Origin of the sequence: Methylobacterium sp. WCS2018Hpa-22 (assembly GCF_031843785.1) — a bacterium.
Classification (GTDB): domain Bacteria; phylum Pseudomonadota; class Alphaproteobacteria; order Rhizobiales; family Beijerinckiaceae; genus Methylobacterium.
This window is the reverse complement of the sequence record NZ_JAVTJA010000007.1, coordinates 55,861-112,971: the sequence shown is the minus strand read 5'-3', so window position 1 is coordinate 112,971 and position 57,111 is coordinate 55,861. Positions and strand designations below refer to the sequence as shown.

The window sequence follows — 57,111 nt, the reverse complement described above, 5'->3', positions numbered from 1 at the left end:
AAGGGGAGCCGCATGCGCGGCTCGCCCGTCCTCAATTCGCCTTCGCGCTGACGTCCAACCTGTCGAGCACGGCACCCGGCGTCGGGGCCGCACTGAATTCGAGCATGCCGATGCCGCCGGCATTCTTCGCCTTGGCGCTGAGCAGGAACGTGCCCGGCCGGGTCACGAACTGGCCCAGAGCCGCGCCGATGGCCTTGGCGCCGGCGGAATTGCCGAGGATCGCCGGAACGCCGAACGTGGTCGCGGTCACGTATTCCTGGGTCAGTTCCTCCGGCTTGAGGCTCAGGCTCTTCGACTGAGAGGCGATGAAGCGCTCGAACAGGCCGCTATTCTCGATCCGCAGGTCGAGGGTCTTGGCAGTCGCCCCCAGCATGGCGAAGGTCGAGACGCTCGGATCCGGGTCGAACACCGCCGGGCCGATACCGCCCAGGATGCCGTTGACCTTCACGCTGCCCATGTCCTTGCCCGACACCGACACCTCGCTGAAGGAGAGTTCCTTGGCGGCCTCGTTCCAGGCCGTGTCGGCGACGACGTTCAGGTCGAGGTCGCGATAGCCGTAAGCGCCGAGGGAGCCGAGCCCCGGAATTCCGGCCACCGCCGTAGCGGGCAGGGTGAGTCCCGAGAGGGTGGCCCGGCCGGTGGTCGGCAGGCCGTCGCGCAGCGGCCCGAAGGCGAAGGCACCGTCACGCAGGCCGATCTGCGTGGGAGCCGTCGCGACGGGGGGGAGCGCGGGAGCAGCAGCGGGCTTGCCAGCAGAATTGCCGGGGGGCTTCGGCGCGGCGGGTGCCCCGTCCGGCGGCAGGTCGAGGCGCAGGTCCTTCACTGCCAGGGTGCCGAGCACCGGAGTCATCTGCCGCAGATCCGCTTCGGTCGGCTCCCCGGCCTGAGCCGAGAGCTTCCGCATGGCCGCCACGGTCGGAGCGAAGGAGAAGCCCGCGAAGGACATACGCGAGAGCTTGCCACTGGCTTCGCCCGCCGTGAAGCCGAGATCCTCGAAGGTCAGGTTTCCGGAGGTGAAGGCCATGCGTCCCATGGTCATCGCCATGGGTTCACCGTCATGGGTCTGATTGACCGTGAGCCCGCTGGCCTGGAACGAGCCGACGGAGAACCCGTCCATCAGGTCCGCCACGGTTCCGAGGATCCGCGCCTTGTCGGCGGAGGCGGGCTGTGTCGGGTCCACACGGGACATCGCCTCCAGCGCGCCCGTCCATGTCGCGGGAATCTGTCGGCCGCTGACGTCGCTACCCTCGAGACGGGCGATCTTCACCAGAGTGCCCTCGGCCTCCATCACAATGTCGGCGGCCGAGAAATTGCCGTAGATCCGGAGCATCGGGCTCTTGGCGTCGCCTGCCTCGCCGTAAAGCCGCGCCATCGCGGCGAGATCGACGTCCTTCATGTCGATGCGGCCGTAACTGGCGCTGTGTCTCGCCTCACCCCCATCCTCCGCCGCCGTCACCCCAGCGGCACTCGCCTGGGCGATACGGCCGCCGCGCACGTCCTTGGCCGTCACGTCGCGATAGGTCGCCGTCTGGGCCTTGGTACCGATCCGGGTCTCGGAACGAAGCTCCGGGATCACGATGCTGGCAGCATCGAACTTGGCCAGACGCGCGGCCAGAGGCTCGGGGCCGGATTTCAGAAGAGCGAGCAGATCGTCCTTCGTCAGACGCGTACCGCTGACGATGACCTGCGGTGCGGTGAGGGTCGTACCACCGAACGTCATCGTCACGTTCTGGAGCGTGACGTCCTGCACGGCGGACGCCGCCTCCTGGGCCGTGGCCGGCAATGGGCCCATCGGGCCACCTCCGCCAAGGGCAAGGAGGGCAGAGACCGAAAGGCCGGCCGCCCGCATGAGGAAGGGACGGCCTTGTGGGACGTTCATGAGCAGATCCGGGGCGCTGCGGAAAAGGCGCTTCGTGCAACGGTGCCGCGCCGAACCGCATCCGTGCCGCAGTTTCCGCGGCGAGGCAATCGCGCTGCCGCACGCCGCGATGTGACGGAAAGACGATGGCTCAGAGCGAGAACGACGTACCGCAGCCGCAGGAGGCTGTGACCTGAGGGTTCTCGATCTTGAAGGACTGGCCGATCAGGTCGTTGGCGAAATCGATGGTCGAGCCGCTCATGTATTCGAGGGACACAGGGTCGACGAGGACGGTCGCGCCATCCCGTTCGATCACCATGTCGTCATCGGCGCGGGAGCGCTCGATGTCGAAGGCATAGGAGAAGCCCGAGCAGCCGCCACCATTGACGCTGATCCGCAGGGACGCACCGGGAGGCTCGGTCCCCATGATCTCGTTGATGCGCTTGGCCGCGCGGGGGGTCAGGGTAATGTCGGCCATCGTGATGCTCTTGGGTTCTCGTCGATTGCCAGAAGCGCTAGCCCACACAAGATATGCGCCGTAGAGACGCGCTGCAACGCGGTAGGAGCCTGGCGCGAAATGACGGGTTCGGGAGGTGACGTGCGGCACAGGGGCGAACGCTGGCGGGCGCGCTACGCCACCGATCCGGCAGCCACGCGCGGGCGGCTGATCCCGGAGGCGGTCTCGCCCACCCGCAGCGACTTCCAGCGCGACCGCGACCGGATCATCCATTCGGCCGCTTTCCGGCGCCTGAAGCACAAGACCCAGGTCTTCGTCCATCACGAGGGCGACCATTACCGGACCCGCCTCACCCATACGCTCGAAGTCAGCCAGATCGCACGGGCCCTCGCCCGTGCCCTCGGCCTCGACGAGGATCTCGCGGAGGCGCTGGCGCTGTCCCACGACCTCGGCCACACCTGTTTCGGGCATACCGGCGAGGACGCCCTCGATGCGCTGACGAAAGGCCATGGCGGGTTCGACCACAACGCCCAGGCGCTGCGCATCGTGACCCGGCTCGAGCGGCGCTATGCCGGATTCGACGGGCTCAATCTCGCCTGGGAGACCCTGGAGGGCCTCGTCAAGCACAACGGGCCTCTGCTGACGCCCGAGGGAGCCCCGACCGCGCGCTGGGCCGAGCGGGGGATTCCCGCCGCGATCCTCGAATACGACGCCGTTCACGATCTCGAACTCGGCCGCTTCGCCGGACCGGAAGCGCAGGCGGCGGCGCTGGCCGACGACATCGCTTATGACAGCCACGACCTCGATGACGGCCTGCGCGCCGGTCTGTTCGAACTCTCCGACCTGGAAGAGGTGCCGTTCCTCGCCAGGCTGATGGAAGAGATCGACGCTCTGCATCCCGGGCTGGAACCCTCGCGAAAGATCCACGAACTGGCGCGTCGCGTCATTACCCGCTTCGTCGAGGACGTGATCGCGGAGAGCACGCGCCGGATCGAGGTCCTGGCGCCGATGTCGGTAGAGGACATTCGTGGGGCATCGGCACCGGTCGTCGCCTTCTCACCGGCACTGGCGGAGGCGGACACGACGATCAAGCGCTTCCTCTACGCGCGGATGTACCGCCACCCGAGCGTGCTGGCGGTGCGGGCGCAGGCCGACATCATCGTCGCGGATCTGTTCGGCGCCTTCACGGCGAACCCGGCAGCCATGCCCGAGGAATGGCGGGTCGGGCTCGATGGCGCAGGGGAGGGGCGCATCGCCCGCCGGGTCGCCGACTACATCGCCGGCATGACCGACACTTACGCCGTGCTCGCCCACAAGCGCCTGTTCGCGACGACGCCGGACCTGCACTGGAGCCCGGAGAGCCGGGGCCTGCCGCTGGCGGAAGGATAGCGGCCGAGATTTCGGGACGATTCATGCGCATCTGCTTCATCGGCGACAGTTTCGTGAACGGGGTCGGTGACGACACCTGTCTCGGATGGACGGGCCGTCTCTGTGCCGAGGCCCGCCGCGCCGGCTGGGACGTCACGCATTACAATCTGGGAATTCGCCGCGACACCAGCCTCGACATCCACCGCCGCTGGAGAAGCGAGGCCGAAGCCCGGCTGCCCGAGGGGCTGGACGGCCGGCTTGTCTTTTCGTTCGGCGCAAACGACTGCACGCTCGTCGATGGCCGAATCCGCGTCCCTCATGACCGCTCCCTCGACACGGCGGAGAAGATTCTCGGAGACGCCGCCGGTTGGCGAAGAACCCTGATGATCGGTCCGCTTCCCGTCTGCGACGATCCAGCGACGGATGCGCGAATTCAGGCTCTGTCGCGGGACATCGCTCCTCTTTGCGCCCGACTCGATGTCCCGTTCCTGCCGGTCTTCGGCATGGCGACAGAATCCGACGCATGGACCAGCGAGGCTGCAGCGGGGGACGGAACGCACCCCAATGCCAAAGGCTACGCGGCTCTGGCCAGCGCCGTGTCCGACTGGGAAGCTTGGCGCGCCTGGTTCTGAATGTCCCTCACGGAACGTCCGATGTGCCGTTTTGAGCTGAGCGAGATCCGGCCGTGACGGGAGTTTGGCGACGCCTCGTGAAGCGCCGGGTCGATGAGGAGCCAGGAAGTGCGATGGGCGGCCTCCCGTGACACCTGCCTCCCGTGACACCTGCCCCCCGCGTTGGTATGCCGCCGCATTGAGGCGCAAGCCGTCGTGACGATGCGGCATGGCGCGAGCGGAATAGATATCCCATGAACATCTTCGCCACCTTCGAGGCGCGCGTGCGCGAAGCGCTCGAGAGCCTGACCCGGTCCGGGACGCTGCCCGAGGGGCTCGATCTCTCCCGCGTGGTGGTCGAGCCGCCGCGCGACGCCACGCACGGCGACCTCGCCACCAACGCGGCCCTGGTCCTCGCCAAGGAGGCCCGAACCAATCCGAAGGCGCTCGGCGAAGCGCTGGCGGCGGAGCTTCGGCAGGATCCCCGCGTGGTCGAGGCGAGCGTGGCCGGACCGGGCTTCATCAACCTGCGCCTGACGCCCGAGACCTATCACGAGGTCGTGCGTGCCGCGCTCGGCGAGGGCACCGAGTATGGCCGCGCTCGGATGGGCGGCGGCAAGGTCAACATCGAATACGTCTCGGCCAACCCCACCGGACCGATGCATGTGGGCCATGGTCGCGGGGCGGTATTCGGCGACGCGCTGGCGAACCTGCTCGTGGCGGCCGGCCGCGACGTGACGCGCGAGTACTACATCAACGATGCCGGCGCGCAGGTCGACGTGCTCGCCCGGTCCGCGTTCCTGCGCTACCGCGAGGCCCTGGGCGAAGAGGTCGGCCCTGTGCCCGAAGGCCTCTATCCCGGCGACTATCTCGTGCCGGTGGGCAAGGCGCTCGCCGAGAAGCACGGACGCGCGCTCCTCGACGCGCCGGAATCCGACTGGCTGCCGCAGGTGCGGGCGGATGCCATCGCCGCGATGATGGACCTGATCCGGGGCGATCTCGACCGGCTCGGCATCCACCATGACGTGTTCTTCTCCGAAGCTACCCTCAAGGAGGCGGTGCCCGTCCTCCTGGCGGAACTCCGCGCAAAAGGTCTCGTCTACGAGGGCCGGCTTCCGCCGCCGAAGGGCCAGCTTCCCGAGGATTGGGAGGACCGCGAGCAGACCCTGTTCCGCACGGTGGAGTTCGGCGACGACGTCGACCGGCCGCTGCTGAAATCGGACGGCTCGTTCACCTATTTCGCCTCCGACATCGCCTATCACCGCGACAAGATCCGGCGCGGCGCCACGGACCTGATCGACGTCCTCGGGGCCGATCACGGCGGCTACGTCAAGCGCATGCAGGCGGCGGTGAAGGCGGTGAGCGACGGCGACGCCACTCTCGACGTCAAGCTGTGCCAGCTCGTGCGTCTCCTGCGAGCCGGCGAGCCGGTGAAGATGTCGAAGCGCGCGGGCGAGTTCATCACCCTTGCCGAGGTGGTCGACGAAGTCGGCCGCGACGCGATCCGTTTCATGATGCTCTACCGCAAGAACGACGCGACCTTGGATTTCGACCTCGCCAAGGTGGTGGAGCAATCCAAGGACAACCCGGTCTTCTACGTCCAGTACGCCCATGCCCGCTGCGCCTCGGTGTTCCGGCAGGCAGGCGAGGCCATGCCGGACGAGGATTTTTCCGTCGCCGGCCTAGCCGACGCGGACCTGACGCTCCTTGCCGATTCCGCGGAAATCGAGATCATGCGGTTGATCGCCCAGTACCCCCGGGTGATCGAAGCGGCGGCTGCGGCGCACGAGCCACATCGTGTGGCATTCTACCTCTACGAGCTCGCAAGTTCCCTGCATGGTTTCTGGAACAAAGGCAAAGACCTGCCGCAATTACGGTTTATTAATCCAAACGACCGAAACTCGACACGGGCAAGACTGGCCCTCGTGGAGGCTTTGAGGGGCGTCGTCGCCTCCGGCCTCACGGTCTTGGGTGTCACCGCGCCGGATGAAATGCGGTGAGGTGATCTCGGCGTGAAGAGGAATGCTGCCATGACGACGAACGCTTCGCGAGCGCCTGTCGATTTCGACGCCTTCGCGCGTGACTTGCAGCCCACGACGCCGCCCCAGTCGCAGGCCCAGCCTGCGGCCAAGCCCGATCCGTTGGCCGAACTCGCCCGCATCGTCGGCCAGGACGATCCTTTCCGCGCGTTGCTGGAAGCGCGTGATTCCCGTGCCACCGCCGAGCCGCGAGTCCAGGGAGGACGCAGGGAACCGAGCTTCCACGACGAGGCACCGGCGGCTCCCGCAGGCTACGCCGCCGCGCCTTCGGGATACGCGCAGCATGCCCAGCATCAGGTCGAGCCCGAGCCGCAGGCCGCACACTCGGCACATCCGGCCGACGCGTTCGATCAGTATCTCGCCTCCGTCGACCACAGTGCCTATGCCGCCGGTCCTCAGGATCCGCACGGGTCCGAGGCTTACGCGCCGGAGCAGGACGACCGCCTCAATCGCGCGGCCGAGCGGCCCCGCCAGCGCAGCCGCCTCGTTTCCGTGGGCGCCGGCCTCGGCGTGCTGGTGGTCTGCGTCACCGGCGCGCTCACCTGGCGCAGCATGAATTCGAGCCACAGCGACGGCACCGTGCCGACGATCCTCGCCGACAAGGCTCCGCTGAAGATCGCACCGCAGAAAGCGGACGGCGTCGAGATCCCCGACCAGAACAAGCGGATCTACGACCGCAACGCCAAGGACGACCAGATCCACATCGTCAACCGCGAGGAGCAGCCGGTCGACGTGGCGCAGGCCGCCCGCTCGGCCCAGCGCGCCGGGGAGGGCGGCGCCACGCCGTCCACCGGACAGCAGGGCGGCAATACGGGTCCCCTCACCGAAACCCTCGGCGAGCCTCGCCGGGTGCGGACCGTGTCGGTGAAGCCGGATACGCCTCCGCCGCCGCCTCAGCGCGAAGCGCCCGTCGCCCAATCGGTGATCCCCACCATGACCCTTCCGGGTGACGGCGGTGGTTCGACCAATGCCTCGATGCATTCACGCGTCGGGAAGCTGCCGGCGACGACGCCCGCTCCCACCGAGGAAGCTTCGGCTCCCGAGCCGACCGCTCCCGCCTCTCGCGCGAAGGCCCCGCAGCGGGTAGCCGCCGTCGCCCCCGACGCGACCTCCGCCCTGCCGACGCCTGCGCCCGCCGCCTCGGCCTCCACCGCACCCGTGAGCGGTTACTCGGTCCAGCTCGGCGTACGCACCAGCGAAGCCGAAGCGCAGGCCGCGTTCAAGCAGATGCAGAGCAAGTTCAGCCAGCTCTCCGGCAAGCCCGCCCTGATCCGTCAGGCCGAGGTGAGCGGCAAGACGATCTACCGCGTCCGCGTCGGGCCCCTGGCCAAGGCCGAAGCGACCACCCTCTGCACCGAGTTGCAGGGCGCCGGCGGCCAGTGTTTCGTCGCCAAGAACTGAGCCTCGGGAACTGAGGGTCACGGCGGCGCTCAGGCGAGTGCCGCGAAGACGGCGAGAGACAGTGCCGGCTTGTCGCGGGTCCGTGACGCCTCGTTCGAGTACCGCCAGCGCGGGCGGAGCCGCCATCGTGAAGTGCAGGGACGGATGCCCCTCGGACAGTCCGTCCATCATCAAGCCGAGCAGCACATCCCATGACAACTCGCGCCCTGATCCTCGGCTGTGCCGGCCGGACTCTCTCGGACGAGGAGGCCGCGTTCTTTCGCGACGCGCAGCCTTGGGGCTTCATCCTGTTCAAGCGCAATATCGGCTCGCCGGACGAGGTGAGGGCGCTGACCGATGCGCTGCGCGCTACGACGGGCCGGGCCGATACGCCGATTCTGATCGACCAGGAAGGCGGACGGGTGCAGCGCATGGGACCGCCGCACTGGCCGTCTTATCCGGCCGGCGCCCGTTTCGGCCGCCTCAATGGATCGGGCACCGCCATGGCGCGCCTCGGCGCGCGGCTCATGGCGCATGATCTCGCCGCGGTGGGAATCAACGTCGATTGCGCGCCCGTCCTCGACGTGCCGGTGGCGGGAGCTCATGACATCATCGGCGATCGCGCCTACGGCACCGATCCGCACATTGTCATCGCTCTCGGACGGGCGGTGGCCGAAGGGTTGATGGAAGGCGGGGTCCTTCCGGTGATCAAGCACATTCCCGGTCACGGTCGCGCCGCCTGCGATAGCCACAAGGACCTGCCCGTGGTCGAGGCCGAGGGCGTCAGCCTGGCCTCGCACGATTTCGTGCCCTTCCGCGCCCTGGCCGACCTGCCGATGGCGATGAGCGCCCATGTGGTCTACGCAGCCCTCGATCCGCATCATCCCGCGACCCAGTCCAGCGTCGTCATCGGCCAGGTGATCCGTGGCCTCATCGGCTTCGACGGCCTGCTCATGACGGACGACCTTTCGATGAAGGCCCTCGACGGCAGCTTTCGCGAGAAGGCCGAGAAGGCCTTCGCCGCCGGTATCGATGTCGCCCTCCATTGCAACGGCGAGCGGCACGAAATGCAGGCCGTCCTGGAAGGTACGCCGATCCTATCCGGCGAGGCTTTGCGCCGGGCCGAGGCCGCCCTGGCCCGGCTCGCGCCGCGCGTGGAGTTCGATGTCGCCGAGGCCCGTTCGCGTTTCGAGGCTGGTCTTTCCGCCCACGCGTGAGGCCCGGACTGCCCCAGCGTTTCGGGCGAGTGCCGCCATGACGCGCTGCACAATTGTCTCAGATGCCTCAAATGCCTCAGCGCGAGACCGTGCGGTTCTTGTGTTCGCTCCCCGCCATCCTTAGGTTCCCGACAATCCGTCGTGAGAGGGCGTCGCTGGGCTGGCGACAGCATGGGCGCAGGAGTTTGCCATGGGCAGCATGAGTATCTGGCACTGGATCATCGTCGCGGGCATCGTGATGCTGCTGTTCGGGCGCGGCAAGATCTCGGACCTAATGGGCGACGTCGCCAAGGGCATCAAGGCCTTCAAGAAGGGCATGGCCGAGGACGAGACCCCGACCGGACAGGCCCCGGGCGTTCCGCCGCCGAGCGCGGGCGAGCCCGTGCGTACGCTGCCTGCCCAGGGCGAGCCGGCCACGGCGAGCCATGTCACGGCCGACCGCAAGGTCGTCTGAAGCAAACCCTACGGACAGGCATCGGCCTTGCGCAAACTATGCTAGGCCGCCGGCCGTGACGAGGCAAAGGCCATCGGCCGCGGGACGAGCGACGCCATGTTCGACATGAGTTGGGGTGAGGTGATGCTGATCGGCGGTGTCGCCCTCATCGTCATCGGACCCAAGGATCTGCCCAAGGCCCTGCGCACGGTCGGTCAAGTCACGGGCAAGATGCGCCGCATGGCCGGCGAATTCCATGCCCAGTTCAACGAGGCGATCCGCGAGGCGGAATTCGACGAGGTCCGCCGCGAGGTCGACGGCATCAAGCGCTCCGCGAGCACGATGGGGCCGAGCTTCAACCCCGTCCAGACGATACGCGACGAGATTCGCGGTGCGGTCGACGGCCGGTCCCAGTCGAGCACCCAGCCCCTCGCCAACGTGGCCGCCAAGCTCGCCGAGAACGATCCGCAGTCCGAACCCGAAGCGCCGTCACCCGAGATAGCCTCGCCGGAGCCGCCGCCGCCCGTGCACGCCTTGCCGGATCTTCCACCGCGTACGACCGCGCCGGAGGCATCCTCCACCAAACCTACCGAGACCGGCGCAAGCACATGATCGATTCGGTCGACGAATCCGAGGTCGAGGCTTCGCGCGCGCCGCTCCTCGATCATCTGATCGAATTGCGCTCGCGGCTGATCAAGTCGCTGGCCGCGTTCATCGTGATGTTCTTCGCGTGTTTCTTCGTCTCGCGGCACATCTACAACATCCTGCTCTACCCTTACGTCTCCGTAGTGGGGGCGGAGAAGGCGCAGCTCATCGCGACGCACTTCCTCGAGCAGGTTTTCACCAACATCAAGCTCAGCGTGTTCGGCGCGGCCTTCCTCGCCTTCCCGGTCATCGCGACGCAGATCTACGCCTTCGTCGCGCCGGGCCTCTATCGCAACGAGCGCCAGGCCTTCCTGCCCTATCTCGTTGCGACGCCGATCTTCTTCGTTCTTGGCGCGCTGGTGGTGTTCTTCCTGGCGATGCCGCTTCTCATCCAGTTCTCGGTGAGCCTGCAGCAGGTCGGCCAGCCGGGTGAAGCGACGATTTCGCTTCTGCCGAAGGTGGACGAGTATCTCTCGCTCATCATGACGCTGATCTTCGCCTTCGGATTGGCGTTCCAGCTACCCGTAATCCTCACCCTGCTCGGCCAGATCGGCGTCATCGACACGGTCTTCCTGCGCGAGAAGCGGCGCTACGCCATCGTCCTCGTCTTCGTGGCGGCGGCGATCCTGACGCCGCCCGACGTGATCTCGCAGCTCTCCCTCGCCTTGCCGATGCTCCTCCTCTACGAGGCCTCGATCTTCTCGGTGGCCCGTGTCGAGCGCCGTCGCAAAGCCAAGCGGGTCGCGGAAGGTCTGGAGTCTTAGACGCCACATAAGCCCCATCCACCACCTCATCCTGAGGCGGCGCGTAAGCGGCCTCAGGATGAGGGGGTATCGGGGATGCTCCGTCGACTCATGCCCGGCCTTGTCGGGGTCGCCCCGATGCTGCAAAGCGTCGGCGACTCATAGCGAACCGAGCCGCCCATGCACGACATCCGCGCCATCCGCGAGAATCCGCAAGCGTTCGACGAAGCCCTGCGCCGTCGCGGCCTCGACGCGCTCTCGGCCGAGCTGATCGGCCTCGATGACGCCCGCAAAGCCGCGACCTCGGCAGCCCAGGCCAACCAAGAGCGGCGTAATGCTCTGGCCAAGGAGATCGGTGGTGCGAAGAAGGCGAAGGACGAGGCGCGCGCCACCGAACTCATGGCCGAAGTGGCGCGCTTGAAGGAAGAGGGGCCCACCCTCGAGGCCGCGCAGGCGGAAGCCGGCAGGATTCTCGACGACCGTCTCGCGGCGATCCCGAACCGTCCGAACCCAGACGTGCCGGAAGGCGCCGACGAGCACGGCAATGTCGAGCACCGCGCCTTCTCGGGCAACCGGACGAAGCTCGCCACCGGCCGCCAGCATTTCGAACTCGGCGAGGCCTTCGGACTGATGGATTTCGAGGCGGCTTCGCGCATGTCCGGCGCCCGTTTCGTGGTGCTGAAGGGGCAGCTGGCCCGGCTCGAACGCGCGCTCGGCCAGTTCATGCTCGATCTCCACACCGGCGAGCACGGCTACACCGAGGTGGCGCCACCGATCCTCGTGCGCGACGAGGCGATGTTCGGCACGGCGCAGTTGCCGAAGTTCCGCGACGACCAGTTCCGGGCCGGTGAGGAACACTGGCTCATCCCCACGGCCGAAGTCCCGCTCACCAACCTCGTGCGCGAGAGCATCCTCTCCGAGGACGAGCTACCCTTACGCTTCACCGCGCTGACCCCCTGCTTCCGCGCCGAGGCCGGGTCGGCTGGGCGCGACACGCGGGGCATGCTGCGCCAACACCAGTTCAACAAGGTCGAGCTCGTCTCGATCACCACGCCCGATCAATCGGCGGCGGAGCACGAGCGCATGCTCGGCTCGGCGGAAGCCGTGCTGAAGAAGCTCGACCTGACCTACCGGGTCATGACGCTCTGCACGGGCGATATGGGCTTCGCCTCCCAGAAGACCTACGACATCGAGGTCTGGATGCCGGGGCAGGAGACCTATCGCGAGATCTCGTCCTGCTCGGTCTGCGGCGACTTCCAGGCGCGGCGGATGAACGCGCGCTATCGGCCGAAGGAAGGCAAGGGCGCACAATTCGTGCATACCCTCAACGGGTCCGGCGTCGCCGTGGGCCGCGCCCTCATCGCCGTGATGGAAAATTATCAGAACCCGGACGGCAGCGTCACCATCCCGTCGGTTCTCAAGCCCTACATGGGCGGCATCGAGAAGATCGAAGGGCTGAAGAGCTGATGCGCATCCTGGTCACCAACGACGACGGCATCCACGCGCCGGGCCTCGAAACCCTAGAGGGCATCGCCCGGACCCTGTCCGACGACGTCTGGGTCGTGGCGCCCGAGAGCGACCAGTCCGGCGTCTCGCACTCGCTGTCGCTCAACGATCCCCTGCGCCTGCGCCAGGTCTCCGAGAAGCGCTTCGCCGTAAAGGGCACGCCCTCGGATTGTGTCATCATGGGCGTGCGCCACATCCTCAAGGACCACGGGCCGGATCTCGTCCTGTCCGGGGTCAATCGCGGCCAGAACGTCGCCGAGGACGTGACCTATTCGGGCACCATCGCGGCGGCCATGGAAGGCACGATCCTCAACGTGCGCTCCATCGCCCTGAGCCAGGCCTACGGCGCCGGTGGGCGGGGGGCGATCAAATGGGGTTGCGCTGCCCATCACGGGCCGGACGTGGTCAAGAAGATCCTCGAAATCGGGATCGAGCCCGGCATCGTCGTCAACGTCAACTTCCCCGATTGCGAACCCGAGGAGGTGGTCGGCACCTCCGTCGCTGCGCAGGGTATGCGCAATCAGGCGCTGCTCGCCATCGATGCCCGGCAGGACGGTCGCGGCAACCCGTATTTCTGGCTCGCCTTCGCCAAGGCGCAGTTCGAGCCGGGCCATGGCACCGACCTCAAGGCCATTGCGGAGAACCGCATCTCCGTGACGCCGCTGCGGCTCGATCTCACCGACGAACCGAGCCTGACCCGCTTCGCACAAGCCTTTGCCGAGTGAGGAATCCCGGTCTTCGCACGGCGCAAGCGCTATCGCGCTCCAGCGCCCCAGTGCGGGACCGTGGACGATCCAAGCCACGGAACGATCGAACACGGCCATGAGGCACAGCTGGTGACGATGGAGGGCTCGGTCGAGGATGCCGCCTTCGTCATGGCCCTGCGCGGTCTTGGCGTGCGCGACACCGACACGTTGCGCGCCATGGAGCGCGTGCCCCGTGCCCGATTCGCCCCTGAAGGGCACCGGGATCTGGCCCGGCGCGACATCGCCCTGCCGCTGCCCTGCGGCCAGACCATGTCGGCGCCCACCGTCGTCGCCGCCATGCTGACCGCGTTGAAGGTGAAGCCCGGCACCCGCATTCTCGAAATAGGCACCGGCTCCGGCTACGTCACCGCTCTGCTGATCCGTCTCGGCGCCGCCGCGATCCTGAGCGTCGAGCGCTATGCGACGCTGGCCGAGGACGCCGTCTCCGCCCTCGACCCGGAGGACAGGGTGATCGCCCGTATCGAGACGGGTGACGGCCTCGATCCCGCATCGGCCGGGGAGGGCGGCTTCGACCGTATCCTCGTCAACGGGACCCTGCCAGCCTTCCCCGAGCATCTCGCGGCCGCCCTGCTGCCCGGCGGCCGTCTCGTCGGCGCCCTCGGCTACGGGAGCGGTAGCCGGCTGGCCTTCATCGACCGGGATCGGGACGGACGCATCAGCGAAGGGTTCGGCAGCGGATTAAGGCTGGCGCCCCTGACAGACGGCAGGGCGTTCATTCTTTGACGAAAGACCTCGCTTCGCCAAAGCGAGGAGCAGGGTCTACGAGGGGAGGCGCCAAACCTTTGATCTGGCACGATCTTATCGCTCCCCAAGGCCATTCGAACCGGAATCGGCCATGGAACTCCCGCCCTCGGAAAGTTCCTTCGGTGTCGAAAACGTGGTGAACGGGAACGGTTGTTTAACCTGAATCCCGTTTGAATGACGTCATCAAGTTGCGTCAGGCAAACAGGTGCGTCGATGCGGGTTCGCGGGACTGGTCTAGGGTTGAGGACGCTGTCGCGTTTCGCGCTCATCGGTGTGATCGGCGGCAGTGCTGCCGGATGCTCCACCGATGCGTCGCGGTTGGGCGACCCCTTCGGGAACCCCTTCGCCTCCAACATTTCAAGTGAGCCCAGCGCCACGGGCAGCTTGCCCGAGGAGGGCGAGATGCCTGCCGCCCCGGCGGTGCGCACCTCCAGGATCCAGTCGCAGTCACTCGGCGCGCCGATGTCGCCGCGTCCGCTGGCGGCGACGCCTCCCATGGCCACGGGCCGTGTCGCTTCCACCGCGCCGAATTCCGGGATGGTGTCCGGCATGAACCCCTCGGGAATGAATCCCGCGGGCATGAATCCGGATGCCGGCCGCGGCATGGTCGCGACCCCGCGCACCGTGCCTGCCGCACCCCCGGCCCGTCTTCCGCTCAATGCCGGCGCCAAGGCAGCGGAAGCGAAGGCTGCCGAGGCAAAAGCCGCCGAAGCCAAGGCTCGTGCAGAGGCTGCCCGTGCGGAGGCCGCTCGCCAGGACAGCGTCCGTCAGGAAGCGGCCCGCAAGGAAGCCGCCGCCAAGGCGGTAGCCGAAGCCAGGACGGCTACGGAAGCCAGGAAGATCGCCGAGGCGAACAAGGTGTCCGAGGCCAAGCGGGCCGTGGAGACCAAGAAACTCGCCGACGCCAAGCTCGCGGCCGATGCCAAGCATGCGGCCGAAGCCAAGAAGCTCGCCGATGCGAAGAAGCTCGCGGAGACCAAGAAACTCGCCGAGGTGAAGAAGCCCGTCGAGGTGGCCAAGGCCGAGACACCGAAGGTCGATCCCGCCAAGGCGAAGGCCGAGGCCGCCCGCAAGGCTGCGGAAGCCGAAGCCAAGCTCGCCAAGGCGGAAGCCGCAAAGGATGCGGCCAAGAAGGTCGCCGAAGCCAAGGCCGCCGAGAAGGCCAAGGCCGCGCCCGTCAAGGTCGCTTCCCTGACGCCCGTGCCCGAGAAGGCCGAGCCCGCCAGCACCGGCTCCGTCGCACCTGCGGCTCCCGCCGCCGAGCCCGACCAGTCGTTCCGCTGGCCTGCCAAGGGCCGGGTGATCTCGGGCTACGGCACCAGCGGCAACGAGGGCATCAACATCTCTGTGCCCGAGGGTACGGCCGTGAAGGCCGCCGAGGACGGCACGGTCGCCTATGCCGGCTCGGACGTGAAGGGCTACGGCAAGCTGGTGCTGGTTCGCCACACCAACGGCTACGTCTCGGCCTACGCCCATAACGGCGAACTCGACGTTCGCCCCGGCGAGAAGGTCAAGCGCGGCCAGACCATTGCCAAGTCCGGCGCCTCGGGCAACGTGACCTCGCCCCAGCTGCACTTCGAGATCCGCAAGGGCGCGACCCCGGTCGACCCGATGCCGCACCTCGCCAGCAACTGAGCGCATTCAAGATCCAAAGAGAAACGGCGGCTCGCAGGAGCCGCCGTTTTCGTTTGTAGATCCGTTTGATACCCCGTCCATCCATCCCGAGGCACACACTTCAACTCGGTCTGGGCGAGCCTCACTCCAGCCGCTGGCCCAACCGCCCCGCCAGATCCTGGATGAACTGGAACGCCGTGCGGCCCGAGCGGGAGCCGCGGGTGGTGGCCCATTCCAGCGCCTCGGCCCGAACCGTGTCCGGGTCGGCCTTCAGGCCGTACCGCTCGACATAGGCACGGATCATGGCGAGGTACTCGTCCTGGCTGCACTTGTGGAAGCCGAGCCAGAGGCCGAACCGGTCGGAGAGGGAAACCTTTTCCTCCACCGCCTCGCCGGGATTGATCGCCGTGGAGCGCTCGTTCTCCACCATGTCGCGGGCGAGCAGGTGGCGCCGGTTCGAGGTCGCGTAGAACAGCACGTTCTCCGGCCGGCCCTCGATTCCGCCGTCGAGAGCGGTCTTGAGGGACTTGTAAGAGGTGTCGTCGCCGTCGAAGGACAGGTCGTCACAGAACACGATCCAGCGGTGCCGGTCCGCCCGCAGGGTCGCCATCAGGTCGGGAAGGGTCTCGATATCCTCGCGGTGGATCTCCACCAGTTTCATCGGCAGTTCGCCCTCCGCCCGCTCGGCGTTGATGCGGGCATGGGCCGCCTTCACCAGCGACGACTTACCCATGCCGCGTGCCCCCCAGAGCAAGGCGTTGTTGGCGGGCAGCCCCTTGGCGAAGCGCGCGGTGTTGTCGACGAGGATGTCACGAGCCCGGTCGATGCCGGTGAGGAGATCGATCTCCACCCTGTTCACCCGCGGCACCGGGATGAGGCGGCACTCGGCGCCCCAGAGGAAAGCGTCGGCGGAATTCATGTCGATGACGGGTTTCGCGGCCGGGGCGGAACGCTCCAGCGCGGCGGCGATCCGCTCGAGGACGGGCAGGATCGCCTCGATCATCTCCCGGTCTGCAGGTTGGGTCGCGGTCATGGCGTCTCGAAGCTCCTGGAATACGCGCTTGAGCGCGTCATTACGGACATCGGGCACGAAAATCACGGGTGCGGCATCGGGCGCCTGCGATCCGCACCTTGCCGGCTGCAGACGCGCCGTTGCTTTCACCTAGTGCATGGCTATAGTCCGCGCGCTTTTAGACCGGTCCAGACGCGCCGAGATCGGCCCGTGCGCGACGATGTGAGGACCGGTTCAGCCTAAGGAGTCACCCGCTTGATTACCCCCGCCTTCGCGCAAGGGGCCACCTCGGCCGCTGGCGGAGCGGACATCGCCTTGCAGGTGGTGCCGTTCGTCCTCATCTTCGTCATCATGTACTTCCTGATCCTCCGCCCGCAGCAGCGCCGCGTGAAGGAGCATCAGGCCCTCGTGAAGAACGTGCGCCGCGACGACACCATCGTCACCACCGGCGGCCTCGTCGGGCGCGTCACCAAGGTGGCCGACGAAGCGTCCGAGATTGAGGTCGAGATCGCCCCGAACGTGCGGGTGAAGATCGTCCGGACGATGATTTCGGAAGTGCGTGTCAAGGGCGGGCCGGTCAAAGCGGCGTGAGCCGAATGCCGTGAGACGTGGTGCGGAACCGATGGCCCGCGCCCCGGCACACGGCTTGTGACTCCGCTTGAAGGGGCCGATGCAAGCATCGGCACCATAAGAAGAAACGGGACTGGCGGATGCTGCGCTTTTCGAGAACCAAGATCGTCGCGACGCTGGCCGTCATCCTGATCGGCCTGAGTCTCGCTGTGCCGAGCTTCTTCTCGGCCGAGCAGCGCAAGGGCTTCATGGCCTCGCTGCCGGGCTGGTTCCCGAGCTGGATCGTGCCCCAGCGGGCCATCGTGCTGGGCCTCGACCTCCAGGGCGGTTCGCAGATCCTCCTCGAGATCGACCAGACCGATCTGATCCGCTCGCAGACGACGGGCCTGCGTGACGACGTTCGTCGCACCCTGCGTGAAGCCAACGTCACCCCCGAAGGCGGCATCCAGGTGATCCCGCGCGGCGTCCAGGTCCGCATCTCCGATCCGGCTAACCGCGCCAAGGCTTTGCCCAAGCTGCGCGAACTGTCCCAGCCGATCTCCAACGCCATGGTGGCGCAGGCCGGCGGCCAGACCCTCGACGTGGCGGAGCGGCCGGACGGCACGATCCAGCTCACGCTCACCGATGCCGGCCTCACCGACCGTACCCGCCGGGCCGTGACCCAGGCCATTGAGGTCATTCGCCGCCGCATCGATTTCGGCGGCACCAAGGAACCCTCGATCCAGCAGCAGGGCGCCGACCGCGTCCTCGTCCAGGTTCCCGGCTTGCAGGACCCGCAGCAGCTCGAGGATCAGCTCGGCAAGACCGCCAAGCTCGAATTCCGCATGCTCGCCGATTCGCCCTCCGGCGACGTGGACATGCTGACCAACAAGGACGAAGGCGGCGGCAAGGTACCGGTCGAGCGTCGGGTCATGGCCGATGGCGGCGATCTCACCGACGCGCAGCCGGCCTTCGACCAGCAGAGCCACGAGCCCATGGTGAGCTTCAAGTTCAACCTGAAGGGCGCCCAGCGCTTCGGCCAGGCGACCTCGGAGAATGTCGGCCGCCGCATGGCCATCGTCCTCGACAACGAGGTGGTGTCGGCGCCGCGCATCAACACGCCGATCACCGGCGGTTCGGGCCAGATCACCGGCAACTTCACCGTCAAGCAGGCCAACGACCTCTCGATCCTGCTGCGCGCGGGTGCGCTTCCCGCCAAGCTCACTGTCGTCGAGCGCCGCGTGGTCGGCCCCGGCCTCGGCAACGATTCCATCGAGGCCGGCAAGAAGGCGACCCTGGTCGCGGGCGCCCTCGTCATCATTTTCATGTTCGCCACCTACGGGGTGTTCGGCTTCTTCGCCAACATCGCGCTCCTCGTCCATGTGGGCCTCATCCTCGGCCTGATGTCGGTGCTGGAGGCGACCATGACCCTGCCGGGCATCGCCGGCATCGTGCTCACCATCGGCACGGCGGTGGATTCCAACGTGCTGATCTACGAGCGCGTGCGCGAAGAGGTGAGGGCGGGGCGCTCCATCGTCTCGGCCCTGCAGGCCGGCTTCGACAAGGCCTTCGCCACCATCATCGATTCGAACTCGACCATGGCCATCGCCGCCGTGATCCTGTTCTTCCTCGGCTCCGGCCCGGTGAAGGGCTTCGCCGTGGTGTTCATCCTCGGCATCCTCACCACCGTCATCACGGCGGTGACGCTGACCCGCATGATGATCGCCCTGTGGTACAACTACGCCCGACCCAAGGCTTTGCCGTTCTGAAGTCCGTCCGAGCATTCACAGTTTGCGAGAGGAGCCCGATCCGGTTTTCGAGTGATCCGTCCATCCGAAACACAATCCCGTCATCCCGGGGCCGCGAAGCGGAGCCCGGGATCCAGACACGCGGGATTGCCAGGCTAGTGATCCACCTGAGTGTCTGGATTCCGGGCTCGCCCTGCGGGCGCCCCGGAATGACGGACGTGCGGTGGAACCGGACGGGTTCTCTTCGACGACCAGATCGACCTCATTGCCGAAAGACCGAGACCGATCATGCGCCTGCTCCGCCTCTGGCCCGATGAGTCGCACGTCGACTTCATGCGCTTCCGGCGCTTCACCTTCCCGCTCTCGGCCTTGCTGTCGGTCGGGACGGTGATCCTGTTCCTGACGGTCGGCCTGAATTTCGGCATCGACTTCAAGGGCGGCACCCTGGTGGAGCTCCAGGCCAAGTCCGGCACCGCCGATGTCGGAACCGTGCGCCATACCGCCAACGGGTTCGGCTTCGGTGAGACCGAGGTGCAGGAGCTCGGCGGCCAGGGCCAGATCCTGGTTCGCTTCCCGCTCCAGCCCGGCGAGCAGGGCCAGACGGCCGTGATGCAGAAGGCGCATGGCGCTTTCGACGCGGAGTACGAGTTCCGCCGCACCGAGACGGTGGGTCCGCGCGTGTCGGGCGAACTCGTCCAGTCGGGCACGCTCGGCGTCGTGCTCTCGGTGCTCGCCGTGCTGTTCTACCTCTGGTTCCGCTTCGAGCGGGAACTGGCGCTCGGAGCCATCGTCGGCACCCTGCACGACATCGTACTCACCATCGGCATTTTCGTCATCAGCCGGATCGAGTTCAACATGACCTCGATCGCCGCCATCCTCACCATCGTGGGCTACTCGCTCAACGAGACGGTGGTGGTGTTCGACCGGACCCGCGAGTTGATGCGACGCTACAAGACCATCCCCACGGTGGAACTCCTCAACCTGTCGATCAATTCCACCATGTCACGCACGGTGATGACGGCCACCTCCGCCTTCCTCTCCCTGCTGGCCCTCGTCCTCTTCGGCGGCGAGGCGATCCAGGGCTTCGCGGTGGTGATGCTGGCGGGCGTGGTCATCTGCACCTACTCGGCGATCTTCGTTTCGACGCCGGTCCTGATCTATCTCGGCCTGATGCTGTCGGGCGTGAAATCCCAGAACCGCCCCACCGGCGGTCGCGTGCCCCAGGCGGCGGAGTAACGATGGCGGACGGCAGCCTGCACGACGGTTTCGTTCCAGGGCGCCATCTCATCGACGCCTACGGCAACGGCGGCTTCCGCTTTGCCGACATGTCGCATCGTGGCTCCATCCTGGTGACGCCGAGCGGCATCAGGGCCTGGGACGTCAAGCAGGCGAAAGATATCGACCGGGACGCCCTGCGTCCCGTCGTTGCCGAGGCGGGGGCGGTGGAGCTCCTCCTCATCGGCACCGGCCTCGACATCGCCCCCTTTCCCGATACGCTGCGGCGATGGCTCAAGGATAACGGCATTGGCCTCGATGTGATGCAGACGGGAGCGGCCGCGCGGACCTACAACATCCTGATGGCGGAGAACCGCAAGGTCGCCACTGCCCTGATCGCGGTCGCGTGACGAAGACCGAGACCAGCCCCGGAACGGCCGACCCTCTCGCCTTCGCGTTCGAGCATTGCGAGGCACTGGTCCGGGAGGGCGATCCCGACCGCTATTTCGCGACGTTGTTCGCCCCCGTGGCGTACCGGCCGCATCTCTTCGCGCTCGCCGCCTTCAGCCTCACCGTTGCGCGCGTGCGCGACGCAGTCACCAATCCGGTGGCGGGCGAGATCCGCCTGCAATGGTGGCGCGATGCACTCCAGGGAGAGGCGAGGGGGGATGTGAAGGCCAACCCCGTCGCCGCCGCCCTCGACGATGCCATCGTCAAGCGCCGGCTCGGGCGCCAGCCCTTCGTCGACCTGATCGATGCCCGCGTCTTCGACCTCTACGACGATCCGATGCCCCGGATAAACGACCTCGAAGGCTATTGCGGCGAGACCGCCTCTTCGCTCATCCGCCTTGGCGGGCTCGTCCTGTGCGATGGCGCCGAGCCGGGCGGAGCTGCCGCGGCAGGGCATGCGGGCGTTGCCTATGGCGTCGCCGGCCTCTTGCGGGCCCTGCCCTGGCACGCACGCAACGGACAGGTCTATCTACCGGCCGACATCTTGAAGGACCATGGCGTCACCCGCGAGGACATCGTCACGGGACGGGGAGGCCCCGGCCTTCTCGGCGCGACGGCCGACCTTCGGGCTCTGGCGCGCCGACATCTCGAGGCTTTCGAGACAGCGCGCACGACCATCGCGCCCGCCGCCTTGCCGGCCTTCCTGCCCACTGCATTGGTCGAACCCAGCCTCGCGATGATGGAGCGGCCGGGCTACGACCCGCTCAACACCGTCATCGCGCTGCCGCGCTGGCGTCGCTTGTGGCGGCTGTGGCGGGGATCGCGGCGGGGTTGAACCCAGGGCTCCCGAAGAACGCTGGGTATTCTTCCTCGTAGAGCCGGGACGCGGCGAACATCGTCCCGATCATTCCGGGGGTACTGCAGGCTCATCCAAAAGCAGAGATCCGCACCAGAACCGTGCAATCCAGAGCTCTGCCAGAGTCCGATGTCTAACGACCTGGGGTTCTGCATCCCGGGCTCCGCTGAGCGGCCCCGGGATGCAGCAGAGGCGGTCGATCGAGTTTGACCTCAGCGGGCCTTCTTGGTCAGCTTCTCGGCGATCTCGAACATCTCCTCCGGAGCATAATCCGGTGTGAAGGCCGAGGGGACACCGGTGAGCTGGTGGATCTTGCCGCCCTCGGGCATGCCCTCGACGACGCTGAGTTCGCCCGGCGGGTCGCCCGGCAGAGCCATCTCGCCATTGCCCCAGATGCCGGCCATCTCGGTGTAGTCACCCGGGCTGAAGGTGTAGAGCCGGCGGTGCGAACCCTCCTGCAGGTACTTCTGACACTCGGGGATCTTGTCGAGGTTGATATTCGGTGTCGGCAGGAACTTCTCGATCTCCACGCCGGTGATCTTCTTCAGCGCCAAGGCGTAGGCATGGGCGTGAACGGAACCTCGCACCAGCAGGTAGCCGCAGACCTCACGGCCCGTCGGGTCGGTCAGGGTCTCGTAGACGCGCAGCTTGTGCAGGCGAGCGCCGCATTCCAGATGGAAATTGTGGAGCAGGTCGACGACGACGTTGCCGGTCGTCGTAATGAAGTCGTTGTTCCAGGACGCGCCGTTGCTGTTGACCGGCGTCACGCCGCCGCCATTCGACAGGAACGCGGCCGCGAGCCGGATATCCTTCATGTCCTCGAACGGCGCCTTGGAGATGTCGCCACCATCCTTCTCGTCGCCGTCATTATCGGGGCCGTTATTGAGCATCGCAACGCCGTTGCTCACAAGCTCCACATGGCCCAATTCCTCGGCGGTGATGGCCGCCACCAAGCTATAGAATGGCTTCAGCTTAGATTTGCTGCGGAAGTTGAAACTCTGGAACATGTAGTTCCCAAGAGTCGACATCTCACCATATTTGCCGCCTAGCAGTTCCTGCAGGGCAGCGGCGGCGTTCGGATCTTTCCTTTTGGGTGCGGGAAGCTCGGCTTGTAGCTTGTCGACGCGCATAAACATAGGTTGATCTCCGTATCGCCGGTATGGAGGATACCAACGGGAACGGTCTCCCCACCCTCATGTTCCGAGGCTGCGACAGGTCGCACGGCCGCTTCGCTTACGTTTTTGAACGGCTCCGCTTGCGTTTTGGAACGGCCCCGCTTGCGTTTTGGAACGGCCCCGCTTGCGTTTCGAAGGAGATGCCTTGCCATTCTTGAGCGTCTTCGGTCTCGGCGGACAGAAAGCGAAGCACGCGCGCAACATGATCTGAATACAAGATTCTTCGCGTTGAGCCCGCTCCACTGCTCTGCTAGCTACGATGTCAAGGGCCCGACGAGAGATCGGGCTCACCGAGGAGCGCGACGCCCGTGAATACGTGGAACCAGGTCTACGATCCCTTTGGGAGCCCATGGCTCTCGACGCTTGCCGCATCCCTACCGGTCATCGCCCTGCTCGGCATGATCGCCAGCGGCAAAGTGAAGGCCCATATCGCGGCCGTTCTGTCCCTGGTCCTGGCCTTCTGCGTCGCCGTCTTCCTCTTCGGCATGCCGGCGGATCTGGCCACGCGCGCTTCCGCCTATGGCGTGGCGCTCGGGCTGTTCCCGATCGGCTGGATCATCCTCAACGTCATCTTCCTCTACCGTCTCACGGTGGAGAAGGGCTGGTTCGCCACGCTGCAGCAATCGGTGGCCGGCATCACCACCGACCGGCGGCTTCAGCTCCTCCTCGTCGCCTTCGCCTTCGGCGCGTTCTTCGAGGGAGCCGGCGGCTTCGGCACCCCGGTGGCCGTCACCGGCGCGATCCTGATCGGCCTCGGCTTCTCGCCGCTCGCCGCCTCGGGCCTGTCGCTCATCGCCAACACCGCGCCCGTGGCTTATGGCGCCCTCGGCGCCCCGATCCAGGGCCTCGCCTCGGTGACCGGCTATGATCCCTACATCCTCGGCGCCATGATCGGCCGCCAGCTGCCGTTCTTCTCGGTGCTGGTGCCGTTCTGGCTGATCTGGGTGTTCGCGGGCTTCCGCGGCATGGTCCAGATCTGGCCCGCCATCCTGGTCTGCGGCGGCTCGTTCGCGCTGGCCCAGTTCGGCATTTCGAACTACGTCAACCCGTGGATTGTCGATATCGGTGCCGCCCTCGTCTCCATGGGCGCCCTGGTCCTGTTCCTGAAGTTCTGGCGCCCGGCCACGATCTGGACCTCGCCGGCACTGCGCGGCAACGATCCCTCGATCGGCTTCGTCACCGCCGAGGGTGGCGCCAAAGTGGCCCCCACGGGCGCCGGTGCCCGCACCGCCTCCTCCTCCGAGATCCTGATGGCCTGGGTGCCGTGGATCATCCTCTCGGTGATCGTCGCGATCTGGGGCACGGGCTGGTTCAAGGCCATCGTCAACCCGATCTTCACCTGGCGCTACGAAGTGCCGGGCCTGCACAACGTCATCATGAAGGTGCCGCCGGTCGTGGCGACCGCCCATCCGGAAGCCGCCGTCTTCGCCTTCACCTACATGTCCTATACCGGCACTGGAGTGCTGTTCGCCGCCATCCTGTCGGGCCTGCTCATGCGGTTCTCGCCGTGGCGTCTGGTGACGGCCTACATCGAGACCATCTGGGTGCTGCGCTACTCGCTCATCACCATCTCGGCGATGCTGGCTCTAGGCGTCCTCACCCGCTACGCCGGCGTGGACGCGACCCTGGGCCTGGCTTTCGCCGGAACCGGCATCCTCTACCCGTTCTTCGGCACCCTGCTGGGCTGGCTCGGCGTGGCGCTGACGGGATCGGACACGGCCTCGAACGTGCTGTTCGGCGGCCTGCAGAAGATCACCTCGGAGCAGCTCGGTCTGTCGGGCATCCTCATGGCTTCGGCGAACTCGTCGGGCGGCGTCATGGGCAAGATGATCGACGCCCAGTCCATCGTCGTCGCCTCCACCGCCACCGGCTATTTCGGCCAGGAGGGCAAGATCCTGCGCTTCGTGTTCTGGCACTCGATCGTGCTGGCCTGCCTCGTCGGCGGCCTCGTGATGCTACAGGCCTACGTCTATCCGTTCACCGCGATGGTCATCCATCCGTAGGACCGGCGAGAGACCGATCTCGACAGAACCCGTCCCGGCCATGCCGGGGCGGGTTTCTTTTTTTGGTAGCGATCCCCTGCCGAAGGCGTTCTCCGGCCTCGTTGTATCTTGCTCTTGGCGCGTCGTGGCCCCACGTCGAATCCATGTTCTTTCGCACGCTCGCCTCGCGCTACTCCCTGTCGAACCTGCCCGCGCAGGCAACGGGGCGCCTGCGGATCGCACCGCTGGTCCAGGCGGATGCAGAAGCGGTCCGCGCGCTGACCGACGACCCGGCCATCACCGGAGTGGTGGATTTCCTCCCAACCCCCTTCACTCTCGACCACGCCCGCCGCCTCATCGGCAGCGGCAAGCCGGTGAAGGATTGCTTTCTCGGGGCCAAGGCCGATGGCGCTCTCGTGGCGGTGATCGGCGTCCATCTGCGCGGAGAACACGCGGTCGAAATCGGATATTGGGTCGGGGGCGCCGCCCGCGGTCGGGGTTACGGCAGTGAAGCAGTCGCCGGCGTCGTCGCGATTCTGCGCAAGCGCTTCCCCCACCGCTTCATCGTCGCCGAATGCCGGCCGGAGAACGCAGCCTCTCGCGGGCTGCTGCTCAAGACCGGCTTTCGCGATACCGGCGACGAGGGGCATCGGCCGGGCCGGCGGATCTTCTCGCTGGATCCGGTCTGAACGGGTCGGACGGCCTACGAGCCTCAGCGGCTCCGACAATCCTTGCCGTACCAGTACCCCGTCCGGGCATCGAAGCCGCCGCCGGAAGCGGCATTGCAGACCGACAAGGTTTTGTCGCCGACGCGCTGCTGGCTGAGAGCCTTGTAGAGATCCGCGCGGGCTTCGCGCTCGCGGTTCTGCGCGGCGAGATCGGCCTGAATCTGGAGATTCCGCTCGGCCCGCATGTGCTGGCGGTCCCGGTCGATGTTCATCATGCAGGTCGCGAATCCTTCGGAATCAGGGGCGAATCCGTAACCGGAGCACTGACCGAGATCGAGCTTCCGCTGCTCCTCCGCAGACACGCATCCGGCAAGGCCGATCGCACAGGCGGCGATCAGGAGCGCACTCCGACCGAACGATCCCGAACGAGACACGGTGCCGGGAATCCGGCCAAACTCCGCCTGGGCGACCAGTGCTGGATGCGTGGCAAGGTGAGGCGAGGATTCGAAAGACATGACACCGGAACGAAAGGAGGGATCGATTAGGTATCGATAGCTCCCCTCAGACTAATTTTTGGTTCTTCGTCATTATGGATGGATCCTTAAATCGATCCCGTTCCCCTACGTGTATTCTCGCAATATGCCTGGATTTGGCAGCTTGGATAAGAATGAATTTGTCGGTCGTCGAAACGAATCGCTGACCGCAAAGGCCCTGCAAGTTTGCCTAAGAAACATCCCGAGCCGCGGATCATGGCCTATTCCGCTGCGATCTGCCCGGTGTCATGTCCCATCCAGGCGGCCAGATCGGCCCGCGCCCGGTCGGTATAGGCGCGCTTCTTCGCCACCGCCTTTTCCGGCCCCTTCAAGCGCTTGCCGCCCTCTCCCTTCGGAGAATGGGCGAGCGGCGGAAACAGGCCGAAATTGACGTTCATCGGCTGGAACGAGCGCGGCGCGCCGGCATCCTCGGCCGCGATGTGGCCGCCGGTGATATGGCCGATGAGGGCACCCAGCGCCGTCGTGGCAGGCAGCGGCTCTATCGTGTCACCGCGGACCTCGGCCACGGCAAAGCGCCCGGCCATGAGGCCGATGGCGGCGCTCTCGACATACCCCTCGCAACCGGTGATCTGGCCAGCGAAGCGCAAGCTCGGGCGTGCCTTCAGGCGGAGCGTCGCATCGAGGAGACGAGGCGAGTCGAGATAGGTGTTGCGGTGCAGCCCACCGAGACGCGCGAATTCCGCGTTCTCCAGGCCGGGAATCGTGCGGAACACCCGGACCTGTTCGGAATAGGTCAGCTTCGTCTGGAAGCCGACCATGTTGTAGAGCGTGCCCAACGCGTTGTCCTGACGCAGCTGGACGATGGCGCAGGCCTTCACGGTGGGGTCGTGCGGGTTGGTGAGGCCGACGGGCTTCATCGGGCCGTGACGCAGCGTCTCGGGGCCGCGCTCGGCCATGACCTCGATCGGCAGGCAGCCATCGAAATAGGGGGTGGTCGCCTCCCATTCCTTGAAACCGATCTTGTCGCCCTCGATCAACGCCTGGATGAAGGCGTCGTACTGTTCGCGGTTCATCGGGCAGTTGATGTAGTCCGCCCCCGTGCCCCCGGGGCCGACCTTGTCGTAACGCGACTGGAACCACGCCTTGTCCATGTCGATGGAGTCGCGGTGGACGATGGGCGCGATGGCATCGAAAAAGGCGAGGGCCTCGGCGCCGGTGAGCGCGCGGATCGCCTGCGCCAGGGCTGGCGAAGTGAGGGGGCCGGTGGCGATGATGGTCCGGCCCCATTCCTCCGGCGGCAGGCCCTCGATCTCCTCGCGTTCGATCGTGACGAGGGGATGCGCCTCCAGGGCAGCGGTGACGGCAGCGGCGAACCCGTCGCGGTCCACGGCCAGCGCACCCCCGGCCGGGACCTGGTTGGCATCGGCCGCGCGCAGGATCAGCGACCCGAGCGTCCGCATTTCCTGGTGCAACAGGCCGACGGCGTTGCCGTTGGCATCGTCCGAGCGGAACGAATTCGAGCAGACGAGCTCGGCGAGATCCCGGCTCTTATGCGCCTCCGTGCCGCGCACGGGCCGCATCTCGTGGAGAATGACAGGATGGCCGCTCTCGGCGATCTGCCAGGCGGCCTCCGACCCGGCGAGGCCGCCGCCGACGATATGGATGGGGGAAGTGTCTGCTCGGTCCGTCATGGTCACGGGATAGACCCGTGACCCGCCCCGATCAATGCAGCTGTGGCGAGACGAGAAAGCGTTCGCGGTCGCTCGACGTCACGGTCAGCTTGATCGGGCGTCCCTCCCGCTCGATCGTGAGAGGAACCCGCACCCCGGCCTCGCCCAGCGCCCAGATCTGGCGGAAGAACCCGGCGAGATCCTCCACCGGCTCGCCCGCGACAGCGGCGAGCACGTCGCCCACGCGCAGGTCCGCGCTCTCGGCCGGCCCGTCATCGGCCAAGCCCATCACCACCACCGCGCCGTCATTGTCGCTGGCATAGAGGCCGAGCCAGGGCCGGGTCGGCCGGTCCGCCCGCCCGCGTGTGGTCAGGTCATCGAGGATCGGTGGCAGGAGGTCGATGGGAACGACGAGGTTGATCGCCTTCGGACCCTCGGTCCCGCCCTGCTGCAGCTGCAGGGAGCCGATGCCGAGGAGGTCGCCCGCCGGGCCGATCAAGGCCGTACCGCCCCAATGCGGGTGAGACGGCGCGGTGAACAGGGCCTCGTCGAGGACGTACTCCCAGTAGCCAGCGAATTCCTGCCGGGCGATCAGCTTGGCGGCGACGCTGCGCGTGCGCCCCCCGGCCCCGGCCACCACGGCCTTGTCGCCGATCTTCAGGCTCTCCGAGCGCCCGATGGGAAGCGGCGGCAGCCGCAGATCGCCCAATGCCTGGACGAGGCCGAACCCGGTCACGGCATCGAAGCCGACCACGTGGCCCGGGACCGAGCGCCCGTCATGGGTGGTCATCCAGACGCTCTCCGCCTCGGTGACGAGGTAGCCGATGGTCAGGACGAGGCCGTCCTCGCGGATCACCACGCCGTTCCCGGCGCGCTCCGTCCCTAGGGTTTCCGCCGTGAACGCCTCGGGCGGGATGCGCGTGGAGAGCGACACCATGGCCGAGAGGGCCCTGTCGAGATCGTACGCGTAATCGCCGGCCTTGGGCTGCACGGCGGAGGGAATCTTCCAGTCTCCGTGCGACGTCATCAATCCCGTATCCCTGTCCTGCGCCTCGGACCCATGAGCTCTGGCGGATCCGCAGAGCGTGGGGGTCATCGGTTCCATCCGGGAGATAGGTCGCCGGCTCGCCGTCGAACACCCTGCGCAGGTCGGGCGCGTGACAGAGGTGCGCCGATCCACATCGATCGCCCGCAACACAGTAGCCTAGGCCCGTGCGCTCGATTAAGACTTGGGTTAACGTTCACGCCAGATGGAACGGCTGCGCCATGTCCTGTCGAGTCTTGTCTTGTCGAGAGGACGCCTGACCCTTGCGTGACGATGCGGCACTGGCGCGCCTGATCTCGGCGGTCGCATCCGGCAACGAGCAGGCTTTGCGCGCGCTCTACGATCTGACCGCCCCGAAACTTTTCGGCATCGTGCTCCGTATCCAGCGAGATCGCGGCATGGCGGAAGACGTGCTCCAGGATGTCTTCCTGCGGATATGGCAAAGTGCCGGCTCGTTCTCTCCGGAGGCGGGTCGCCCCTTGCCCTGGCTCTGCGCCATCGCCCGTAACCGGGCGATCGACGGGGTCCGCCGCAAGGGAGAGGTCCAGGGGCCGGTGACCGAGGACGGGGAGGATTGGGTGGAACGGCTCGCCGATCCCCACGACAGCGAGGAGGCGATTCTCGGGCGCGATGCCCTGCGCGCCTGCCTGTCCCGCCTGGAGGCGACGCAGCGCGACTGCATCGTCCTCGCCTATTGCGAGGGGCATTCCCGGGAAGAACTGGCAGAACGGTTCGCGCGTCCCGTCAACACCATCAAGACGTGGCTGCATCGCGGGCTAGCGGCCCTGCGGGGCTGCCTGGAGGGGCCGGCATGACCGAAGACCCCACCGAGCGCGATCTTCGCGCCGCCGAATACGTCATCGGTACGCTCGACGCCACCGAGCGCGCCGCCATGGACCTGGAGCTCGCCGTCGACCCCGCCGCTCGCGCCGCCGTGCGGGAGTGGGAGCGTCGCCTGGCCCCTCTCGCCGCCGTCATTCCCGAGATCGAACCGGGCGAGGGCGTATGGCCGGCAATCCTGCGCGCGCTGCCCAACCGGGCCTCCCCGTCTCCGGCGGCGAACGACAACCGCGTGGCCGCCCTATCGCGCAAGCTCGGCCTGTGGCGGGCCGCAGCGGCGGGCGCAGGGGTGCTGGCTGCCGGGCTCGCCCTGTTCATCGCATTCGGCCCCCGCCCCGGCGGAGAGGGCGAGACACGCTACGTCGCCGTGGTCTCCAGCGGCGGCGAGGCGCCGGCCCTCATCGTCAGCATCGATACGGTGGCGGGAACCGCGCGAGTGCGCCCGGTCGGCGCCGAGGCGCCGGCGGGAAGCAGCCTCGAATTGTGGTATGTGGGAGCCGACAAGACGCCGAAATCCCTCGGGCTGATCGGCAAGGACGCGGCACGCGTGGCCCTACCCGCCGGGTCCGATGCCGCACGGCTCGGCGAGGGTGTCTTCGCCGTCTCGGTAGAGCCACCGAACGGATCTGCCACCGGCCTCCCGACCGGCCCCGTCGTCTATACTGGCAAGCTCATCCGCGATTGAGGGCGGCCCGGATTGGGGCCCGCCACGATGGAGCCCTCCCATGCCGCGCTTTGCCGCGAACCTGACGCTGCTCTTCACCGAGCATGCCTTCCTCGACCGGTTCGAGGCCGCGTCCCGTGCCGGGTTCACGGCGGTGGAATTCCTATTCCCCTACGAGCATTCGCCGGACGACATCGCCGGGCGCCTCGCCGCGAATGGCCTGGACCTCGTCCTGTTCAACATGCCGCCGGGGGATTGGGCAACCGGCGACCGAGGGCTCGCCGCCTTGCCGGAACGGTTCGACGAGATGCAGGCCGGGGTCGAGACAGCGCTCGCCTACGCGCTCGCCGCGGGCTGCCCCCGCCTGCACCTGATGGCGGGCATGGCCGACCGGCAGGATGACCACGCCATGGAAGCGTATCGCCGGTCCGTGCGATATGCAGCCGAACGCCTTGCCCGGCATGGCATCGACCTCCTGATCGAGCCCATCAACGGTCGCTCCATGCCGGGCTATTTTCTCGACGATGTCGATGCCGCCGCCGAACTCGTCGCGGCGTTGCGCGCGGAGGGGTTCGGCAACCTCAAGCTCCAGTTCGACATCTTTCATTGTCAGATCCTGCACGGAGACGTGACAATGCGGCTGGCTCGCCTCCTGCCGCTGATTAGCCATGTCCAGGTCGCGAGCGTACCGGCGCGCCACGAGCCCGGTACGGGGGAGGTGAACGACGCCTTCGTCTTCACCGAACTCGACAGGCTTGGATATTCGGGCTCGGTCGGGTGCGAGTACAATCCGCGTGGCCGAACCGAGGATGGGCTCGGCTGGCTGAGCACCTATGCGGGCGGACGAGCCCGGATTTAGCGCCGTGAGGTCGGTTCCCCCTCGGAGCCGATAAAGCATACCGCTTCCACCTGGCATGGTTGACCACGGAGGAGTGGGACCATCAATTGTTTATGACGCGGCATCGTGGTTAGGGACTGCCCCGGCCGGCTCGAACGGCCAAGCTTCGAGAAGCTTTTCCCCAGGGGCAGATCAATCGATGGCCGACCTCTTCAAACCCGTTGCCCTGACGGGGAATGCCGTCGTGGACAGCCTCATCCTCGGCGGCGCCTGGAACGCCGCGACCCTGACCTACGGGTTCAAGGCGCAGGACATCGATGCGAACGGGATCGACGATTTCTCCGAGGGCGACTGGAAGGCGTTCTACAGGGAGATCTACGACACCGTCAGCAGCGTCGCGAATGTCGATTTCGTCGAAGGCAGCGTGGCGCGGGCCCAATTGATCCAGCGGCTCGATGTCGGCGGAGGCGGCGAATCCGGCACGCCCGCCCCGGGCGTCACCTCGCTGGAAACCGCGGTGGGCATCGACCCGACGAGCGTGAAAGGGGCCGCCGACGTGGTCCGCCTCGGCACCTATTCCGAAACCTGGATCCACGAGATCGGCCACAGCCTTGGCCTCGGCCACCCCCATGACGGGGAGAACGGCAAGTTGCCGGGTGTCGTCGAGCCGGGCGATTTCGGCACCGGCAACCTCAACTCCCAGATCTATACGGTGATGGGCTACACCTTCCCGTTCTGGGGCGAGGACAATCCGTTCACGCCCGAGCGCGACGAGAACACCGCGCTCAACGCCCAGCCGGGCTCCTTCGGGGCCATCGACATCGCAGCCCTGCAGCATCTCTACGGAGCCCGCGCCCACAACGCCGGCAACGACGTCTATCGCTTCAGCGACGATGTCGATGCCAATCGCGGTTACACCACGATCTGGGATACGGGCGGCTCCGATACGATCGTCTATGAGGGGTCGAGCGCGGCCAAGATCGACCTGCGCGCGGCGACCCTGAAAGCCGAGATCGGCGGGGGCGGCTGGCTCTCGACGTCGGAAACCCTGACCGGCGGCGTGACCATCGCCAATGGCGTCTCCATCGAGAAGGCGAAGGGCGGGGCGGGCGACGACATCCTCATCGGCAACGACGGCGCCAACCGACTCGACGGCGGACGGGGGGCCGACCGCATGAGCGGTGGGCTCGGAAACGACACCTATGTCACGGACGGCCGCGACACGATCGAGGAGGCGGCCCGGAGCGGTACGGATCAGGTGCTGAGTTCGGCCAGCCACCGCCTCGGCACGAATCTCGAAACTCTGAGGCTCCTCGGCTCGAAGGCGATCGATGGCATCGGCAACGCCGTCGCCAATACGATCACCGGCAACGGCGCCGGCAACATGCTGACGGGCGGAGCCGGAAACGACGTTCTCACCGGCGGGGAGGGGGCGGATACCTTCCTGTTCCGCACGCGGCCCGGAACCGGCAACACCGATCACATCCGCGATTTCTCCGTCGCCGAGGATGTCGTCGCGCTCTCGAGCAAGGTCTTCGCGGCCCTTCGCGCCGGCCCCCTCGCGGAGAAAGCTTTCAAGGACCTCTCGTCGGGACCGGCCGATGCGGATGACCGCGTTCTCTACGACGCCACGACCGGCATCCTCTCTTACGATGCCGACGGGAGCGGAGCCGGCACCGCCCACACCTTCGCCGTCATCGATACGAAAGTGCATTTGAGCTTCGCGGATATGCTCGTCGTCTAGGGTTCCCACCGTCGACAAGGCGACTGGTCCGGCGTCGAGAGGGCAAGCGGTGCCGCCCCTGAGCGATAGTGTCCAGGGGCGATGCGGAAGCCTCACTTCCTGGCGGGATCGGTCCGTTTCAGGATCGCCTCCATCTGCGCGATCTCGGTCTCCTGAGTCTTGACGATGGATTCGGCCAGGGACCGGACTTCCGGATCCTTCGAGTATTGGAGGGCGACCTTGGCCATGGCCAATGCGCCCTTGTGGTGCGGGATCATGCCGGCGGCGAAGTCGCGGTCGACGTCGCCGGAATAGCGGATCTCCATGTCGCCGTGCATGCGCATGCTCGCCTCTTTGAAGGCGCGGGTCGCCGGGGTGTCGGCGGCCTTGCCCTTCGCGGCGGGCTTCGACCCGTGGTCATGGCTGTGCGAATGGGTGGTGCCGTCCTCATGGCGGTGCTCTTCGGCCGCGAGGACCGGGGAGGCGAGGGGCAGAGCCAGGATCGCGGCCAGGATCGCGGGGAGGGCTGTCTTCGTCATGGGAGTTCCCTGTCGTCAAAAGGTTGCGGGCGGGGAGGGCATGGTCCCCGCCACCGGGGAGGGGGCTTCATCGCCGGGCGCTTCGCGAAGTCGGGCGAAGGCGGGGCCGCCGAAGTGCAGCATCAGAACCGGCGTCAGCACGGCGTCGAGGAGCGTCGCGCTGATGAGGCCACCGAAGATCGTCACGGCCACGGGGTGCAGGATCTCCTTGCCGGGCGCGGTCCCGTCCAGGAGCAGCGGGACCAGGGCGATGCCGGCGGCGAGCGCCGTCATCAGCACCGGCACGAGGCGCTCGTTGCTCGCCCGAAGCACCAGAGCCGGGCCGAAGGGCAGCCCTTCGTTCAACCCAAGATTCAGCACGTGGCTGATCTTCAGGATGCCGTTGCGGGCGACGATGCCGGTGAGCGTTACGAAGCCGATCATCGAGGCCACGGAGAGGGGCAGCCCGGCGATGGTGAGGGCGACGACGCTGCCGATGAGGGCGAGCGGCACGTTGCCCATGACGATGAGAGCCAGCACGCCGGAGCGGTAGCGGCTCGCCAGCAGCGCGAAGACCAGCGCGAAGGAGACGAGGCCGAGGAGGCCGATGCGGCGGGTCGCCTCCCCTTGCGCCTCGAACGCACCTTCGAGGCGCGCACTGATTCCCTCCGGCAGGGTCGTCCGGGCCAGGGCCTGTCCGATGGCGGCGGCAACCTTCGAGCCGTCCGAGCCCGGCACGGTGTTGGCCTGGACCACGATGCGGCGACGGCCGTTCTCGCGCTGGATCTGGTTGGGACCGTCCCGCTCGGCGATGTCGGCCAGGGCGTGGGCGGGCACCCAGCCCGACGGCGTCTCGATGAGGAGGTCGCGCAAGGCGGCCATGGAGCGGCCGCTTTCGGGCAGACGCAGCACCACATCGAAGCGGCGCAGGCCCTCGACCAGGGTGGAGACAACGCGTCCGTTGGCGAGCTGCCCCACCGTATCCACCACCGTCGCGGGGGAGACGCTGTAGAGGGCGGCCTTCGCCGGATCGACCCGCACCTCGATCTGCGGAACGCGCACCTGCCGCTCGACCTGGAGGTCGGCGACGCCCGGAATCGCGGACAGGGTTTCACGCAGGGATTCGGCGGTGCGGCGCAACGCGTCGAGATCCTCGCCGAACAGCTTGAGGGCGATCTCGGCCCGGACGCCGGAGAGCATGTGGTCGAGCCGGTGCGAGATCGGCTGGCCGACATTCACCGTGACAGGAAGAACGGAAAGCCGCCCTCGGATCTCGGCGGTGATGGCGTCGCGCTCGCGTCCGCCGGGCTTCAGGCGGATCTCCAGATCGGTGGAATGGACCCCTTCGGCATGCTCGTCGAGCTCGGCGCGGCCCGTGCGGCGACCGACCTTGTCGACCTCGGGGATCTCCATCAGCAGGCGCTCGGCGATGGCGCCGACGCGAGCGGATTCCGCGAGCGAGATGCCGGGGGTGAAGGTGGTGGTGACCGTGAACGAGCCTTCGTTGAAGGTTGGCAGGAAGGCGCGGGGCAACCGGCCCGCGCCGTAGCCGGCGGCGATCACCGCCAGGACCGCGCAGACCATGGCAAGGCGCTGATGGGCGAAGGCCGTTTCCACCAGTCGCCCATTGGCCCGCTTGAGGCCGCGGATCAGCCGGTTCTCGGGATGGTCGAGGCTCTTCAGGCCAGGGAGCAGCCAGGAGGAGAGGACGGGCGTCAGGGTCAGCGAGACCACGAGGCTCGACAGGATGGCGATGATGTAGGCTTGGCCGAGCGGCGCGAAGAGCCGGCCTTCGATCCCCGACAGGGCGAAGAGCGGCACGAAGACGAGACAGATGATGATCGTGGCGTAGACGATACCGGAGCGCACCTCGTTCGAGGCATCCACGATCACCGAGAAGGTGCTGCGAGGCGAGCCCTCCGCCCGGTTGTCGCGCAGGCGCCGCAGGATGTTCTCCACATCGACGACGGCATCGTCCACCAGCTCTCCAATGGCGATGGCGAGGCCGCCGAGCGTCATCGTGTTGATGGACAGGCCCAGCAGAGAGAACACCGTGGCGGTGGCGAGGATCGAGACGGGAATGGCGGCGAGCGAGATCAGCGTGGTCCGCACGTTCAACAGGAAAGCGAACAGCACCACGGCCACAACGGCCACGGCCTCGATCAGCACCGTGATCACGTTGCGAAGCGATGTCTCGATGAAATCCGCCTGCCGGAACAGGACGTTGCCGGCCTCGATTCCGTGCGGCAGGGAGGGGCCGATCTCCTTGAGCGCTGCCTCGACCTCGCGGGTCAGGCGCACGGTGTCGATCCCCGGCTGCTTCTCGATGGAGACCACCACGGCGGGATTGCCCATGAAGCCGCCGTCGCCGCGCTTGGGCCGCGCTCCGAAGGCGATCTCGGCGACCTGCCGCAGGTAGACCGGACCGCCCGGCGTCGTGACGACGAGATTGCGAAGGTCGTCGAGATCGGTGGTGCGGCCGAGCGCGCGGATCAGGACCTCGCGGCCGCCGGCCTCGGAATAGCCGCCACCGGCATTGCCGCCGTAATTCTGCAGGGCTCGGGTGAGGGCCTCGTCGGTGACGCCCAGCGCCCGCATGGCGGCGGGATTGGGGGCGACCCGGAACTGGCGCACCTCGCCGCCGATGGGGATCACCTGCGCCACGCCCGGGATCGAGAGCAGGCGCGGGCGCAAGGTGAAGTCGGCGGTCTCGCGCACCTGCATCGGGGTCGCGGTCTTCGAGGTGACGGCGACGAGCAGGATGCCGCCCATGATCGAGGAGACCGGCCCCATCTGCGGGACCACGTTCGGCGGCAGTTCCGAGCGCGCCAGCGCCAGCCTTTCATTGACGAACTGCCTGTCGCGGAACAGGTCGGTGTCCCACTCGAACTCCACCGTGACGATGGACAGGCCGATGCCGGAGACCGAGCGCACCCGGCTGACACCGGGCAGGCCATTCATGCGGGTCTCGATCGGGTAGGTCACCCGTTGCTCGACTTCCGTGGGGGCGAGCCCCTCGGCCTCGGTCAGGATCGTGACCGTGGGCCGGTTGAGGTCGGGGAGTACGTCGACGGGCAGGCGCGCGAGGGAGAGCGCGCCGGTCAGGACCAGGGCGAAGGCGAGGGCCAGCACGAGCAGGCGGTTGCGCAGGGATTGCGCGACGATGAGGCCGAACATGGGTCTGCCTCCTCAGCGGATCTGGTCGAGGAGTTCGGCACCCTGGACGACGACGCGCCGTCCCGGCTCCAAACCGCCGGCGATGAGCGTACGGTCGGCATCGAGGGAATCGGTGCGGACGGTGCGTGCCACGAAACGCTCGGCGCCGACATGCTCGTAGACGACGCTCCCGCCCTCGGCGCGGAGGATGCCGGACCGTGGGACGGCGAGACCGGTGCGCTCCCCCGTCAGGGGGGCGTGGACGGTGACGAACTGGCCGAGACGAAGACCAGTCGTGTCGTCTTCCACCGCGAACTGCACGGGAACGGCCTGATTGCGATCGGCCAGGCCGGCGCCGCGATAGGCCAGCGCCATGCTGCGCCCGTCCCCGAGCCGGGCCGTCGCCGCACCCTCAGGGGACAGGGCCTCGAAGCTCAGCGCCTCGATCCAAAGTTTCTTCGGATCGAGGATGCGGAAGACGACGGTGCCAGGAGCCGCCATGGCACCGGCAGTGGCGCTGGCCTCGGCGATGACTCCGTCCACGGGTGCGACCAGTGCCTCGGGCGAGCCACGGACCGCATCGAGGGCGGCGCGGCGGTCCTTCAGCCCGTCGCGCTCGGAGCGGGCATCGTCGAGCTGGGTCTGCGCCACGGCGCCGGTCCCCGCCAGACGCTCGAACCGGACCACGCGCCGGTCGAGGATCGCGATCTGCTGGTCGAGTTCGCCCTGGCGCTGGCGCATGTCGGAGACGTCCACCGCCTGGACGGGCGGGGTGACGGTGGCGAGCACCTCGCCGCGCGTCACACGGGTTCCGAGGCGAGGAAATCCGTTTGCCGGAGGGGCCAGGCGGCCGCCCACGGAGGATTGCACCACGCCGCTGGCATTGGGATCGGCGATGACCCGGCCGGGCAGGGCCACGGTGCGGGCCACGTTCTCCGTCGCCGTCAGGGCGGTGCGCAGGACGAGGAGCCGCTGCAGGGATTTGGGTACGAAGATCGACCCGTCGCCCAGGCGTTTGGCCCGGTCGGCGCCGCCGGAGGGCGGGCTCGCCATCATCCCCCCCTCGGCCGGCGCGGCATCGTGGCCTTCATGGGCGAGGGCGGCGCTGCCCAGCACGATCGTCGCCGTGACCGCCAGGACGACGACGATGGGAATCGTGCGCCGACGCCGGATCAGGACGACGGCCCCGAGGCCGAGGAGGAAGCCCCCGGCGGCGGTGACGGAGGGCGGCTGGTGCGTCAGGCGCTCGACCAGGGTGGCGGCGGTCGCCGTCTCGGACGCCGCAGCCGCGGCTTTGGGGGCGGGCAGGTCGAGATCCAGGGAGAGGATGTCGGTGCCGCCCTCCGCCGTCACCGCGACGAGGAGGTCGTGATGCTCCGCCTCCTCGAGCCAGGGCGCCGAAAGCCGGTAGGTGCCGTCGGCCTGGACCTCGGCCTTCCGGCGGCCGTCCGGCGTCGAGAGGGCGAGGGTGGCGTCGGTGACCGGCGCGTTGGTCTCGAACGCGTCGAGATAGAAGACGAGATCGTGCCCCTGCACGGTGGCGACGAGTTCGTAGCGCTCCGACTTCGCCTCGGCTCGCGGTGCTGCCGCTGCGACGGGCAGGGCAGGGGCCTCGTCTCCGTGGGAATGGCCCTCATGGGACAGGACCGCGCCGGTCAGGGCCGCCCAGGCGATGGCGCACGCTGCGACACGGCGCAGGGCAGCCGGAAAAACGATGGACATGATGCGAGAAACCTTGGCGCCGTTGAAGCAGGAGACGGCGATCTACGCGAGGCCGGAAGGCAGCCGCGCGGGAACGCCGTCGTTACGTCAGGCGAAGGATCTCGGGGGTTCGGACGGGGAATCCGGGGCGGCATCCGTTCGTGCGGAAGCGGCACCCACGGGAACGGGTCCGGTCAGTCCGGCGGAGGATGCGACGTCGCCCTCGGTGGGAGCGAGGCCGAGGGCGCAACAGGGAGCGCCACAGCCGCCGGCGCAGCAGGGACCGGCACAGCCAAGATGAGGCTCGGCCCGCAGGACCGAGACTACGGCACGCATGCGGCTATCGGATGTGATCCCCTGGACCGCTTTCGTCTCGCGGGCGTTCTGAACTTGGACGCGCTCGACCTGGACCACGGTTTCGTGCCCATGCCCGGTATGGGCGCTCGCGGGCGACGACATGGCGAAGCCGGCGATCGCGAGGATCACCGTCATCAGCCAGAGCGCGAGGCTCCGGTCCAGATTGCGCCGGATGGGTTTCATGTCGGCGCAGAGCGTAGCATAGGGCATGCGCCCGCGACAGGGCCGATCGCAACTCGGAAGGCTAGACGCGTGAGACAGATCCTCGTGATCGGCATCGGCACCGGCAATCCGGAGCACGTCACGATCCAGGCGATCCGGGCACTGAACACGGTGGATGTGGTCTTCGTCCTCGACAAGGGGGGCGAGAAGGCCGACCTCGTCGCCCTGCGGCGGGAGATCTGCGAGGGCTACATCGAGGAGCGGCCCTACCGCATCGTCGAGGCCCAGGATCCGGAGCGGGACCGGAATCCGGCCGATTACGGCGTCGCCGTGGAGGATTGGCACAGCGCTCGCGCGGCTCTCTACGAAGCGATGATCGCGCGCGAGCTTCCCGAGGACGGCACCGGTGCCTTCCTGGTCTGGGGTGACCCGTCGCTCTACGACAGCACCCTACGGATCATCGACCGGATCGTGGCGCGGGGCCGCCTCGCCTTCGAGTACCGGGTGATCCCGGGCATCACCAGCGTCCAGGCCCTGGCGGCCAGTCACCGCATCGCCCTCAACCGCATCGGCGCGCCGGTGCAGATCACCACCGGGCGCCAGATCGCCGGCGGCCTCTCCGAGGAGGCCGACACCACCGTGGTGATGCTCGACGGCGACCCGACCTTCGCCCATCTCGACCCGGAGCTGACGATCTATTGGGGCGCCTATCTCGGGAGCGACGACGAGATCACCCTCTCGGGCCGCCTCGGCGACGTCGCCGCCGAGATCCGGCGCATCCGGGCGGAGGCGAGGGCACGCCACGGCTGGATCATGGACATCTACCTGCTACGGAAGCCGGCCGATTAGGCCAGGATCACGTCTCTCGACGCCTACCCCGCCCTCAATGATCGCGGCGTCGCTCGCCCCTCTCGATGTGACCGGCCAGCGTGAAGCCGATTTCTCGCATCAGGGCATCGAGGAGTGCCGTCAGCTTCGGCTGGTGGAGGCCGGTCGCGAGGTCTTGCAGGGCGATGGCGTGTTCCGCCATGCGGTTGGCCGCCGCCTGGGCCTGCATGTCGGGCTGATGAGGGAGGGCGCCATCCTCGGTGTGATCGATGACGATGCCGAGCCCCCTTGCGCACCCGCCAGACCCGTCCCGCTCAACCCGTCCACGCAGGCCGAGCCGGCGCTCGCCTCGAACCGTCCTGAAGACGATCTCGAACAGACCGCCCCCCTCGGTGGCGGCATGTAGGGCATTCTCCACGCGAGACCGGTCTTCATCGTGGATCGCCGTCAGGAAGGCGTCGAAACTCACGACCTCCGTCTCCGGAACGAAGCCGAGAATCTCCGCGAGCAAACCGGAGACGGCGATGCGGCCAGCCCAGACGTCGTGGGACCAGATGCCAACGATTCCCGATGCGTCGAGCGCATCCCGAAGGCTATCCGAGTCGTCGGGGAAAAAGCTGGTGCGCGCAGGCATGGATCTCCTGGGCCGCAGGGGCCGGGGCACTGACAGCGAAACAGTGACCGCGGAGCATCCCGAAGCTAGATCGGACCTCCATTGGGTCATTACCTGAGGTTGAGAAATGCTTCGCTATCCGGCGACAGAGGCCGCATCCTACCCCTTAAACTGCATCACCGAAAGCGCTTAACACGTCAAACGTGCATTAAAGGCAACCTGAGATTGCCATCAAGTGCATGTTCGCCGGGGGACGGGGAGATCGATCGTGGCCCACGATCCTCAGCCAACGGAACCCTCGGAGCCCCGGCATGGATCTTAACCACTGATTAACCATGACCCGCCAAAAACCGGGATCAGGGCATCCTGGTGTCACGGGACGACGGCTTCGAGCGCGTCCGGTGTCGATCCGAGGCCGGGAATTCGATCGGCCTCCGGGCCGATATTCGCCCCGGCACGGCAGGAATGCGACATCTCAAGCCGCGAGAAGGGCTCCCGTATGAAAGCCATCACCTTCGTCACCCAGAAGGGAGGCAGTGGAAAGAGCACCCTGTGCATCTCACTGGCGGTGGCGGCGCAGGAGCGCGGCCTGTCGGTCTGCATCCTGGAAATGGACCGCCAGGCGACGATCAGCGACTGGCTCGACCACCGCACGGCGGATGGCCCGGAAGTGGCGCAGATCGACGCGACGCAGATCGAAGCCGTCATGACCCAGCTGCGTGAATCCTCCTACGATTACGTCTTCATCGATACGCCGGGCGTCGACTCCACCGGCACGCTCTCGGCGATCCGCGCGGCCGATCTCTGCATCATCCCCTGCCGCCCCACCCCGGCGGACCTGCGCGCGTTCAAGCCGACCCTGGCCGCCATCTACCGTCTGGAGAAGAAGTTCGCCTTCGTGCTGAACCAGACCCCGCCGCGCTCCTACCGGATCCGCGACGCGGCCGACGGCCTCGCCGTGCTGGGCATCCTGCCGGACGTGAACATCGTCGCGCGGACCGATCACCAGGACGCGATCGGCGTCGGTCAGGGCGTCACCGAATTCAACCCCAAGGGCCAGGCCGCCGGCGAAGTCCGCAAGCTCTGGACGTGGATCGAGAAGCGGATGCAGGTCGTCAAACATGCCAAAGCCGCCTAGGCCGAGCCTCGCCTCCATCGTCGCGGGAGCCGCCTCCCCAGGGAGGAGCGCCGACATCGTCCAGCTCGATACGGGCCACACGCCCGTCCGCAAGGCGCCGGGCACCCTGAAGGAGCGTGCCAGGCAGATGTCGGTCTATCTGGAGCCGCCGGTCTACGACCAGCTGCGCGACCTCGCCCATACCGAGCGCACGAAGATGCATGCGCTCATGCTGGAAGCCCTCGATCTGCTGTTCAAACAGCGCGGGACCATGCCGATCGAGCGGCTGAACGAGACGAGCCACCGCTGATATCCCGTCTCCTGTCGATGCCAGGCATCGACAGGAAAAAATCATTTTTTGCCAAATACTTATTTACACACCCTCAACTGACACATCCGCATTTGGCGGCACCGACCTCCTGACCTTCCGGGCGGAATTTCGAGACGATGTCCACAACCGCGAGAACGTGATTCTCTTCACTCTGACAGGGTTTTGTAGCGCGCTCTTCACTGGATGAATGAGCGGATAAGGCCGGCCCCGCCCTCGACCCGCAGCGTTCAGCTTTCCTTTACGTCAACCCGACAATTGTCTGTGCAATCGAAGCCCGTTCTTTCCGGGCGGCCTTCGACGGCCGGACCGGATCGCTCTTCCGTTCCCCGAGCCCTGTATGGTGTTTCGAGAGCGTAGAGTGCTGGGCGGTTCGGTATGGCGCGTTCGACGAAGGCCGGATCGGCTCCAACGGCGGGCGTACCGCTGCTGCGCCTCCTCGCCGTGTCCGTGGTGGCATTGACCACCGCCAATTGCGCGCAGAACACCCAGAAGCTCGCTGGCCCGGCCGGGTCCTCTGGATCGTCCTACGATCCGAAATACGGTGTGAAGGCCAGTCCTCGCCTCTATAATGAGGGCGACACGATCCCCAAGGGCGGCGGCCGCCGCTTCTCGGGAAAGCCCTACGTGGTGGCGGGCCGCACCTACGTGCCCCGCGACGATGCCAAGGGCTATGTCCGCGAGGGACTGGCCTCCTGGTACGGCAGCGCGTTCCACGGCCGGATGACCGCCAATGGCGAGGTATTCGACCGTCACTCCATCGCAGCCGCCCACCCGACGCTGCCGCTGCCGAGCTACGTCCGGGTCACCAACCTCGCCAACCGCCATTCGATGATCGTGCGCGTCAACGATCGCGGCCCTTATCATGCCAACCGGCTCATGGACGTGTCGGAGGAGGTGGCCCAGGCCCTGGAATTCCACCGCAGCGGCACCGCCAAGGTCCGGGTGGAGTATGTGGGCAAGGCCTCCACTGCCGGCAGCGACGACCGCAAGCTGATGGCGACCTTGCGCACCGATGGCGCGCCTGCCCGCGTCGGCGGCGCTTCACCGGTGATGATGGCCGATCTCGGCCCCGATGCCGAAACGGAGCGTCTGTCGCGCGCGCAGCGTCCCGCCATGGCTTTCAAGCCGGCCCCTGACGAGGACGATGCAGCTCCCGCGCCACGTCCTGCCCGGCCCGCGCCGGTCCTGGTGGCAGGCGGCTCCAGCGTCGCCGTACCGGCGGCCCTGCAGCCCACCGCGTCCCGGTCGCATGCGTTCCAGCCGACCATGCCGGATCGCCCGGCACCGGACCTGCAGATGGCTCATGCCGCGCCGAAGGCGAAGGGATCGCCGCCCCACGCCGTGGCAGCGATGCGCCTCGCCTCGAACGCCGGCCCAGCCCAGAACCTTGCCCAAGCCCCTGCCCAGGCATCGAAGCACGGCGCCACGACGACCAAGGACGCGAAGACGCTCCAGGCCAAGCTGGAATCCTCCGCTCCGAAGACGAAACTCGCCCACGTGCCGGTCCCGGCGGCACCGCAGAGGATGGCGGCCGCCCCTGCTCCCTCGCGCGGCCCGGTGGTGAAGACGGCGAGCACCACGACCCCGGCACGCTCCGCGACAGGCCATGCCGCGGTGGCGAACCTGCGTCCGGCTGCGCCGCCCTCGAGCCCGCTGGGAACGGCCAAAGCCAGCGTCGCCAAGCTGTCCGTGCCTCCGGCCGGCTCGCAGCCCGTCGGCGCACAGGCCGGACGCGGCAAGTCGTCCGCCCCGGCAGTCGCCACCGCCGCAGCGAAGCCGGCCCAGCCACGCCGCTCGCGCATCGCCGAGGTCAACTGACCGTCGAACGACCGAGACCGGCGGCATCGTCTCATCCACCGTGTCGCGACATCATCGGCAAAGTTGCGTTCGATTTCGCGGGCGATCCGCTATACCATCTCGCAAGGGCGAGAACGGACCGGGCTTATCAGCCAAGCCTCGGGGCCGACGGGCATGAGGCGAACGATGCGTGCGACGACGAACCGGACGAATCTGGCCGCCGGCTTTCGGGCCGGTCTGGCCGGCTTGAGCCTGTCGGCGATCGGCTGGTTCGCAGCCCTTCCCGCCCTTGCCCAGAGTTTCCAGACAGCCGCTCCCCACGCCATCCTGATCGATGCGGATTCGGGCTCCGTGTTGTTCGAAAAGGCGGCCGACGAGCTGTTCTCGCCGGCCAGCATGGCCAAGCTGATGACCACGGAGATCGTGTTCAACGAGATCCGGCAGGGCCGGCTCAGCATGGACAGCGAATTCCAGATCACCGAGGACGCCTGGCGTCGGGGCGGTGCCGGGGGAGGCGGCTCCTCGATGTTCGCCCAGCTCAACAGCCGCATCAAGCTGTCCGATCTGCTGCGCGGCCTGATCGTGCAATCGGGCAACGACGCGGCCATCGCCATCGGCGAGGGCATCGCCGGCTCGGAGGAGAATTTCGGTCGGATGATGACCGCGCGGGCCAAGGAAATCGGCCTGACGCGCTCCACGTTCCGCAACGCCACCGGCTATTCCGCGCCCGACCAGAAGGTCACCGCACGCGATCTCGCCAAGCTGGCGATCCACCTCATCGACACCTATCCCGATCTCTACAAGATCTTCGCCGAGCGCGAGTTCACCTGGAACAAGATCAAGCAGCAGAACCGCAATCCGCTGCTGACCCTCGATATCGGGGCCGACGGGCTCAAGACCGGATATCTCGAGGAATCGGGCTACGGCCTCACGGGCTCGGCGGTCCAGAACGGCCAGCGCCTCATCATGGTGGTCAGCGGCCTCAAGACGGCGCGCGACCGCGCCGCCGAGTCGCGCAAGCTGGTGGAATGGGGATTCCGCGCCTTCGAGCCGCGCCAGATCTTCGCCAGCGGTGAGACCGTGGCCGATGCCTCCGTCTTCGGCGGGGCGCAGGGTAGCGTCCCGCTGGTGGCCAAGAAGCCGGTCCGGGTGCTCCTGCCCCGTGGCAACGGCGACCGCATCAGCGCCCGCGTCGTCTATCAGGGGCCGCTGACCGCGCCGGTGGAACAGGGCAAGGAGGTGGGCCGCCTGCGCATCACCCGCGGCGACACCCAGGCCCTCGACCTGCCGGTCTATGCCGGAGAAGACGTGCCAGCCGGTACGATCCCGCAGCGCGCCCTCGACGGGGCCTGGGAGTTCGGGACCGGCCTGTTCCGGCGCGCCTTCGACAAGGCCGGTGCCAGTGACAAGGCCAGCGCGACCGATAAGGCCGGCGCCAAGTCGTGACCGGCCGAAACCGCGGGCGGGGAGGGGTCTTCATCACCTTCGAGGGCGGGGAGGGGGCCGGGAAATCGACCCAGATCGCCCGTCTCGCGGCGCGCCTGAGCGGTGCGTCCTCCATGCCGGTGGTAACGACGCGCGAGCCCGGCGGCTCGGTCAAGGCCGAAGAAATCCGTGAGGCGTTGCTGGCTGGAACGGTGAAGCGGCACGGCCCCTTCGCCGAGGCGCTGCTGTTCTCCGCCGCCCGGATCGACCATCTCGACACGCTGATCCGCCCGGCCCTCGCCCGCGGCGAGACTGTGCTGTGCGACCGCTTCTCGGATTCGACCCGTGCCTATCAGGGAGCGGCGGGAGGCCTCGAACCAACCCTTCTCTCGGCCCTGGAGCGGGTCGTCGTCGGGGACACGAAGCCCGACCTCACCCTGATCCTCGACCTCGACCCCGTCATCGGCCTCGCCAGGGCGAAGGCCCGCGCCGGGGAGGGGGAGGCGGCCGACCGGTTCGAGGCGGAGGCCCTCGCCTTCCACACCCGCCTGCGGCAGGCGTTCCTCGCCATCGCCGCAATGGAGCCGGAGCGCTGCGTCGTCATCGATGCCGGCCTCCCCCCGGATGCGGTGGAAGAGGCGATCGCAGCCGTCCTCGCGGCCCGCCTGCCCAGCCTTCTCTCCGGCCCGGAGGCCACCGACGATGCGGCCTGACCGTGCTCCGGAGGATGTCGAACCCGGCGACCTCGCCGATATTCCACGGCCACGCGAGCAGGCCGGCCTCGTCGGCCATGCGGAGGCGGAGGCCGCCTTCATCGAAGGGATCGGCTCGGGACGCCTGCACCATGCCTGGCTCATCGGCGGCCCGCGCGGCATCGGCAAGGCGACCCTGGCCTATCGGGTGGCGCGCTGGCTCATCGCCAACCCGCGCCCCGGCCACGTCCCGGATACCCTCGCGGTCGATCCCTCGCATCCGGCGGCGCGGCAGGTGGCGGCCCTATCGCATCCCAACCTCGTGGCCCTGCGCCGGACGCGGCCACACAATGCCAAGACGCTCGCGACCAAGATCTCGGTCGATGCCGCGCGCCATGCCCTCGACCTGTTCGGCTCGACGGCGGGCAATGACGGCTACCGCATCTGCATCGTCGACAGCGCCGAGGATCTCAACGCCAACAGCGCCAATGCCCTGCTCAAGATGGTGGAGGAGCCGCCGCCGCGCTGCCTGTTCCTCATCGTCAGCCACGCGCCGGGCCGGCTGCTGCCGACGATCCGCTCACGCTGCCGTGCCCTCAACCTGCGGCCCCTGGGGGAGGGGGAGGTGGCCGAGGTCCTAGGAAGCTTCCCTCCCCCTTTCGTCCGGCCCGACCCGGAGGTCCTGGCCCGTGCCGCCGCCCTCTCCGAGGGCTCGGTGTCGCAGGGCTTCGCCATGCTCGATCCGGGGACATCCAACGTCGTCGGCGAGATGGAGACCCTGCTGTCGCGCCTCGACCATCCCGACTGGCGCCGCATCCTGGCGCTGGCCGACAAGCTTTCGGGGCGGGACGCGGACGAGCATTTCGCCGCGAGCCTCGAGGCGGTGTTCCGCTTCGTCTCCGCCGAACTCGACAGACGGCGCCACGAGCCCCCCGCTCGCCTTGCGGCCCTGGTGGAGGTGTGTGACAAGATCGCCCGCGCCGCCCGGGAGGCCGCGATCTACAACCTCGACCGCCGGCCGCTGATCCTCTCGCTGTTCGGCGACCTCGCGGGCGCCGTACGCTGAAGGGACGTGAGCCGGTTCGGCCCGTGCTCCCGGAGCCGTCCCGTGAACCCATGAACCCTGTATCCGGGGATACCGCTACGCGATGGCCAACGATCCAGGCCCCACCCTTTCCGATGCCAATGCCCTTTCCCATGCGAAAACCTTCGGCATCAGCACGGCGATCTCCTATCCCAACGGCGCGCCGCATATCGGCCACGCCTACGAGGTGATCGCCACGGACGCGATCGCGCGCTTCAAGCGCCTCGACGGCTACGACGTGCTGTTCTCCACGGGCACCGACGAGCACGGGCTCAAGATCCAGCAGACCGCCTCCAAGGCCGGGATCAGCCCGAAGGCCCTCGTCGACGACATGGCCGCGCGCTTCAAGGCCATGGCCGAGGCGCTGAACTGCAGCCACGACCGCTTCATCCGCACCACGGAGCCGGACCATTATGCCGCCGCCCAGGAACTCTGGCGGCGCATGGAGGCCAATGGCGACATCTACCTATCGAAATATGCCGGCTGGTACTCGGTGCGCGACGAGGCCTATTACAACGAGGACGAGACCGAGACCGCCCCCGACGGGACGCGCCGCGCGCGGGAGACCGGCACGGCCGTGACCTGGATGGAAGAGGAGAACTTCCTGTTCCGTCTCTCCGCCTATCAGGATCGGCTGCTGGCTCTGTACGAGGCCCAGCCCGACTTCATCGGCCCCGAGACACGGCGCAACGAAGTGGCGAGCTTCGTCCGCTCCGGCCTCAAGGACCTCTCCGTCAGCCGCACCACTTTCGACTGGGGCGTGCCGGTGCCAGGGCACCCGGACCACGTCATGTATGTCTGGGTCGATGCGCTGACGAACTACCTCACGGTCACCGGCTTCCCCGACGATGCGGATCCACGAAAAAGCTTCTGGCCGATGGACCTGCACGTCATCGGCAAGGACATCGTGCGCTTCCACGCGGTCTACTGGCCGGCCTTCCTGATGTCGGCGGGTCTGCCGCTCCCCAAGCGCGTCTTCGGCCACGGCTTCCTGCTCTCCAAGGGCGAGAAGATGTCGAAGTCGCTCGGCAACGTGGTCGATCCGATGGACCTCATCGCGACCTACGGGGTCGATGCGTTGCGCCAGTTCGTCCTGCGCGAAGTCCCCTTCGGCGGCGATGGCAATTACAGCCACGAGGCCATCATCACCCGCTACACGGCGGACCTCTCGAACGGTCTCGGCAACCTCGCCCAGCGCTCTCTCTCGATGATTGCGAAGAATTGCGGCGGCCTCGTCCCCGAGCACGGCGACTTCACGGAGGACGACCGGGCCCTCCTGGCGCTGGCGGACGCCCTGCCGGGCTCCGTGCGGGTGGCGATGGACAAGCTCGCCCTCCACACGGCGCTCGCCGACATCTGGGCCGTGGTGACGGCCTCGGACCGCTATTTCGACGCGCAGAAGCCCTGGGTCCTGCGCAAGACCGACCCTTCCCGCATGGCCGCCTCGCTCTACGTGGTGGCCGAGACCTTGCGGGCCATCGGCATCCTGGTGCAGCCCTTCATGCCGGATTCGGGCGCCAAGCTCCTCGACCTCCTGGCCGTGCCCGCCGACGGGCGGCAGCTCGCGGATATCGGGGAGGGGGGTCGGCTGGTGCCGGGCACGGCGCTCCCGGCGCCGAGCGGGCTGTTCCCGCGCTTCGTCGAGCCGGAGGCTCCCGCCGTCTGAGGCGGGGTCCGCAGCGTCACCGAGAATCCCGAGTTTTGTCCATGCTGGTCGACAGCCACTGCCATCTCGACTTCCCGAACTTCGTCGAGGATCTTCCCGGCGTGATCGCCCGCGCCGAGGCGGCGGGCGTGACGGGGATGCTCACCATCTCGACGCGAATCGCCAAGGCGCGGGTCTACGAGGCCCTGTCCGAGGCTCATCCGCACATCTGGCACACCGTAGGGACCCATCCGAATGGGGCAGGGGACGAGCCCGACGTGCCCACGGAAGAGATCGTCGCCCTCACCCATCATCCGCGCTGCGTCGGGATCGGCGAGGCGGGGCTCGACTACCACTACGAAGACGCCGCCCCGGAAGCGGTGCAGGAGCGGGTGTTCCGCCGGCATATCGCGGCCTCCCGCGAGACCGGCCTCCCCCTCGTCATCCATGCCCGCGATGCCGACGAGCACATGGAATCGGTGCTCGTCGACGAGATGAAGCGCGGGGCCTTCAAGGCGGTGCTGCACTGCTTCTCCTCGGGCCGACGCCTGGCGGAAGTCGGGGTCGAACTCGGCTTGTTCGTCTCCTTCTCGGGCATCGTCACCTTTCGGCGCTCGCACGAGCTCCGCGACATCGCCCTCGCCGTCCCCCGCGACCGCATCCTGGTGGAGACCGACGCGCCGTTCCTGGCGCCCGAGCCCCATCGCGGGCGCAGCAACGAGCCGGCCTATACCGCCGACACCGCCCGCTCCCTGGCCAAGACCCTCGACATGGAGTTCGAGGCCTTCGCGAGCCTGACGACGGCCAATTTCCACCGCCTGTTCGACAAGGCGACCCCATCCGGCGGCCGGGCGGCATGACAGCGGCCCGCGCGCTCCGATACCAGCGGACCGGGAGGTGCGGATGGGTTCTCTGACGTTGACGATCCTCGGCTGCGGCTCGTCCGGCGGCGTTCCCCGTGTGGGTTACGGCTGGGGCGCTTGCGATCCGTCCGATTCGAGGAACCGGCGGCGGCGCTGCTCGATCCTGGTGGAGCGGCGAGGGCAGGCGGGGTCCACGACCCTTCTGGTCGATACCTCGCCGGATTTGCGGGAGCAGCTTCTGGCGGCGCGGGTCCAGAGCCTCGACGCGGTGCTGTTCACCCATGCCCATGCGGACCATACCCACGGGATCGACGACGTCCGGCCGCTGGTGATCCACATGCACCGGCGCATCCCGGTCTATGCCGATGCCGAGACTCGCGCCCTGCTGACGATGCGCTTCGGTTATTGCTTCGAGACGCCGCCCGGCAGCGCCTATCCGCCGATCCTCGACATGAACGATCTCGTGGCGGGCGAGCCGGTGACGATTCCGGGTGAGGGCGGTGCGATCGAGGCCGTGGCCTTCGGTATGGAGCACGGCACCGAGAGCGCCCATGGCTTTCGCTTCGGCCCGGCGGCTTACGCGCCAGATGTCAGCCTGATGCCGGAAGCGGCCAAGGCGCAACTCCGCGGCCTCGATCTCCTCATCATCGATGCCCTGCGCGACACCCCTCACCCGACCCATTACTCTGTCTCGGATGCGCTCGCGCTGATCGAGGAGGTGCGCCCGCGCCGCGCGATTCTCACCAACCTCCACACCGATCTCGACTACGCCACGCTCGCGGCCAAGCTGCCGCCGGGCGTGGTTCCGGCCTATGACGGATTGTCGGTAAGCGTGGACCTCTAGACGCGCAGGCAGAGTGCCGGGGAGGGCGCGCGTCAGTTACGCATGGGGTCGGCCGGGATCAGGCCGGCATTGACCAGGATCTGCGCCGTGGCCGCCTTGGCGAGGCGGTCATAGCCCGCATCGGTCATGTGCAGCCCGTCGGGGCCGATCATCTGCGCCGGGCTGAGCAGGCCGCTGGCGGCCCAGGTCCGCATCAGGGCGTGACGGCGGATCACCGGCACGTCGAGCTCGGCCGCGAGGCTGTGCAACGCGTCGCCATAGCGCTCGGCACCGTTGGTCGTCGTCAGGCGGCGGCACCATTGCTGGTCCATGAGGATGACGTCGGAGCCGGCGGCGCGCATCGCCGTGATGCCCTGACGGGTCAATTCGGTGAAACGCTCCACCGTGACGCCGGTCATCGGGTCGTTACTGCCGGTCTGCCAGATCACGAGGTCGGGCCGCTCGGCCAGAACGTCCCGGTCGAGGCGGCGGGCCATGGCCTCGGCGTCATCACCACCCTTGCCGCGGTTGAGGACCGTGACGATGGGATGCTTGGCGCCAGCGACGTCGAGACGTCCCTGCAGGTCTTCCTGCAATTGGGCGGGGTAGGCGGTGGCGGGGGAGGAGGCCCCCGACCCTTCCGTGGACGAGGAGCCGAAGGCGACGATGCGGATGTCGGATCCGGCCTTCACCAGGGCGGCCACGTGGGAGAGCTTGGCCAGCGCCCGGGCGGGAATGGCCGGCTTCGATACCACGGGCTCCGCCCATGCCGGAGCGCCGAGGCCCAAAGCCACGAGGGCCAGGCCGAGGAACGGGGCGGCGCAGGGTTTGAGAAGGGTCAGCATCGGATCCGCTTCGAGAACGATCGGGGCGGGCGGTCGCGAAGACCGGTCCCACTCCGCCACGGGTTAGACACGCGGTTTGAGATAGGATTGTGACGATTGCCCCTGAAACTGGCGGATCGCTTAAGGAAGCTGGTGAGCAAGGCGTAAAGCCGCCATCTCTCGGCGACACTTCATGGAATGGTGAATCCCAGCTTCGTGTCAAGTTGGTCCTGTAAGCCCCCCTCACCCCGTTCTCCAGGGCTTCATGTTCCATAATATATCTTATGCGAATGACAGATATGGGTTTTGAAAGGGCCTGATTCGCCATCTGGGTTCGCCGTACCGTACGGTACCGACCGGCGGCTCGCTCCGGATCTCCCTAGGATGCCCGCACCGTGTCCGGCGCCCTGCCCTCGCCGGTGGTGAACAGGCCGTAGCGCAGGGCCAGGGTCGGCAGGATCAGGAGGTTCAGGACCGTCGAGGTCACGAGGCCGCCGAGGATGACGATGGCCATCGGCCCCTCGATCTCGCGGCCGGGCTCGCCGGCTCCCAGCGCCAGAGGCAACAGGCCGAGGCCGGTGACGAGGGAGGTCATCAGGATCGGCACCAGACGGTCGGCGGCCCCCTCCACCGCCGTGTCGCGGTCCCACGCCCGGCCGTCGATGGCGACGAGATGCTCGTAATGCGAGATCATCATGATGGTGTTGCGCAGCGAGATGCCGAACAGCGTCACGAAGCCGACGATGGAGCCGAGCGACAGCACGGCCCCGGTGGCGAAGACCGCCAGTACCCCGCCGACGAAGGCGAAGGGCAGGTTGACCAGGACCAACATGAGGTTGCGCGCGCTGCCCGTGACCATAGCCAGCAGCAGCACGATGCCGAGGCCCGCGAGCCCGGAGAACAGCAGCAGGTCGCGCTTGGCCCGCGCCTGGGCCTCCGCCGAGCCTGAGAAACTCACATAGACGCCGCTCGGCAGGGCCACTTCCTTGGCGATCTTGCGCCGCGCCGCCTCGACGAAGGAGGCGACGTCGCGCCCCGTGACGTTGGCGGTGATGGCCTGAACGCGCTGGGCGCCCTGATGCTGGACCTGGTAGCGCCCCGAGGTCTCGTAGATGTCCGCCACCTGGGCGAGGCGGATGAAGCGGCCGTTCGAGGAGCGCAAGGGGAGGTCGCCCAAAGCGGTGAGACGTCCCCTCGCCCCGGAATCGAGGATGACGAGGACGTTGAAGACCGCGTTGCCCTCATAGGTCTGGCCGACCACGTCGCCCTGATAGGCGGTGCGCACCACCTCCATCACTTCGACGGCCGAGAGCCCCCAATGGCGCAGGTCGTTGGGCCGGAGCCCCACATTGATCTGCGGCAGCCCCGCCGGGGAGGCCTGCTGGATATCGGTGGCGCCGCGCACCTCGGCGAGTTCGCGGGCGATGTCGCGGGCGGCGGCCTCGATCCGGGCGAGGTCGTTGCCGAAGACGTTGATGACGACCGGCGCGGTGTAGCCTGAAACCGTCTCTTCGATGCGCTCGGTGAGGAAGGTCTTGAGCGAGAAGGCGGCACCGGGAAACCCCGCCATCAGGGTACGGATATCGGCCTCGGCCCTGCCCTGCCCCGCGCCGTCGAGCCCCGGTTCGAGGTCGATATGGATCTCGCTGTAATGGGTACCGGCGGTGTCCTGCCCCGCCTCGGCGCGGCCGATCTGAGAAGCCACGGCGCGGATGCCGGGGATCTTCCGGAGTTCGGTGGTGATGCGGCCGCCGAGGCGCATGGATTCCCCCAGCGACGTGCCGGGCGCCGCCGCCATGTGCAGGATCAGGTGGCCCTCCTTCAGGTCGGGCAGGAAGGTGCTGCCGAAGAACGGCGTCGCGGCGGCGCCCGCCAGGGTCACCAGGATGCCGAAGGCGATGACGATGCGCGGTGCGCGGTTGATCCCCTGGAGGAGGCGGGTGTAGCCGCCGCGCGACCAGCGCATCACCGGCGGGTCGCGCATATCCGTCTCGCGCCGCCCGGTGAGGAGCATCATCGACAGAGCGGGAGTGACGGTGAGCGCCACGGCGAGCGAGGCCACCACCGCGAGGATGTAGGCGAGGGCGAGGGGGGCGAACAGCTTGCCGGCGATGCCGGACAGGACCAGCACCGGCAGGAACACCAGCAGCACGGCGAAGGTGGCGTAGGCGACCGCGGTGCGGACTTCCAGGATGGCGTCGATGACCACCCTCCCCTCCGGGACGGGCGAAGCGAGGCGCCGGTTCTCGCGCAGGCGTCGCACCACGTTCTCGACGCCGATCACCGCGTCGTCCACCACCTCGCCGATGGCGATGGCGAGGCCGCCCAGCGTCATGGTGTTGAGGCTCTCGCCCATGGCCTGGAGCGCCACCACGGCGGCGATGAGCGAGAGCGGGATCGCCACCGACGAGATCACGCAGGTGCGCCAATCGTACAGGAAGGCGAACAGCACGACGACGACGAGAATGCCGCCGAGCCCGAGCGCCTGGAGCACGTTGGCATTGGCGATGGTGATGAAGTTCGCCGGCCGGAACAGATCCGGCCGCAAAGCCACGCCTTCCCGGTCGAGGGCCGGGCGCAGGTCTTCGAGGGCGGCCTCCACCCGGGCGGTGACCTCGCGGGTATTGGCGCCGTATTGCGCACCGACCATGAGGAGCACGCCGCGCTTGCCGTCCACCAGGGCGGCGCTGATCGGCGGCTCGCCGGCGGCGACCACGGTGGCGACGTCGCCGAGGGTCACGCTGGCGCCGCCCTCGTTGATGAGGACCGTGCGGGCCAGTTCCTCCGGGGTGAGCGACTGCCCCTCGGTCTGGAGGGTGACGCGCTGGTTGATCGTGTCGACGAAGCCCGCCCCGCGCACGCCGGTGGCCTTGCGGGCGGCGGCGAGCACGTCGTTCATGCCGATATTGTAGCGGATGAGATCCGCCGGCCGGATCTGGACCTGGAGCGAGCGCACGGCGCCGCCATAGACCGAGACCTGACTGACGCCCGGGACGGCCAGAAGCCGGAGGCGCACGGTCCAGTCGGCGATGGTGCGCAGGTCGAGGTCGGAGCGTCGCTCCGAGGTCAGGCCGACGAGGAGCACGGTGCTGGTGGCCGAGGTGAGAGCGGTCATCGCCGGAGGCAGCACGCCCTGCGGCAGACGGCCGGCGAGCGCCGTCAGCCGTTCGGTGACGAGCTGGCGGACGCGATAGACGTCGCTGCCGGTGCCGAAGGTGACGGTGATGACCGACAGGCCCTGGATCGAGCTCGACCGCAGGGATTCGATCCCCGGCAAGCCGTTCACCGCCACCTCGATCGGTTGGGTGACCAGCACCTCCACCTGTTCGGGATTGAGGCCGGGCGCCTCGGTCTGGACCACCACGGAGGGCGGCGCGAATTCGGGGAACACGTCGTATTTCGCGTCCCCCAGCACGTAGATGCCGTAGCCGGCGAGCGCGAGGCTGAGCGCCAGGACGATGCCGCGAAAGCGCACCGCGAAGGCGACGAGAGCCGCCTGGGGGCCGCTCGGTGAAGCGTTCGGAACGTCGCTCACGTCAATCGTCGTCCACGCCGCCGGAGACGGAGAGCAGGCTCTTCATCTCCTCGGACAAGAGCGCCTGCGCGCCCGTCAGCACGATCTCGGTCTCACCGGGCAGGTCCTCCACCACATAGGCATCGGCCGACATGGGCGGGTCGGCCTTGAGGGCGTGGCGGGCGAAGGCGTCGGGCGCCACCGCGCGGTAGATCCAGGTTCCGCCCTGCCAATGCACCACCGCATCCTCGGGCACGCTGATGCCGGTGACGCTCCGGTCGGAGGCGAGGAAGGCGAGCATGCTCATGCCGGGCAGGAAGCCGCTATCGCCCGGCACGGTGTAGAAGTAGCTGAGGCCCTGGATGCGCTGGTCGGTGCGGGTGGCCGGCGAGACGTAGCGCAGCGCGATCCGCGCGCTCTGCGGCGGCACCTCGGCGAAGGCGGCGGCGGGTTGGCCCTTGATGCTCTCGCCCGGCGGCAGGGTCACCTGGACCAGGAAGTCGACGCGCTCGATCAGCCGGGTGATGGCCGGCGAGCGCTCGACGATGGCCCGTCCGATCACCGGCCCCCATTCCTGCTGCGCCGTGGCGGCGAGGGTGCGGACCTGCGATTCCGCCGCCGCCAGAGCGGCCTGATCGGTCTGGAACGTGCCCTCGGTTGTCTCGACCTGGACTGTCGTGGCGTAGGGGCCGAGATTCTTGGCGCGCTGGAAGGCGTTGCGCGAGACCTCGACCCGGGCCTGGGCGGTCTGGAGCTGCGCCCTGGCGCTGGCGTAGGAATTCGTCAGGTCGGTGACCCTGGCGACGTCGAGGACGCTGCCATAGGCCTGGAGTTCCTCGCGGTGCGGCGCGTAAGGGCGGACCTGCGTGGCGATGCCGAGACGCTCGCGCTCCTCCGGCTTGAGCCGGACCACGGTGCGCCCGTCCTCGATGGCGGTGCGCTGGGCCGGAAGATGGCGCGGGGCAGGGGGACCGGGGGCGACCCGCTCCCGCAGTTCGGCGATGAGGGCCGTGCCGGCTTCGCTCACCGCGAAGGCGGCGATTCCGGCCACGATTCCCGCGAAGAGGAGACCACGCACCCACGACACCAGAACCGCCCTCCCCGGCCTCGCGATCGATACGCCGCGTTGTCCCTCGTGAACGGATACAGCGTCGCCCCGCAACCCGATACGGGCGATGCCGGATTTTCCCGTCCTGCCTCACCTCCTGCCTCGCACCGTTGCGCCGGCCTGCGCGCGGCTTCGCGATTCCCGCGGCCGTGAGATGGTGGAGGCGGCCGGAGAGCGTCGTGACCCACATCATCCCGCTGCCCTACAGGCCGCCCTACGACTGGCCCGCGATCCTGGCCTATTTCGGCGGCCGGGCCATTCCGGGTGTCGAGGTGGTGACGTCGGACGCCTATGCCCGGACCGTCTTCATCGGCGGGCTCCCCGGCACGATCTCCGTCATGCAGGGCGGGGACGATGCCCTCGTCGCGACGGTGGATCATCCCGATCCGGCGATTCTGCCGGACGTTCTGGCACGGCTGAGGCCGATGTTCGATCTCGATGCCGACCCGGCCGTCATCGCGGCCGCGCTCTCACGCCACCCCGACCTCGCACCCCTCGTGGCCGAACGGCCGGGCCTGCGGGTTCCGGGCGCCTGGGACGGGTTCGAGATCGCGGTACGCGCCATTCTCGGACAGCAGGTCTCGGTCAATGCGGCGACCCGGCTCGCCGGCCGACTGGTTGCCGCCTTCGGTGAAGCGATGGCGCCGGAATACGCCGGAACGGGGCTGACCCACCTGTTCCCGACGCCGGATCGCCTGCTCGATGCAGACGTGGCCGCGACCCTCGGCATGCCGGGGGCACGCGGCAGGGCGATCAGCGCCCTTGCGGCGGAGGCCCATGCAAATCCCGCTCTGTTCGCACGGGGACGCGGGCTCGATCCGGCGGTGGCCGCCCTGAGGGCGTTGAGCGGGATCGGCGAGTGGACGGCACAGTACATCGCCCTCAGGGCCTTGCGCGAACCGGATGCGCTGCCGGCGAGCGACCTCGCCCTGCTCCGATCCCTCGATATCGGGGCGGGGCGTCCGACACCGGCGCAATTGCTCGTCCGGGCCGAAGCCTGGCGGCCCTGGCGAGCCTACGCCGCATTGCATCTCTGGACGAGGGACGCAGCACGGATCGCCGCCGCCCTGCCTGTCCCCAAACCCGCCGCCAAGCGCCGCCCTCCCCGGACCGTCTCCGGGTAGGATCCGTGATGTCAGCCCTGCTTCCGGCGGCCTTGCTCAGCCCGTCATGGGCGGGACAGAAGGGGATGGCGGTACCGCCAGCGAAGAAACATCTCCGAACAAAGCCCCCGAAGGGATCATGACCTCTCCGTCCGCCTCCCCCGGCCCGGCCGTCGAGACCCGTGGCGCCGGGGCCGCCTACCCGCTCCTCCTGTTCACGACCCTGCTGTGGGGCGGCAACGTGGTCGCGGGCAAATGGGCCGTCGGGGAAGTCTCGCCTCAGGTGCTCACCTGCCTGCGCTGGGCCTTCGCCTGCCTCGCGCTGGCCTTGCCGGCCTGGCGCGGGATCGTGGCCGAGCGCCACCTGATCGCGCGCCACTGGCGCTACGTCCTGCTGATGGGGGCCTGCGGCTACACCGCCTATGCGAGCCTGTTCTACGCCGCCGGCATCTACACCACCGGCGTCAACGTCGCCCTGTTCCAGGGGGCGATCCCGGTGCTCGTCATCCTGCTGAACTACGTCGTGCACCGCGTCGCCGTCACCGGGGCGCAGCTCCTCGGCGTCGTCATCACCCTCGGCGGCGCGGGCGTCGCGGCGACCCACGGCGACTGGCACATCCTGTCGACGCTCTCCTTCAACATCGGCGACATGCTGATGCTCGGCGCCTGCCTGCTCTATGCCGGCTACACCGTCTCCCTCGCCGACCGCCCCAAGATGTCCGGCCTGACCTTCTTCTCGGCGATGGCGCTGGCGGCCCTCGTGACCTCCCTGCCCGCCCTCGTCCTCGAACAGGCTGCCGGAACCCTGATCTGGCCGACACCGAAGGGGTGGGCCATCGTCGCTTTCGTGGCCCTCGGCCCGTCCCTGATCGCCCAGCTCTCGTTCATGCGGGGCGTCGAACTGATCGGCCCGAACCGCGCGGGGGTGTTCGTTAACCTCGTGCCGATCTTCGGCTCGGGCCTCGCCATCCTCGTCGTCGGCGAAGCGTTCCAATGGTACCAGGCCGCGGCCTTGACCCTCGTGCTCGGGGGCATCGTCATCGCCGAGCGCTTCGGCCGCCGCGAACGCCCGGGCGGCGGATGAGGCGAGACGTCCGGTTCAGCCGGCGGCCGCGCGCTCGAGGGCGGCGACGTCGAGC

At 67.9% G+C, this 57,111-nt stretch carries 51 protein-coding genes (1 of these 51 only partly in view); 35 read left to right on the top strand and 16 right to left on the bottom strand.

The annotated features are described in order from the left end of the window. Positions 1–31: 31 nt before the first annotated feature. Together RQI43_RS11250 and RQI43_RS11245 are read right to left on the bottom strand one after the other, a co-directional pair. Positions 32–1,879 carry a hypothetical protein gene (locus tag RQI43_RS11250; RefSeq protein ID WP_311275206.1) on the bottom strand — a complete coding sequence of 616 codons (1,848 nt, stop codon included), beginning with the start codon at positions 1,877–1,879 and terminating at the stop codon, positions 32–34. 130 nt (positions 1,880–2,009) lie between these two features. Next, complete coding sequence (locus RQI43_RS11245) at positions 2,010–2,336, bottom strand: iron-sulfur cluster assembly accessory protein (RefSeq protein WP_056424199.1); 327 nt, start codon at positions 2,334–2,336, stop codon at positions 2,010–2,012. Between the two features lie 99 nt (positions 2,337–2,435). Between RQI43_RS11245 and RQI43_RS11240 the strand changes: the two genes are divergently transcribed. From RQI43_RS11240 to RQI43_RS11185, 12 genes are all read left to right on the top strand, one after another. Continuing rightward, positions 2,436–3,704: a deoxyguanosinetriphosphate triphosphohydrolase gene (locus RQI43_RS11240; protein WP_311275205.1), complete on the top strand. Its 1,269-nt coding sequence runs from the start codon at positions 2,436–2,438 to the stop codon at positions 3,702–3,704. Positions 3,705–3,727: 23 nt separating this feature from the next. Further along, positions 3,728–4,315 carry a GDSL-type esterase/lipase family protein gene (locus tag RQI43_RS11235; protein ID WP_311275204.1) on the top strand — a complete coding sequence of 196 codons (588 nt, stop codon included), beginning with the start codon at positions 3,728–3,730 and terminating at the stop codon, positions 4,313–4,315. A gap of 233 nt (positions 4,316–4,548) precedes the next feature. Next, positions 4,549–6,294, top strand: a complete 1,746-nt coding sequence (gene argS, locus RQI43_RS11230; RefSeq protein WP_311275203.1) for an arginine--tRNA ligase — start codon at positions 4,549–4,551, stop codon at positions 6,292–6,294. Between the two features lie 30 nt (positions 6,295–6,324). After that, positions 6,325–7,734 carry an SPOR domain-containing protein gene (locus tag RQI43_RS11225; protein ID WP_311275202.1) on the top strand — a complete coding sequence of 470 codons (1,410 nt, stop codon included), beginning with the start codon at positions 6,325–6,327 and terminating at the stop codon, positions 7,732–7,734. Positions 7,735–7,925: 191 nt separating this feature from the next. Further along, complete coding sequence (gene nagZ / locus RQI43_RS11220) at positions 7,926–8,930, top strand: beta-N-acetylhexosaminidase (RefSeq protein ID WP_056424209.1); 1,005 nt, start codon at positions 7,926–7,928, stop codon at positions 8,928–8,930. Positions 8,931–9,120: 190 nt separating this feature from the next. Continuing rightward, positions 9,121–9,384, top strand: coding sequence for a twin-arginine translocase TatA/TatE family subunit (locus RQI43_RS11215; RefSeq protein ID WP_311275201.1), 264 nt, complete (start codon positions 9,121–9,123; stop codon positions 9,382–9,384). Between the two features lie 96 nt (positions 9,385–9,480). Beyond that, positions 9,481–9,975, top strand: coding sequence for a Sec-independent protein translocase protein TatB (gene tatB, locus RQI43_RS11210; RefSeq protein ID WP_056424213.1), 495 nt, complete (start codon positions 9,481–9,483; stop codon positions 9,973–9,975). Next, on the top strand, positions 9,972–10,772 hold the full coding sequence (gene tatC, locus RQI43_RS11205) for a twin-arginine translocase subunit TatC (protein WP_311275200.1): 801 nt from the start codon (positions 9,972–9,974) through the stop codon (positions 10,770–10,772). The genes tatB and tatC overlap by 4 nt, the downstream gene beginning before the upstream one ends. 159 nt (positions 10,773–10,931) lie before the next feature. Continuing rightward, a complete protein-coding gene (gene serS, locus RQI43_RS11200) occupies positions 10,932–12,218 on the top strand; it encodes a serine--tRNA ligase (protein ID WP_311275199.1) in 1,287 nt (428 codons plus the stop codon). Beyond that, positions 12,218–12,982, top strand: coding sequence for a 5'/3'-nucleotidase SurE (gene surE, locus RQI43_RS11195; RefSeq protein WP_311275198.1), 765 nt, complete (start codon positions 12,218–12,220; stop codon positions 12,980–12,982). Before serS ends, surE begins: the two co-directional genes overlap by 1 nt. 117 nt (positions 12,983–13,099) lie before the next feature. Continuing rightward, a complete protein-coding gene (locus RQI43_RS11190) occupies positions 13,100–13,747 on the top strand; it encodes a protein-L-isoaspartate O-methyltransferase (RefSeq protein ID WP_311275286.1) in 648 nt (215 codons plus the stop codon). A gap of 234 nt (positions 13,748–13,981) precedes the next feature. Then, a complete protein-coding gene (locus RQI43_RS11185; RefSeq protein WP_056424223.1) occupies positions 13,982–15,403 on the top strand; it encodes a murein hydrolase activator EnvC in 1,422 nt (473 codons plus the stop codon). Positions 15,404–15,524: 121 nt separating this feature from the next. Here RQI43_RS11185 and RQI43_RS11180 read toward each other — a convergent pair whose 3' ends face one another. After that, a complete protein-coding gene (locus RQI43_RS11180; protein WP_311275196.1) occupies positions 15,525–16,415 on the bottom strand; it encodes an ATP-binding protein in 891 nt (296 codons plus the stop codon). 234 nt (positions 16,416–16,649) lie between these two features. Between RQI43_RS11180 and yajC the strand changes: the two genes are divergently transcribed. From yajC to RQI43_RS11155, 5 genes are all read left to right on the top strand, one after another. Further along, positions 16,650–16,985, top strand: a complete 336-nt coding sequence (gene yajC, locus RQI43_RS11175; protein WP_056424225.1) for a preprotein translocase subunit YajC — start codon at positions 16,650–16,652, stop codon at positions 16,983–16,985. Positions 16,986–17,104: 119 nt separating this feature from the next. Next, complete coding sequence (gene secD, locus RQI43_RS11170; protein WP_311275195.1) at positions 17,105–18,712, top strand: protein translocase subunit SecD; 1,608 nt, start codon at positions 17,105–17,107, stop codon at positions 18,710–18,712. A gap of 267 nt (positions 18,713–18,979) precedes the next feature. Next, positions 18,980–19,927: a protein translocase subunit SecF gene (gene secF / locus RQI43_RS11165; protein WP_056424229.1), complete on the top strand. Its 948-nt coding sequence runs from the start codon at positions 18,980–18,982 to the stop codon at positions 19,925–19,927. Positions 19,928–19,929: 2 nt separating this feature from the next. Continuing rightward, on the top strand, positions 19,930–20,316 hold the full coding sequence (locus RQI43_RS11160; RefSeq protein ID WP_311275194.1) for an MTH938/NDUFAF3 family protein: 387 nt from the start codon (positions 19,930–19,932) through the stop codon (positions 20,314–20,316). Beyond that, positions 20,313–21,191, top strand: coding sequence for a phytoene/squalene synthase family protein (locus RQI43_RS11155; protein WP_311275193.1), 879 nt, complete (start codon positions 20,313–20,315; stop codon positions 21,189–21,191). The genes RQI43_RS11160 and RQI43_RS11155 overlap by 4 nt, the downstream gene beginning before the upstream one ends. Before the next feature lie 233 nt (positions 21,192–21,424). On the opposite strand, the gene RQI43_RS11150 is transcribed toward RQI43_RS11155, so the two are convergent. Further along, the gene (locus RQI43_RS11150; RefSeq protein WP_056424235.1) at positions 21,425–22,348 is read right to left on the bottom strand and encodes a manganese catalase family protein; all 924 of its coding nucleotides are present in this window, start codon (positions 22,346–22,348) and stop codon (positions 21,425–21,427) included. Between the two features lie 347 nt (positions 22,349–22,695). On the opposite strand from RQI43_RS11150, the gene RQI43_RS11145 reads away from it, so the two are divergent. Both RQI43_RS11145 and RQI43_RS11140 read left to right on the top strand, forming a co-directional pair. Further along, entirely contained in the window at positions 22,696–24,390 is a 1,695-nt protein-coding gene (locus RQI43_RS11145; RefSeq protein WP_056424236.1) for an L-lactate permease, read from the top strand. Between the two features lie 143 nt (positions 24,391–24,533). Further along, positions 24,534–25,058: a GNAT family N-acetyltransferase gene (locus RQI43_RS11140; protein WP_311275192.1), complete on the top strand. Its 525-nt coding sequence runs from the start codon at positions 24,534–24,536 to the stop codon at positions 25,056–25,058. 23 nt (positions 25,059–25,081) lie between these two features. Here the strand turns inward: RQI43_RS11140 and RQI43_RS11135 are convergent, their stop codons facing one another. The 3 genes from RQI43_RS11135 to RQI43_RS11125 form a co-directional block, all read right to left on the bottom strand. After that, positions 25,082–25,312, bottom strand: a complete 231-nt coding sequence (locus tag RQI43_RS11135) for a hypothetical protein (RefSeq protein ID WP_244478120.1) — start codon at positions 25,310–25,312, stop codon at positions 25,082–25,084. Between the two features lie 479 nt (positions 25,313–25,791). Continuing rightward, complete coding sequence (gene trmFO / locus RQI43_RS11130; RefSeq protein ID WP_311275191.1) at positions 25,792–27,222, bottom strand: methylenetetrahydrofolate--tRNA-(uracil(54)-C(5))-methyltransferase (FADH(2)-oxidizing) TrmFO; 1,431 nt, start codon at positions 27,220–27,222, stop codon at positions 25,792–25,794. 31 nt (positions 27,223–27,253) lie between these two features. Then, positions 27,254–28,228, bottom strand: a complete 975-nt coding sequence (locus tag RQI43_RS11125) for a S1C family serine protease (RefSeq protein WP_056424241.1) — start codon at positions 28,226–28,228, stop codon at positions 27,254–27,256. A 281-nt stretch (positions 28,229–28,509) separates the two neighbouring features. Between RQI43_RS11125 and RQI43_RS11120 the strand changes: the two genes are divergently transcribed. The 4 genes from RQI43_RS11120 (at position 28,510) to RQI43_RS11105 (ending at position 32,332) form a co-directional block, all read left to right on the top strand. After that, complete coding sequence (locus RQI43_RS11120; protein ID WP_207411990.1) at positions 28,510–29,061, top strand: sigma-70 family RNA polymerase sigma factor; 552 nt, start codon at positions 28,510–28,512, stop codon at positions 29,059–29,061. Then, on the top strand, positions 29,058–29,771 hold the full coding sequence (locus RQI43_RS11115; RefSeq protein WP_311275190.1) for an anti-sigma factor domain-containing protein: 714 nt from the start codon (positions 29,058–29,060) through the stop codon (positions 29,769–29,771). The genes RQI43_RS11120 and RQI43_RS11115 overlap by 4 nt, the downstream gene beginning before the upstream one ends. A gap of 40 nt (positions 29,772–29,811) precedes the next feature. Next, positions 29,812–30,609 carry a 2-oxo-tetronate isomerase gene (otnI, locus tag RQI43_RS11110; RefSeq protein WP_311275189.1) on the top strand — a complete coding sequence of 266 codons (798 nt, stop codon included), beginning with the start codon at positions 29,812–29,814 and terminating at the stop codon, positions 30,607–30,609. Between the two features lie 178 nt (positions 30,610–30,787). Then, complete coding sequence (locus RQI43_RS11105) at positions 30,788–32,332, top strand: M10 family metallopeptidase C-terminal domain-containing protein (protein ID WP_311275188.1); 1,545 nt, start codon at positions 30,788–30,790, stop codon at positions 32,330–32,332. Positions 32,333–32,424: 92 nt separating this feature from the next. On the opposite strand, the gene RQI43_RS11100 is transcribed toward RQI43_RS11105, so the two are convergent. The 4 genes from RQI43_RS11100 to RQI43_RS11085 form a co-directional block, all read right to left on the bottom strand. Beyond that, positions 32,425–32,850: a DUF305 domain-containing protein gene (locus RQI43_RS11100; protein ID WP_311275187.1), complete on the bottom strand. Its 426-nt coding sequence runs from the start codon at positions 32,848–32,850 to the stop codon at positions 32,425–32,427. Positions 32,851–32,865: 15 nt separating this feature from the next. After that, positions 32,866–36,006, bottom strand: a complete 3,141-nt coding sequence (locus tag RQI43_RS11095; protein ID WP_311275186.1) for an efflux RND transporter permease subunit — start codon at positions 36,004–36,006, stop codon at positions 32,866–32,868. A gap of 12 nt (positions 36,007–36,018) precedes the next feature. Further along, the gene (locus tag RQI43_RS11090) at positions 36,019–37,707 is read right to left on the bottom strand and encodes an efflux RND transporter periplasmic adaptor subunit (protein WP_311275185.1); all 1,689 of its coding nucleotides are present in this window, start codon (positions 37,705–37,707) and stop codon (positions 36,019–36,021) included. Positions 37,708–37,794: 87 nt separating this feature from the next. Further along, the gene (locus RQI43_RS11085; RefSeq protein WP_311275184.1) at positions 37,795–38,253 is read right to left on the bottom strand and encodes a hypothetical protein; all 459 of its coding nucleotides are present in this window, start codon (positions 38,251–38,253) and stop codon (positions 37,795–37,797) included. A 42-nt stretch (positions 38,254–38,295) separates the two neighbouring features. Here RQI43_RS11085 and cobF point away from each other — a divergent pair, with 42 nt between their 5' ends. Continuing rightward, a complete protein-coding gene (gene cobF / locus RQI43_RS11080; protein WP_311275183.1) occupies positions 38,296–39,054 on the top strand; it encodes a precorrin-6A synthase (deacetylating) in 759 nt (252 codons plus the stop codon). A 34-nt stretch (positions 39,055–39,088) separates the two neighbouring features. Here cobF and RQI43_RS11075 read toward each other — a convergent pair whose 3' ends face one another. Continuing rightward, the gene (locus tag RQI43_RS11075; RefSeq protein ID WP_311275182.1) at positions 39,089–39,667 is read right to left on the bottom strand and encodes a PAS domain-containing protein; all 579 of its coding nucleotides are present in this window, start codon (positions 39,665–39,667) and stop codon (positions 39,089–39,091) included. A gap of 478 nt (positions 39,668–40,145) precedes the next feature. On the opposite strand from RQI43_RS11075, the gene RQI43_RS11070 reads away from it, so the two are divergent. The 9 genes from RQI43_RS11070 (at position 40,146) to RQI43_RS11030 (ending at position 49,444) form a co-directional block, all read left to right on the top strand. Beyond that, on the top strand, positions 40,146–40,784 hold the full coding sequence (locus RQI43_RS11070) for a ParA family protein (RefSeq protein WP_056424260.1): 639 nt from the start codon (positions 40,146–40,148) through the stop codon (positions 40,782–40,784). Beyond that, complete coding sequence (locus RQI43_RS11065) at positions 40,768–41,073, top strand: ribbon-helix-helix domain-containing protein (RefSeq protein WP_056424261.1); 306 nt, start codon at positions 40,768–40,770, stop codon at positions 41,071–41,073. The genes RQI43_RS11070 and RQI43_RS11065 overlap by 17 nt, the downstream gene beginning before the upstream one ends. Positions 41,074–41,469: 396 nt before the next feature. Beyond that, a complete protein-coding gene (locus RQI43_RS11060; RefSeq protein ID WP_311275181.1) occupies positions 41,470–42,912 on the top strand; it encodes a septal ring lytic transglycosylase RlpA family protein in 1,443 nt (480 codons plus the stop codon). Between the two features lie 165 nt (positions 42,913–43,077). Beyond that, a complete protein-coding gene (locus tag RQI43_RS11055) occupies positions 43,078–44,337 on the top strand; it encodes a D-alanyl-D-alanine carboxypeptidase family protein (RefSeq protein WP_311275180.1) in 1,260 nt (419 codons plus the stop codon). Further along, positions 44,334–45,029 carry a dTMP kinase gene (gene tmk / locus RQI43_RS11050; RefSeq protein ID WP_311275179.1) on the top strand — a complete coding sequence of 232 codons (696 nt, stop codon included), beginning with the start codon at positions 44,334–44,336 and terminating at the stop codon, positions 45,027–45,029. The genes RQI43_RS11055 and tmk overlap by 4 nt, the downstream gene beginning before the upstream one ends. Beyond that, on the top strand, positions 45,019–46,074 hold the full coding sequence (locus RQI43_RS11045; RefSeq protein ID WP_056424269.1) for a DNA polymerase III subunit delta': 1,056 nt from the start codon (positions 45,019–45,021) through the stop codon (positions 46,072–46,074). The genes tmk and RQI43_RS11045 overlap by 11 nt, the downstream gene beginning before the upstream one ends. Positions 46,075–46,156: 82 nt before the next feature. Continuing rightward, the gene (metG, locus tag RQI43_RS11040) at positions 46,157–47,758 is read left to right on the top strand and encodes a methionine--tRNA ligase (RefSeq protein WP_056424272.1); all 1,602 of its coding nucleotides are present in this window, start codon (positions 46,157–46,159) and stop codon (positions 47,756–47,758) included. Positions 47,759–47,799: 41 nt separating this feature from the next. Next, entirely contained in the window at positions 47,800–48,597 is a 798-nt protein-coding gene (locus RQI43_RS11035) for a TatD family hydrolase (protein ID WP_056424274.1), read from the top strand. Positions 48,598–48,640: 43 nt separating this feature from the next. Then, positions 48,641–49,444 carry an MBL fold metallo-hydrolase gene (locus tag RQI43_RS11030; protein WP_056424277.1) on the top strand — a complete coding sequence of 268 codons (804 nt, stop codon included), beginning with the start codon at positions 48,641–48,643 and terminating at the stop codon, positions 49,442–49,444. Positions 49,445–49,476: 32 nt separating this feature from the next. Here RQI43_RS11030 and RQI43_RS11025 read toward each other — a convergent pair whose 3' ends face one another. The 3 genes from RQI43_RS11025 to RQI43_RS11015 all read right to left on the bottom strand — a co-directional run bounded on the left by RQI43_RS11025 (position 49,477) and on the right by RQI43_RS11015 (position 54,839). Beyond that, entirely contained in the window at positions 49,477–50,268 is a 792-nt protein-coding gene (locus tag RQI43_RS11025; RefSeq protein ID WP_056424280.1) for an SGNH/GDSL hydrolase family protein, read from the bottom strand. Between the two features lie 358 nt (positions 50,269–50,626). Next, the gene (locus RQI43_RS11020) at positions 50,627–53,782 is read right to left on the bottom strand and encodes an efflux RND transporter permease subunit (RefSeq protein ID WP_311275177.1); all 3,156 of its coding nucleotides are present in this window, start codon (positions 53,780–53,782) and stop codon (positions 50,627–50,629) included. A 1-nt stretch (position 53,783) separates the two neighbouring features. Then, the gene (locus tag RQI43_RS11015) at positions 53,784–54,839 is read right to left on the bottom strand and encodes an efflux RND transporter periplasmic adaptor subunit (RefSeq protein ID WP_056424287.1); all 1,056 of its coding nucleotides are present in this window, start codon (positions 54,837–54,839) and stop codon (positions 53,784–53,786) included. 209 nt (positions 54,840–55,048) lie between these two features. On the opposite strand from RQI43_RS11015, the gene RQI43_RS11010 reads away from it, so the two are divergent. Together RQI43_RS11010 and RQI43_RS11005 are read left to right on the top strand one after the other, a co-directional pair. Then, on the top strand, positions 55,049–55,993 hold the full coding sequence (locus RQI43_RS11010) for a DNA-3-methyladenine glycosylase (RefSeq protein ID WP_311275176.1): 945 nt from the start codon (positions 55,049–55,051) through the stop codon (positions 55,991–55,993). Between the two features lie 118 nt (positions 55,994–56,111). Beyond that, complete coding sequence (locus RQI43_RS11005) at positions 56,112–57,056, top strand: DMT family transporter (protein ID WP_311275175.1); 945 nt, start codon at positions 56,112–56,114, stop codon at positions 57,054–57,056. A gap of 15 nt (positions 57,057–57,071) precedes the next feature. Here RQI43_RS11005 and RQI43_RS11000 read toward each other — a convergent pair whose 3' ends face one another. Continuing rightward, positions 57,072–57,111 carry the 3' portion of a VOC family protein gene (locus RQI43_RS11000; protein ID WP_311275174.1) on the bottom strand. It continues 437 nt past the right edge of the window, so 40 of the gene's 477 nt are visible here — the last part of the coding sequence; its start codon lies off the right edge, out of view — the gene reads right to left on this strand; it ends in the stop codon at positions 57,072–57,074.

Bases quoted from the DNA above. Each gene is read 5' to 3' on its own strand.
- RQI43_RS11250 (WP_311275206.1), bottom strand. From the start codon at position 1,879: ATGAACGTCCCACAAGGCCGTCCCTTCCTCATGCGGGCGGCCGGCCTT.
- RQI43_RS11245 (WP_056424199.1), bottom strand. From the start codon at position 2,336: ATGGCCGACATTACCCTGACCCCCCGCGCGGCCAAGCGCATCAACGAG.
- RQI43_RS11240 (WP_311275205.1), top strand. From the start codon at position 2,436: ATGACGGGTTCGGGAGGTGACGTGCGGCACAGGGGCGAACGCTGGCGG.
- RQI43_RS11235 (WP_311275204.1), top strand. From the start codon at position 3,728: ATGCGCATCTGCTTCATCGGCGACAGTTTCGTGAACGGGGTCGGTGAC.
- argS (WP_311275203.1), top strand. From the start codon at position 4,549: ATGAACATCTTCGCCACCTTCGAGGCGCGCGTGCGCGAAGCGCTCGAG.
- RQI43_RS11225 (WP_311275202.1), top strand. From the start codon at position 6,325: ATGACGACGAACGCTTCGCGAGCGCCTGTCGATTTCGACGCCTTCGCG.
- nagZ (WP_056424209.1), top strand. From the start codon at position 7,926: ATGACAACTCGCGCCCTGATCCTCGGCTGTGCCGGCCGGACTCTCTCG.
- RQI43_RS11215 (WP_311275201.1), top strand. From the start codon at position 9,121: ATGGGCAGCATGAGTATCTGGCACTGGATCATCGTCGCGGGCATCGTG.
- tatB (WP_056424213.1), top strand. From the start codon at position 9,481: ATGTTCGACATGAGTTGGGGTGAGGTGATGCTGATCGGCGGTGTCGCC.
- tatC (WP_311275200.1), top strand. From the start codon at position 9,972: ATGATCGATTCGGTCGACGAATCCGAGGTCGAGGCTTCGCGCGCGCCG.
- serS (WP_311275199.1), top strand. From the start codon at position 10,932: ATGCACGACATCCGCGCCATCCGCGAGAATCCGCAAGCGTTCGACGAA.
- surE (WP_311275198.1), top strand. From the start codon at position 12,218: ATGCGCATCCTGGTCACCAACGACGACGGCATCCACGCGCCGGGCCTC.
- RQI43_RS11190 (WP_311275286.1), top strand. From the start codon at position 13,100: ATGGAGGGCTCGGTCGAGGATGCCGCCTTCGTCATGGCCCTGCGCGGT.
- RQI43_RS11185 (WP_056424223.1), top strand. From the start codon at position 13,982: ATGCGGGTTCGCGGGACTGGTCTAGGGTTGAGGACGCTGTCGCGTTTC.
- RQI43_RS11180 (WP_311275196.1), bottom strand. From the start codon at position 16,415: ATGACCGCGACCCAACCTGCAGACCGGGAGATGATCGAGGCGATCCTG.
- secD (WP_311275195.1), top strand. From the start codon at position 17,105: ATGCTGCGCTTTTCGAGAACCAAGATCGTCGCGACGCTGGCCGTCATC.
- secF (WP_056424229.1), top strand. From the start codon at position 18,980: ATGCGCCTGCTCCGCCTCTGGCCCGATGAGTCGCACGTCGACTTCATG.
- RQI43_RS11160 (WP_311275194.1), top strand. From the start codon at position 19,930: ATGGCGGACGGCAGCCTGCACGACGGTTTCGTTCCAGGGCGCCATCTC.
- RQI43_RS11150 (WP_056424235.1), bottom strand. From the start codon at position 22,348: ATGTTTATGCGCGTCGACAAGCTACAAGCCGAGCTTCCCGCACCCAAA.
- RQI43_RS11140 (WP_311275192.1), top strand. From the start codon at position 24,534: ATGTTCTTTCGCACGCTCGCCTCGCGCTACTCCCTGTCGAACCTGCCC.
- RQI43_RS11135 (WP_244478120.1), bottom strand. From the start codon at position 25,312: ATGATGAACATCGACCGGGACCGCCAGCACATGCGGGCCGAGCGGAAT.
- trmFO (WP_311275191.1), bottom strand. From the start codon at position 27,222: ATGACGGACCGAGCAGACACTTCCCCCATCCATATCGTCGGCGGCGGC.
- RQI43_RS11125 (WP_056424241.1), bottom strand. From the start codon at position 28,228: ATGACGTCGCACGGAGACTGGAAGATTCCCTCCGCCGTGCAGCCCAAG.
- RQI43_RS11115 (WP_311275190.1), top strand. From the start codon at position 29,058: ATGACCGAAGACCCCACCGAGCGCGATCTTCGCGCCGCCGAATACGTC.
- otnI (WP_311275189.1), top strand. From the start codon at position 29,812: ATGCCGCGCTTTGCCGCGAACCTGACGCTGCTCTTCACCGAGCATGCC.
- RQI43_RS11105 (WP_311275188.1), top strand. From the start codon at position 30,788: ATGGCCGACCTCTTCAAACCCGTTGCCCTGACGGGGAATGCCGTCGTG.
- RQI43_RS11100 (WP_311275187.1), bottom strand. From the start codon at position 32,850: ATGACGAAGACAGCCCTCCCCGCGATCCTGGCCGCGATCCTGGCTCTG.
- RQI43_RS11095 (WP_311275186.1), bottom strand. From the start codon at position 36,006: ATGTTCGGCCTCATCGTCGCGCAATCCCTGCGCAACCGCCTGCTCGTG.
- RQI43_RS11090 (WP_311275185.1), bottom strand. From the start codon at position 37,707: ATGTCCATCGTTTTTCCGGCTGCCCTGCGCCGTGTCGCAGCGTGCGCC.
- RQI43_RS11085 (WP_311275184.1), bottom strand. From the start codon at position 38,253: ATGCCCTATGCTACGCTCTGCGCCGACATGAAACCCATCCGGCGCAAT.
- RQI43_RS11075 (WP_311275182.1), bottom strand. From the start codon at position 39,667: ATGCCTGCGCGCACCAGCTTTTTCCCCGACGACTCGGATAGCCTTCGG.
- RQI43_RS11070 (WP_056424260.1), top strand. From the start codon at position 40,146: ATGAAAGCCATCACCTTCGTCACCCAGAAGGGAGGCAGTGGAAAGAGC.
- RQI43_RS11065 (WP_056424261.1), top strand. From the start codon at position 40,768: ATGCCAAAGCCGCCTAGGCCGAGCCTCGCCTCCATCGTCGCGGGAGCC.
- RQI43_RS11060 (WP_311275181.1), top strand. From the start codon at position 41,470: ATGGCGCGTTCGACGAAGGCCGGATCGGCTCCAACGGCGGGCGTACCG.
- RQI43_RS11055 (WP_311275180.1), top strand. From the start codon at position 43,078: ATGCGTGCGACGACGAACCGGACGAATCTGGCCGCCGGCTTTCGGGCC.
- RQI43_RS11045 (WP_056424269.1), top strand. From the start codon at position 45,019: ATGCGGCCTGACCGTGCTCCGGAGGATGTCGAACCCGGCGACCTCGCC.
- metG (WP_056424272.1), top strand. From the start codon at position 46,157: ATGGCCAACGATCCAGGCCCCACCCTTTCCGATGCCAATGCCCTTTCC.
- RQI43_RS11035 (WP_056424274.1), top strand. From the start codon at position 47,800: ATGCTGGTCGACAGCCACTGCCATCTCGACTTCCCGAACTTCGTCGAG.
- RQI43_RS11030 (WP_056424277.1), top strand. From the start codon at position 48,641: ATGGGTTCTCTGACGTTGACGATCCTCGGCTGCGGCTCGTCCGGCGGC.
- RQI43_RS11025 (WP_056424280.1), bottom strand. From the start codon at position 50,268: ATGCTGACCCTTCTCAAACCCTGCGCCGCCCCGTTCCTCGGCCTGGCC.
- RQI43_RS11005 (WP_311275175.1), top strand. From the start codon at position 56,112: ATGACCTCTCCGTCCGCCTCCCCCGGCCCGGCCGTCGAGACCCGTGGC.